At 68.3% G+C, this 44,892-nt stretch carries 40 protein-coding genes; 21 read left to right on the top strand and 19 right to left on the bottom strand.

Annotated features, from left to right (window positions below):
- Positions 1-964 (bottom strand): hypothetical protein (locus tag A9X03_RS19155; protein ID WP_156746602.1); only part of this gene is annotated, 964 nt, incomplete at its 3' end.
- A gap of 185 nt (positions 965-1,149) precedes the next feature.
- Positions 1,150-1,464 (bottom strand): DUF732 domain-containing protein, encoded by a 315-nt coding sequence (locus tag A9X03_RS19150; RefSeq protein ID WP_082974536.1) that lies wholly within the window; start codon positions 1,462-1,464, stop codon positions 1,150-1,152.
- Positions 1,465-1,662: 198 nt separating this feature from the next.
- Between A9X03_RS19150 and A9X03_RS19145 the strand changes: the two genes are divergently transcribed.
- Entirely contained in the window at positions 1,663-2,223 is a 561-nt protein-coding gene (locus A9X03_RS19145) for an FKBP-type peptidyl-prolyl cis-trans isomerase (RefSeq protein WP_156737028.1), read from the top strand.
- Between the two features lie 25 nt (positions 2,224-2,248).
- Here A9X03_RS19145 and A9X03_RS29355 read toward each other — a convergent pair whose 3' ends face one another.
- Both A9X03_RS29355 and A9X03_RS19135 read right to left on the bottom strand, forming a co-directional pair.
- Positions 2,249-2,509: a limonene-1,2-epoxide hydrolase family protein gene (locus tag A9X03_RS29355; protein WP_231975423.1), complete on the bottom strand. Its 261-nt coding sequence runs from the start codon at positions 2,507-2,509 to the stop codon at positions 2,249-2,251.
- Positions 2,506-4,755, bottom strand: coding sequence for a SpoIIE family protein phosphatase (locus tag A9X03_RS19135; protein ID WP_068262444.1), 2,250 nt, complete (start codon positions 4,753-4,755; stop codon positions 2,506-2,508). Before A9X03_RS19135 ends, A9X03_RS29355 begins: the two co-directional genes overlap by 4 nt.
- Positions 4,756-5,036: 281 nt before the next feature.
- On the opposite strand from A9X03_RS19135, the gene A9X03_RS19130 reads away from it, so the two are divergent.
- Positions 5,037-5,669, top strand: coding sequence for a heme oxygenase (biliverdin-producing) (locus A9X03_RS19130; RefSeq protein ID WP_067750713.1), 633 nt, complete (start codon positions 5,037-5,039; stop codon positions 5,667-5,669).
- A 30-nt stretch (positions 5,670-5,699) separates the two neighbouring features.
- Here the strand turns inward: A9X03_RS19130 and A9X03_RS19125 are convergent, their stop codons facing one another.
- Complete coding sequence (locus A9X03_RS19125; protein ID WP_068262441.1) at positions 5,700-6,761, bottom strand: hypothetical protein; 1,062 nt, start codon at positions 6,759-6,761, stop codon at positions 5,700-5,702.
- A gap of 41 nt (positions 6,762-6,802) precedes the next feature.
- The gene (locus A9X03_RS19120) at positions 6,803-8,236 is read right to left on the bottom strand and encodes an FAD-binding oxidoreductase (RefSeq protein ID WP_068262438.1); all 1,434 of its coding nucleotides are present in this window, start codon (positions 8,234-8,236) and stop codon (positions 6,803-6,805) included.
- A gap of 243 nt (positions 8,237-8,479) precedes the next feature.
- On the opposite strand from A9X03_RS19120, the gene A9X03_RS19115 reads away from it, so the two are divergent.
- Together A9X03_RS19115 and A9X03_RS19110 are read left to right on the top strand one after the other, a co-directional pair.
- Entirely contained in the window at positions 8,480-9,163 is a 684-nt protein-coding gene (locus A9X03_RS19115; protein ID WP_068262435.1) for a GAP family protein, read from the top strand.
- A 52-nt stretch (positions 9,164-9,215) separates the two neighbouring features.
- Positions 9,216-9,986, top strand: coding sequence for a class I SAM-dependent methyltransferase (locus tag A9X03_RS19110; protein WP_068262431.1), 771 nt, complete (start codon positions 9,216-9,218; stop codon positions 9,984-9,986).
- A gap of 10 nt (positions 9,987-9,996) precedes the next feature.
- Here the strand turns inward: A9X03_RS19110 and A9X03_RS19105 are convergent, their stop codons facing one another.
- Both A9X03_RS19105 and A9X03_RS19100 read right to left on the bottom strand, forming a co-directional pair.
- The gene (locus tag A9X03_RS19105) at positions 9,997-11,232 is read right to left on the bottom strand and encodes an osmoprotectant NAGGN system M42 family peptidase (protein ID WP_067750696.1); all 1,236 of its coding nucleotides are present in this window, start codon (positions 11,230-11,232) and stop codon (positions 9,997-9,999) included.
- A gap of 222 nt (positions 11,233-11,454) precedes the next feature.
- Complete coding sequence (locus A9X03_RS19100) at positions 11,455-11,733, bottom strand: hypothetical protein (protein WP_156734793.1); 279 nt, start codon at positions 11,731-11,733, stop codon at positions 11,455-11,457.
- A 541-nt stretch (positions 11,734-12,274) separates the two neighbouring features.
- Between A9X03_RS19100 and A9X03_RS19095 the strand changes: the two genes are divergently transcribed.
- Entirely contained in the window at positions 12,275-13,021 is a 747-nt protein-coding gene (locus A9X03_RS19095) for a sensor domain-containing protein (RefSeq protein WP_067750691.1), read from the top strand.
- A gap of 10 nt (positions 13,022-13,031) precedes the next feature.
- Here A9X03_RS19095 and A9X03_RS19090 read toward each other — a convergent pair whose 3' ends face one another.
- Positions 13,032-13,913, bottom strand: coding sequence for a CoA ester lyase (locus A9X03_RS19090; RefSeq protein WP_067750688.1), 882 nt, complete (start codon positions 13,911-13,913; stop codon positions 13,032-13,034).
- Between the two features lie 128 nt (positions 13,914-14,041).
- On the opposite strand from A9X03_RS19090, the gene A9X03_RS19085 reads away from it, so the two are divergent.
- Positions 14,042-14,965 carry a class I SAM-dependent methyltransferase gene (locus A9X03_RS19085; RefSeq protein WP_067887599.1) on the top strand — a complete coding sequence of 308 codons (924 nt, stop codon included), beginning with the start codon at positions 14,042-14,044 and terminating at the stop codon, positions 14,963-14,965.
- An 8-nt stretch (positions 14,966-14,973) separates the two neighbouring features.
- On the opposite strand, the gene zwf is transcribed toward A9X03_RS19085, so the two are convergent.
- On the bottom strand, positions 14,974-16,479 hold the full coding sequence (zwf, locus tag A9X03_RS19080) for a glucose-6-phosphate dehydrogenase (protein ID WP_067750681.1): 1,506 nt from the start codon (positions 16,477-16,479) through the stop codon (positions 14,974-14,976).
- Positions 16,480-16,644: 165 nt separating this feature from the next.
- Between zwf and A9X03_RS19075 the strand changes: the two genes are divergently transcribed.
- Positions 16,645-16,827 (top strand): hypothetical protein, encoded by a 183-nt coding sequence (locus A9X03_RS19075; RefSeq protein ID WP_067785244.1) that lies wholly within the window; start codon positions 16,645-16,647, stop codon positions 16,825-16,827.
- Here the strand turns inward: A9X03_RS19075 and A9X03_RS19070 are convergent.
- Both A9X03_RS19070 and hrpA read right to left on the bottom strand, forming a co-directional pair.
- A complete protein-coding gene (locus A9X03_RS19070) occupies positions 16,824-18,311 on the bottom strand; it encodes an FAD-dependent monooxygenase (RefSeq protein ID WP_304528221.1) in 1,488 nt (495 codons plus the stop codon). The two genes, A9X03_RS19075 and A9X03_RS19070, sit on opposite strands and share 4 nt — an antisense overlap.
- A 113-nt stretch (positions 18,312-18,424) precedes the next feature.
- On the bottom strand, positions 18,425-22,333 hold the full coding sequence (gene hrpA / locus A9X03_RS19065) for an ATP-dependent RNA helicase HrpA (RefSeq protein ID WP_067889693.1): 3,909 nt from the start codon (positions 22,331-22,333) through the stop codon (positions 18,425-18,427).
- A 55-nt stretch (positions 22,334-22,388) separates the two neighbouring features.
- Between hrpA and A9X03_RS19060 the strand changes: the two genes are divergently transcribed.
- The 7 genes from A9X03_RS19060 (at position 22,389) to A9X03_RS19030 (ending at position 28,375) form a co-directional block, all read left to right on the top strand.
- Positions 22,389-23,162: an enoyl-CoA hydratase/isomerase family protein gene (locus A9X03_RS19060; RefSeq protein WP_067750666.1), complete on the top strand. Its 774-nt coding sequence runs from the start codon at positions 22,389-22,391 to the stop codon at positions 23,160-23,162.
- 149 nt (positions 23,163-23,311) lie between these two features.
- A complete protein-coding gene (locus A9X03_RS19055; RefSeq protein WP_082950321.1) occupies positions 23,312-23,674 on the top strand; it encodes a DUF3253 domain-containing protein in 363 nt (120 codons plus the stop codon).
- Positions 23,675-23,755: 81 nt separating this feature from the next.
- Entirely contained in the window at positions 23,756-24,421 is a 666-nt protein-coding gene (locus A9X03_RS19050) for a cutinase family protein (protein ID WP_067750662.1), read from the top strand.
- Between the two features lie 487 nt (positions 24,422-24,908).
- Positions 24,909-25,163, top strand: a complete 255-nt coding sequence (locus tag A9X03_RS19045; RefSeq protein WP_067750658.1) for a hypothetical protein — start codon at positions 24,909-24,911, stop codon at positions 25,161-25,163.
- Between the two features lie 315 nt (positions 25,164-25,478).
- Positions 25,479-25,694 carry a ferredoxin gene (locus A9X03_RS19040; protein WP_067750654.1) on the top strand — a complete coding sequence of 72 codons (216 nt, stop codon included), beginning with the start codon at positions 25,479-25,481 and terminating at the stop codon, positions 25,692-25,694.
- The gene (locus A9X03_RS19035; RefSeq protein WP_067750649.1) at positions 25,691-27,094 is read left to right on the top strand and encodes an NAD(P)/FAD-dependent oxidoreductase; all 1,404 of its coding nucleotides are present in this window, start codon (positions 25,691-25,693) and stop codon (positions 27,092-27,094) included. Before A9X03_RS19040 ends, A9X03_RS19035 begins: the two co-directional genes overlap by 4 nt.
- A gap of 12 nt (positions 27,095-27,106) precedes the next feature.
- Positions 27,107-28,375: a cytochrome P450 gene (locus A9X03_RS19030; RefSeq protein ID WP_231969125.1), complete on the top strand. Its 1,269-nt coding sequence runs from the start codon at positions 27,107-27,109 to the stop codon at positions 28,373-28,375.
- Positions 28,376-28,380: 5 nt separating this feature from the next.
- On the opposite strand, the gene A9X03_RS19025 is transcribed toward A9X03_RS19030, so the two are convergent.
- From A9X03_RS19025 to A9X03_RS19015, 3 genes are all read right to left on the bottom strand, one after another.
- Positions 28,381-29,184 carry an MOSC domain-containing protein gene (locus tag A9X03_RS19025; RefSeq protein WP_156675572.1) on the bottom strand — a complete coding sequence of 268 codons (804 nt, stop codon included), beginning with the start codon at positions 29,182-29,184 and terminating at the stop codon, positions 28,381-28,383.
- Positions 29,185-29,316: 132 nt separating this feature from the next.
- Positions 29,317-29,640, bottom strand: coding sequence for a DUF732 domain-containing protein (locus A9X03_RS19020; protein WP_067750642.1), 324 nt, complete (start codon positions 29,638-29,640; stop codon positions 29,317-29,319).
- A gap of 411 nt (positions 29,641-30,051) precedes the next feature.
- A complete protein-coding gene (locus A9X03_RS19015; protein ID WP_067889687.1) occupies positions 30,052-31,380 on the bottom strand; it encodes a PPE domain-containing protein in 1,329 nt (442 codons plus the stop codon).
- A 332-nt stretch (positions 31,381-31,712) separates the two neighbouring features.
- Between A9X03_RS19015 and A9X03_RS19010 the strand changes: the two genes are divergently transcribed.
- Positions 31,713-32,888 (top strand): glycosyltransferase, encoded by a 1,176-nt coding sequence (locus tag A9X03_RS19010; protein WP_068016068.1) that lies wholly within the window; start codon positions 31,713-31,715, stop codon positions 32,886-32,888.
- Between the two features lie 107 nt (positions 32,889-32,995).
- Positions 32,996-33,988, top strand: a complete 993-nt coding sequence (locus tag A9X03_RS19005; RefSeq protein ID WP_067750633.1) for a bifunctional 2-polyprenyl-6-hydroxyphenol methylase/3-demethylubiquinol 3-O-methyltransferase UbiG — start codon at positions 32,996-32,998, stop codon at positions 33,986-33,988.
- A gap of 9 nt (positions 33,989-33,997) precedes the next feature.
- Here A9X03_RS19005 and A9X03_RS19000 read toward each other — a convergent pair whose 3' ends face one another.
- Positions 33,998-35,488: an FAD-dependent oxidoreductase gene (locus tag A9X03_RS19000; protein ID WP_068262429.1), complete on the bottom strand. Its 1,491-nt coding sequence runs from the start codon at positions 35,486-35,488 to the stop codon at positions 33,998-34,000.
- A 74-nt stretch (positions 35,489-35,562) separates the two neighbouring features.
- Positions 35,563-36,387, bottom strand: a complete 825-nt coding sequence (locus A9X03_RS18995; protein ID WP_067782790.1) for a hypothetical protein — start codon at positions 36,385-36,387, stop codon at positions 35,563-35,565.
- A 136-nt stretch (positions 36,388-36,523) separates the two neighbouring features.
- Between A9X03_RS18995 and A9X03_RS18990 the strand changes: the two genes are divergently transcribed.
- The 3 genes from A9X03_RS18990 to katG all read left to right on the top strand — a co-directional run bounded on the left by A9X03_RS18990 (position 36,524) and on the right by katG (position 40,608).
- Positions 36,524-37,807 (top strand): Ig-like domain-containing protein, encoded by a 1,284-nt coding sequence (locus A9X03_RS18990; protein WP_067782793.1) that lies wholly within the window; start codon positions 36,524-36,526, stop codon positions 37,805-37,807.
- An 84-nt stretch (positions 37,808-37,891) separates the two neighbouring features.
- Positions 37,892-38,332: a Fur family transcriptional regulator gene (locus tag A9X03_RS18985; RefSeq protein ID WP_067750622.1), complete on the top strand. Its 441-nt coding sequence runs from the start codon at positions 37,892-37,894 to the stop codon at positions 38,330-38,332.
- A 35-nt stretch (positions 38,333-38,367) separates the two neighbouring features.
- Complete coding sequence (gene katG / locus A9X03_RS18980; RefSeq protein ID WP_067782796.1) at positions 38,368-40,608, top strand: catalase/peroxidase HPI; 2,241 nt, start codon at positions 38,368-38,370, stop codon at positions 40,606-40,608.
- A gap of 184 nt (positions 40,609-40,792) precedes the next feature.
- Here the strand turns inward: katG and A9X03_RS18975 are convergent, their stop codons facing one another.
- Positions 40,793-41,554 (bottom strand): glycerophosphodiester phosphodiesterase family protein, encoded by a 762-nt coding sequence (locus A9X03_RS18975; protein ID WP_197499028.1) that lies wholly within the window; start codon positions 41,552-41,554, stop codon positions 40,793-40,795.
- 40 nt (positions 41,555-41,594) lie between these two features.
- Positions 41,595-42,401, bottom strand: a complete 807-nt coding sequence (locus tag A9X03_RS18970; RefSeq protein ID WP_067750611.1) for a DUF1906 domain-containing protein — start codon at positions 42,399-42,401, stop codon at positions 41,595-41,597.
- Positions 42,402-42,795: 394 nt separating this feature from the next.
- On the opposite strand from A9X03_RS18970, the gene A9X03_RS18965 reads away from it, so the two are divergent.
- On the top strand, positions 42,796-44,061 hold the full coding sequence (locus tag A9X03_RS18965; protein WP_067750608.1) for a glycosyltransferase family 4 protein: 1,266 nt from the start codon (positions 42,796-42,798) through the stop codon (positions 44,059-44,061).
- Positions 44,055-44,813 (top strand): class I SAM-dependent methyltransferase, encoded by a 759-nt coding sequence (locus A9X03_RS18960; protein ID WP_067750605.1) that lies wholly within the window; start codon positions 44,055-44,057, stop codon positions 44,811-44,813. Before A9X03_RS18965 ends, A9X03_RS18960 begins: the two co-directional genes overlap by 7 nt.
- Positions 44,814-44,892: the final 79 nt, after the last annotated feature.

Here is a 44,892-nt window from a genome sequence, read left to right as displayed (position 1 = left end):
CCTCACCCCGGTACGCCGGCCAAAAGTGCACGGCGGCAACGGCAATGGCCAGCAGCACGGCCAGGTACGGCAGCCAGAGCGCCGCTCGCGACGACGGTTGCGAAAACCCGAAGTCGGGCTCCGGTCCCGGCCGAGAAGTAAGACCGGACAGCGAGAAAAAGTACATGCCGACGGCCCAACCGAGAACGACGAGGTCGTTCGGTGCCCGGTCCGCATGATCCTGATAGGCGTGGACCACCCCGGCGGCGGCGATGATTCCCCATCCCAGCATCATCAGCGTCGGGGAAAGCTTGCGGCCCGGCTCGGCCTTGCGCACCACGATGAAGGCAGTGGCGACAAGCCCTAAATACACGCCGGCGGCGGCGGCCAACACCACTTGCGGGACGCTGAACGTCACTGCGAGTCGAGCCGTCCGCCCCAGCGGCAGAATGACGAGCACCACCAGCAGCGATGCGGTGATGAGGATGCCGTCGAGGAGGAGGCCGATCCCGAATCGGGAGTCGTCCCGGCTGGGAATCGTGATCGCGGCGCCCAACGCGCACAGCGGCAAAATCAGGTAGCCCAGGTTTGCCGGAGAGAGATCCGCGACCGGAAGAGCGCCTCCCGAGGCGACGTAGCACCACACCGCTTCGCCCGCGGTCCAACCGACCAATCCGGTAGACATGGCGGCCCAGGCCAGGCGCTGGCGGCCTCGAGAACCGTGGGCGGCTATGACCGCACACGCAATGGCGAGTATGCCCGCAACGACCGAGCCCGCCGGGGCGAGTACCGCCCGGCCCGGGGCGCTCGAGGTCAACAACGTCGCCGCGAACACGACGAGCCCGACGGTTGCCAACACGACCAGCACCAGTCGGCTCCGCGTCAGTGACAACATTCCCCTTACTCTGTCGGGCGAGGTTCGCAAGCAGGATAAGACACACCGCGAAAGTACTTCTGCGGATTTGCTTACCTGTTTCTCGGCCATTACGGAGCTGAACACCTCACCCGGGTCGAGTCGCTTCGGCTAGCCGAAGCGCCGCCTCCACGCGCTTCGCGCCGCGCGACAGTGCGCGGCCTGCGCAGCGCTGGGCGATGAGGCCCGCCCGGATCTGACTTCGACGAGAACCTTCTAGGGCCGCGGATGCGTCGGGCGGTGCCCCGGGAGCGTTGTCAGGTGCAAAGGGACGGGGCGTCGCACACATTGCCGGGGCAATAGATCGAATGTGCGGCATCGACCATGGTTCCGACGTCTAACAGCGTGACGCCCCGCGCGTTCAGGTGGGCGTGCACGTCGTCGGCGATCTGTTGGGGCGTCCAGCCCCAGGTGAGGTCGTAACAGATCAGGTGCGCCTCCCCGATGAGCGCCTCCTCCGTCTGCGGTGGCCAGGTCAGGCCGACGGCGTGCAGCTGTGCGAGGTAGGCGTCGTCCTGGGGGGTATTGGCAGTTGCGGTGGCGGCGCCGCCGACGAGGGCAGCGCCGGCCATCAACGGAATGCTCAGTGCGGCCAGCCAGCGAGGTGAGGGCATTCGATTCGCTCCCTTTCTGCCGGGCCGCCATACCTGCGGGGCTCAAAGCAGCACGGATGAAGAATATCGAAAGCTCCGGAAGCTGGCTCGCTGAAATGACAGCGCGTTTGACGACCCGTGGGCCGGCTGCGCGCGATGCAAGGGGCGGTCGGTAGCGTGACGGCCGTGAAGTCTTCCGTGGTGTATTCCTGTGTCGCGGCCTGCGTCGCGGCGACCGTCTTTGCGATAGCCGCGCCGGACACCGCGCTGGCAGCCGGTTCATGCCCGACGGCGCCACCGCAGAGCGGTGGAACGCCCGACTGGACACTGACCGGGACCACCGGCAGCGTCGCGGTCACCGGATCCACCGACACGACAGCTCCGCGCGTGGACGTGACGCCCCCGTTCAGCGTGACCCAGACCCAGGTGCACACCCTGCACGCCGGAGACGGACCGGTGGTCTCACCCACGGCCACGGTGTCGGTCTGCTACATGGGGGTTAATGGGCGTGACGGGTCGGTATTCGACAGCTCCTACCAACGCGGCGCCGCCATCGATTTCCCGCTCAACGGCGTCGTGCCCGGCTTCCAGAAGGCCATCGCGGGACAAAAGGTGGGATCCACGGTCGCCGTCGCGATGACCTCGGCCGATGGCTACCCCAACGGTCAGCCCAGCGCCGGCATCCGCCCGGGTGACTCGCTCGTCTTCGCGATCAAGATCCTGAGCGCCTCGGGCTAGCTTCGCGCACCAAACCCCTTGGCGCTCAACTGTTCAGCGGTGCGAACATGAGCGCGGGATCGATGCCGAGCTGCTGAGCGACGTGCGTCGTGTCCCAATACTCCCGCCAGTACGTGATCGCGCCGTCGCGGACTCCGAGGAACGCCGTGACGTAGAACGTGACGGCGACGCCGTTCATGGCGTTCACATCGACGCGCTCGACGACGACTTCGTTCCTTGCGCGTCGGTGTTTGCCGAACTGTAGACGTAGACGCTCGTCTGCGTTCGGCTTCGCGAGAAAGCTCAGGGACGACGCAGGGCGACGATGGTGACGTCGTCTTCGATGTGGCCCGACGCCATCTCCGTCCAGATCCGGGACGCGGGTGGCTCGCCGGCGCGGCTCAGGGTCGCGGCCAACCGGGCGAGGCCATCGTCGATCGCCTCCCCGCGACGCTCCACCAGTCCGTCGGAGTACAAGACCAGCCCGTGCCCGGGCTCGATGGTGAACGTGCTCGGCGCGTAGGTCACGCCCTTGATGCCGATCGGTGGTGACAGCCGTATGGGCGCGGCGACGGCCGCCGGCACCCTGTTGGTCAGGAACGGCATCAAGTGGCCGGCCGACGCGGCCTCCACATGTCCCGAGGACAGGTCGACCCGGGCGGCGACGACGGTGGCGAATGCGCCGGGCAGCATGTGCAAGCAGAAGTCATTGAGCTGTCCGAGGGCCTCGGCCGGTTGCGCCCCGGCGAACAGCTGGGCGCGCAGGGCGTTGCGCAGCGCCGCCATGATCCCGGCGGCCGCGATGCCGTGTCCGGCGACGTCGCCGATCAGCACGATCAGCCTGCCGTCGCGCAGCTCGAACGCGTCGTACCAGTCGCCGCCGACGTTGTCGCCCGCGGCCGGCTCGTAGTGGGCGGACAGGTGCCAGCTCTCGAGCGTCGGGATCGCCTCGGGCAGCAGGCTGCGTTGCAGCGTCTCGGCCACCCGCAGCGCGCCCCGCGTGCGGCGGTACAGCGACTCCACCAGATGGCGGCGCAATGCTCCGGCGGATTCGGCATCGTTCGGCGTCCACGGCTCGCAACGCCGGCGAACCACCTCGCGCCACCGCTCGAACGACTTGCGCGGGCTCAGCCTGACCGCCGCGCCCTCGCTGACCGCTATCGCCTTGTTGTGCGGGTCGCCGCCCCAGTCCACCGAGCGCAGCACCTCGCGCCGAAACCAGACGGCGTGCTGGCCATCGGGCAGGTTGATCGCGAGCGCGCCGGCGGCCAGTTGAGGATCGAGGCCGAGCCCGGGCAACTCGCGCGACAAGCAATCGGTCACGGCGACCTCGTCGTCCGCGCCGCGGGCCCAGCCCATGACGGCGGCGACCACCTCCGGCGGCGGAACCGAGCCGAGGGCCCGGCGATCGCCCTGAATGTCCACGACGACACCGTCGGCGGGCACGAGATCGAGCAGGTCGGGCGCCCCGAGCAGCGCCCCCGTCAGGGACTCGGCGTCGTTGAGCGTGGCGGCGGTCAGCTTGCCCAGCACCGCCTGTGCGGCCAGCCGCCTGTGCAGCTGCTCGTCTTCGAACCGATCCACGAGCCGCAGCGACAGGGTGGAGCCGAGGAACTCCGCCGCCGCTCGGGTGCCGAACGGCGGCAGGTGGGCGCCGGCGTAGTGGTGGCAGGCGATGAGGCCCCACAATCTCCCCTGCCGTAGCAACGAGATCGACATCGAGGCGTGCACGCCCATGTTCTGCAGGTATTCGATGTGCATGGGCGAGACGCTGCGCAGCGTCGCGTACGTGAGGTCCAGCGGCATGCCGCTCGCCGGGTCGACGGACGGCACCAGCGGCGCCGGCGTGTAGTCGACGTCGGAGATCAGGCGAATCCAATTCTTCTCGTACAGCGCACGCGCCTGCGCCGGGATGTCGGTGGACGGGTAGTGCAAACCGAGGAAGGAGTTCAGGTCCTCCCGCTTGGATTCGGCGACGACCTCGCCGTTGTACTCCTCGTCGTAGCGGTACACCATCACCCGGTCGAACGCGGTCAGGTCGCGAACCGCCCGCGCGGCGGTGTCGTAGAGCTCGGGCAGCGTCTCGGCCCGGTTCAACTCCTCCACCGCACCCCGCACCGCCTGGTAGGTGTTCGGAAACGACACCGGCCGCTCGCCGTAGGCGATCTCGAGCTCCACCAGGAGCACACCGCCGAAGTCGTGGTGCACGATGGCGTCGAACGCGCGCGGCTCGCCGCCGACGTCGATCGAGCACTCGATCGGGTTGCGATGTCGCAAGTCGCCGTAGGTCCTGGCCGTCTGCTCGATGCGAGCGGCCTGCTCGGGACCGATCAGTGCCGACAGGTGCCGCCCCAGGACGGCATCCACTGGTCGACCGAGTAGGTCGCCGACGTTGGCGCTGACCTGCCGCACCTCGAAATCGGACTCGCGCACCACCGCGAGAACACCGCGCGGCTGGATGCTTCCCGGGACATGGATCGGCTCGCGCGCGCAGTTATCGAGGTCAATCGGCGTGCCGACCGGAAGGAGGTCGTCGCTCGGCGGGCTCTCCACCGTCCCCCGAAGGACACGGGAATCGCCGCTGTTCACGCAATCAGCTCTGTCGGTTCGCTGATGGGTGGCCGCCCGGGGCCCGATGTCAAAGCCCGATACCTAGAGCACCCAATTTATTTCCCCTCCCTACGCGCCGAGTCGAGATTCGACGACGACGCCGGTGGGGCCACCCCGTTGCTTGAGGCTCACCCGTTTCATCCGTGTCAATTACTCGAGCCTAGGCGTTGCGGTTGCCTCCGTCACCTTCGTGCCCGCAATCGCCAAGGTAATCTGAGCAGGACATGCGCCCGATTGACAGTCCAACACGCGGCCGATTGTCGATCGCGATGAAGGAGGGGTCGGCGGCCGAACACGTCGCCGCCGAGCAGAGCGCTTTCATTTCCGAACTGCTGGCCGGCCGGGTGACCGCGCGCGGCTATTCCGAATATCTGCTTCGGCTACGCGTGGTGTACGCCGCCCTCGAGGACGCCATGCGGGCCTGTCGCAAGGACCCCATGGTCGCCGCCGTGTACGACCCGGCATTGGAGCGCGTCGCGGCCATCGACGCCGATCTGCGGCACTGGCGCACCGACGGCACGCGGGATGTCGACTCCCCCGCGGCGACCGCATACAGCGAGCGGATCGCCGCGCTGGCGTGGGGTGGCTCGCTTCTGGCCCACCACTACACGCGCTACCTCGGAGACCTCTCCGGAGGCCGGATCATCCTCCACGCCCTCGATCGCGCATTTGATCTTCGCGGCGTCGGGGTCGCGTTCTACGAATTCCCCATGCGGCCCAAGCCGTACAAAGACTCCTATCGTGCCCGCCTTGACGCGCTCCGCCCGAGCGCGCGCGACGTCGATCGCATCGTCGACGAGGTCAGAGTGGCCTTCGGGTTGAATCACGCACTGCTCGACGAACTCGCCGGCGACTAGCGCCGGCGCTCCTTCGCACGCGCGAGGCGCCTAGATGGGGCCCGGCAGCTCACCCAGCTCGGTCAATTCGGCGTGGACCGAACCGATAGCGGCGCGGTACTGGTCGTCAGTGAGCGTGTTGTTGTAGTACCGGTTCATGCGCAGCTGGTATTGGAGATCCCTCAGCCGGCGAATGCGCTCCAGCCTGGCGGTGTCGCTCGCCGAGAACTTCAATTGCTCGGCGGTGATGCGGCCCGCCATGACCTGCTCGATGGGTTCGAGCCGGTATCCGCAGCCTTCGAGGTACTCGAAATACGGCTTGAGGTATGGGCGTTCCCCGGCTCGCCAGTTGCCGCGGACGGCGTTCCACTCGAACGCGGAAAGAACCATCGCCAGGGTCACCACCGCCGGGCGGGTGTCGAAATCGGTTGATAGCTCGAGGTTCTCGTATCGCGCTTCGTCGGCCGTCAACAGTTGCGCGGCCACATCCATGCTGGCGGGGCAGTGCCGATCGGCCAGGTAGTGGAAGTTCCGGGCGATGAACGCCTCGGTCCCGGGCGGCGGTGTGTGCCGCGAGAGGATATTCGTGCGAATCCAGTCCCGGCGCGCGGTAGCGATCGCGGCGGCGCGTCGATTCAGCTCATGCACCAGGGTCCAATCGGTATTGGCCTGTGCCGCGGCTTCGGACTGCAGCTTCGTCGGATGGGCGCCGGTGTAGGTGGGGCCGGCCGTCAGTTCGCTGAGTGCCAGGGGGCGCGCCATATCCCAGGTCAGGTAGCGGACGTAGACGTCGAGGTCCGGGATTCGCGCCCAGCGGGCCAGCTCGCCCAACGTCGTCTTGCCTGACGCGAATCTGCAGATGTGGGGTTCTTGTTTGAGGTCATCGCGGGTGTAGATCGCGCTGAGCTCGCGTCGACGCCCCTGGTCCTCGGTGTTGACCTTGACGATCCACCCGGCCGGGCCGGCGATTCCCGGTACATAGTGGGTGATCTCAACCAGCAGGTCGTCGACGGTGGCCGACTCGGGCATGATCCAGAAGACCCGATGGGACTCGACGTCGTCGCCCATCGCCACGCTGTCGCGATCCAGCGTCACATTTACCGTGTCGGTCATGCTCGGGATTATGTCCCGGCGTCAGACGCGTACGCCATTCACTAGAAGTTGAGCCCCGAGAACATGATTCGGCCGGGATCGTACTTTTGGCGCACGGCGGCCAGCCGGGACAGGTTCGAGCTGAAATAGCGTGAGGCTGGTTGGTTCGCCTCGATGTAGTTGACGTATCCCCCGACCGAGTGCGGTTGCACGGCCTGGTGCGCGGTGTTGAGCCAATTCGTCGCCGCCGTCGCGTCGCCGGTCTCGACGTACCACTGCACCAGCGCGTACTGCCGGCGCCACGGGAAGGCCGTCGCGCCCGGTGCCACATCGGCGAGGGCGCCGTCCAGCGCGTGCATGATCGCCAACATTCGGCCTGCCCCTCGGGGAAAGGCGTTGACCGCCTGGGCGATGCCCTGGGCGGTGGCCGCGTCGACGACGGGCAGCACGTCGGATCCACCGACGTATCCCAGTGGTGCCGGGTTGAGGTTCCCGACGGCCAGGTACCTCACCAGGTCCAGGTAGTTGAACGTGTGATTCTCGGTCCCCGTCGGTTGGACGCCAACGGCTTTGGTGATGTTCGCGCCGACGGCGGCGCCCGAACCGGCCGGGCACGTCGCCATGATGCGGCAATGCGTTCCCATCGGGTCGACGGTGGCATCCGCCAGCGCCCAGCTGTTCCGGTCGGCGGTGCGAAGCCAGTTCTGCCAGCCAACCAATACCTGCGCGAGCGCCTCCGCCGGGAAGTTGAGGTTGACCACGTCGAGATCGGTGGTCGGAAACGTCGCGAACGTCAGCGCCGTCGTGACGCCGAAGTTGCCGCCGCCGCCACCGCGCAACGCCCAGAACAGGTCGGGGTTGCTGGCGTTGGACGCGGTCACCGCCTGGCCGCCGGGCAGCACCACCGACGCCGACACCAGCTGGTCGCAAAGCAGCCCCGCGTGCCGGGAGTTGGCGCCCAATCCCCCACCCAGGGCGTGCCCGGACGCGCCGACCGACGGGCACGTGCCCGTCGGGATGCCCCGGCCGGCGCCGGCCAGCGTCTGGTGCATCGCGTACAGGCTCGTCGCGGGCGTCACCGTCACCTGCCCGGTGGCGGCGTCGTAGTTGACGCCCCCGGGCAGCTGACGCAGGTCGAGCACCATGACGCCGTTCGCCGTGGACGCCCCGATGTACGAATGCCCGCCGCTGCGCGGGGCGACCTTCAGGTTGTGGGCCGCGGCGAACGCCATGGCCTTCTGCACGTCAGCCGCGGACGTAGGGGTGACGATCGCGGCGGGCGTCGAGCCGTTGTAGTTGGTGTTGAACACCTGCTTCGCCGAACCGAACGCGCCGTTGTCCGGTAGTAGCACCTGCCCGCCGATAGCGGTCGACAGGCCCTCCCAGCCGGTGGGATTCGGCGCGGCGGTGGCCCGGGCAGAGCCGAAAACCGCGCCGGCGGCCAAGGCTCCGGCGGCTCCCCGCAGGAACGTCTGGCGGGATATTTCACGCGCCATTGCCGGGCACCCACGTCTGCCTCATGACCCGCATTGTCAAACGCGCGCCGACCAAAGCCGCGGTGCCCCGTGCCGTGTGACCGGATCGAGATCGATACGAGCCGCGCCGGTGATGCACAAACGCGAGCGCCCCGGACCGCCTCGGACGGACACGCCGCCCAGCGACTCGTATTCTCTTGCAGCATGACCGCCGCCTCGATGTCCGCGCCCGGCAAGCTCACCCGGTAGGCGGGGTCCAAGCGCGTGGGTGCTCTCGTGGTGGCGCTTGCCGGTCTGGCGCTTCTCGACTCGTTGAACGTCCTCAACGTGGGCGTGGTCTCGGCGGTCGTCTTCGACAGCCGGTTGCGCCGCCGGTCGCCGGTTCCGGGCGCCCTGAGCTTCATCGCGGGCGTGTTCGTCGTGACCACCACGTTCGGGCTGTGCACGGTTCTGGGTCTCAGCTTCTTGACTCATGTCGTCGGCTTCCACCTGACACCGGCCATCCGGTTCGGCGGCGAACTGGCGCTCGGCCTGCTGCTCACCGGCCTGGCATATTTCCCGCTGACCGCACAATCGTCGGCGCCGGGTTGGGCGCTGGCGGCGATGCGGGAGCGTCCCTGGCTGCTCGGATTCCTCGGGCTGGCGGTCGGTAGTGGACAAGCGCCAACCGCCATTCCGTATCTCACCGGCTTGGCCATGCTCGCGGCTTTGCACCCGCGACCGCCGCTCTGGCCATTGGCCATCATCGTCTACTGGGCGATCGCGCTCTCGCCGCCGTCGCTGATCCTTGCGCTGTCGATGAGAAAAACCATGCGGGCCAGGCGTATTCAGCGTCGGCTGGTGCGCGTACTGACCCGTTACGGCCCGATGTCGGTGCGGCTGTTGTTCCTGGTCTTCGGAATCGGGTTGGTGGCCGACGCGCTCGTCAATCACAGCGCGCTGTGGTGAGACACAACTCTTTCTCATCTGCTGCCCAGCGAGCGGGCTTACCTTGGCGGATATGACCGATCGCCAGGAACGCGCGATGTCCTTCGGCTCGATCGCCGAGGACTACGACGGCTTTCGTCCCCGACCTCCGGAAGAAGCGGTGCACTGGCTGGTGCCGCCCCGCTGCGAGGTGGCAGTCGACCTGGGTGCGGGTACCGGTCTGTTCACCCGGGCGTTGCTGAGCAGGGCGGCGGAGGTCATCGCAGTGGAGCCCGACGCGCGCATGCGCGCGGTGCTCACCGGGCGCTCGCCCGAGGTGCGTGCCGTCGAAGGCACCGGTGAATCGATCCCGCTCCCCGATGCGGCCGTCGATGCGGTGTTCGTCTCGTCGGCATGGCACTGGATGGATCCTCGGCGCGCCGTTCCAGAGATCGGCCGGGTGTTGCGTGACCACGGACGATTCGGCCTGATTTGGACCAGCCGAGATCGTGAGGTCGATTGGGTCCGCGACCTGGACCTGCTTCCGGGCGAGGACACACCCGAGTCGGAATCCCCCGACCGCTTCCGCCGGCGACACGAGAACGTCGTGCTCCCCGATCCGCAGATCTTTCACAACGTTTCCCGCGAGACGTTCACCTTCGCGCGGACCATGACGATCGACGATGTCGTCGCGATGGTCGGCACGTACAGCAGGGTGATCATCGCGTCTGCCGACGAGCGTGCGGCGCGACTGGCCAATGCCCGCGCCGCCTTGACCGCGCGCTTCTCCGGCGCCGAAGCGATCGAGGTCCCGATGAAGTCCCGCTGCTGGCGCGCGGACCGAATCCCCCGCGGCTGCCGATAGGCGCCGCGCCTCAGGCCTGGGGCCCCTCCGACGGGGGCCAGTGCGAACCCGGCGACGCCTCGCCGGGCGAATCGTGTTCGCCACGAGCCAACGGCACCCACCGCTCGCTGGGGGCGGGCTGCTTGGAAGACGGGAAGTCGCGCAGCTTGCCCGACGGCTTGGCGTCCCACTTGGCGAACGTCAGTGGCGTCTGCAGCCAGGAGTGCAGCAGGCAGTACACCGCCTGCAACGAATCCAGATGAGTGCGCTCCCAGCCATGGCTTCCGTCGAGCCCGAACCCGACGAGTGCCGCGCGGGTGCCCGCACCCGCCTCGATCGCCGCGGCGGCGTCGGAGCGATAGAACCGGAATACGTCTCGCGCGCAACGGATGTCCTGCTCTTCGGCGAGCCGGCACAGTTTGCGCGTCAGGTGATAGTCGAACGGACCGTGCAGGTCGGCCATCGGTATCGTGACGCCGTCCTCGATGGAGTGTTGGCCCGGCGCGCACACCGCGTTGTCCACCGAGACCAATTCGGCGACGTCGGCGGGCAGGCCGTGGCTCGCCCCGTGGCCGACCTCCTCGGTGATGGTGATCATGACCATCGTGCGGTGCGGCAGCACCACTTTGTTCTCGGCGAAATTCTTCGCCAGCGCCAGCGCGATCGCCACGCCCGCCTTGCCGTCGAGGTGACGGGACACGATGTAGCCGTCGGCGGTCAGTTCCGGGCTGGCGATCAGCGCGACGAAGTCGCCGATCTGCAGCCCGAGACGGACCAGGTCCTCTCGCGAGTGCACCTGGCGGTCGACGCGGACCTCGACGTGTTCCCAGTCGGTGGGCTGCAGGTCGATCTCGTCACCGAAAGCGTGCCCGCTGGCCTTGAGCGGCAGGACGGTCCCGGTGATGAACTCGTCGGGATCGTCGGAAAAGATTCGCACCCGGGCGCCCGCGGCGAACCGGGCCGAAAAGGTGCCGACCGGTATCACCTCGAGACGCCCGTTGTCCTTGAGCCGACGGACCATGCACCCGATCGTGTCGGCGTGAACCACCAGCGCGCGGTCCGTCGTCGCCGACTCCCCCGGCAGCTCGGCGGTCAGCGCCCCGCGTCGCGTCAGCGAAAACGGGACGCCGAAGCCATCGAAGATGTCACCGATGAGCTGCATCACCGCGTCCGTCCGGCCCGCCGGACTTGGCGTCTGCAGCAGCGCGAGCAGCGTGTCGACCATCCACGTGCGGTCGGCCTCGGCCATGGCCGTGGTTTGGCGCACGGTATCTCCTCTCGAATCACCCGGGGACCGAATCAACCTACCGCGTGGCCGCCGTTGATCGACTGGCCCGGGCCGCGGGACCCGCGCCGTAAGAGGCGCGGCCGTCCTCCGCTGCCATCACGGTAGAGCACTTCGGATCCACGCGCCCGTTGGCGCAATCGGATTCGGCCACGCGAAGACGCGGGGCTTAGCCGACCACGCGCTGGACAGACGCGGCCGGCGTCAAGGGTTCACGTTGGGGCAGGCCTGCTTGATCCAGTTGGTGATCAAGTCCCTGTTGCTGTTCAGATCGGCATCGTTGGGCTGTGCGCCGCCGGTGGTGACGAAGTGCTCGATGGCGGCCTTCACGCTGTCGGGTGGGCCGTACTTCTCCAGTGTGTCGGCGTACTTGCGCGCCTTCTCCGGGTTGTTGGCCACCATCAGGTTGTCCTTGGCGAAGGAGATGTCGAGGCAGGTGGATTGGTCGAACGACTGAGGCTGCGCGGAAGACGGCGCCGGCAAAGTCGGTGACGGTGACGGCGCCTGCGAGCTCGGGGTCGCCGATTGACTGGTCGAGGAGGCCGTCGGCGACGAGTCGTTCGAGCATCCCGCTGCGATGATCGCGATCGCGACCAGTCCTGCGCATCTCATTCGGGCTCGCCGCATCGGACACTCCTCCGTCCCCCGAAGATGTGTTTGCTGCAAGCACCCTACCGGCCCGCGTATCGGATCGAAGCGGTTTGTGGGGTCTTCTTCACCTCATCGACACGTCGTGCGACAAGCGGACGGGCCATGAACCGCCCCTTTGTTGACCTAGGAAACCCTTGATCTGCGAACGCTTTCGTCACGCGGCGTCGTCCCGCGGGTGCGGTTCCGGTGTCAGATCGCCGAGTGTCCACGCGGGCTCAACCCGGAACAGCGGCTAAGTGCTGAACCGTTGAAGACTTTGCGACGAATCACGCAATTTGCTGTCGAAGCGGTTATGCTTCCGTCCACCTCTGAGCATCGGGCAGCGGATGCGCCGGTCGCGCGGGGGCCCGACGGCACGAAGGGTGAGCAACACATGCGCCAACTGACGACCGCGATGTCCGCCGCCGCCATCGGGATCCTGGTTGCCGCGTGCGGCGGCAGCAACGGCGGTGCTCCCGGCTCCTCGACCACGACGTCCACCAGGCCGCCGGTCGCGCAGGCGGCGCTGCCGGGCTTGCTGCTTACGTCCGCGGACCTCGACAGCGCCCTGGGCGCCACCGGATCGAAGAGCAAGGAAAAGAACGACAAGCTGAAGGACGACGCCGCGAAGCAGCCGTGGCCCGCGGGCTGGAAATTCCCCGACGACTGCGTCTACGCGATCGGCCCCGGGCAGGCTCCCGTGTATGCCGGTAGCGGCTACACCGCGGTAAGCGGCGACGACGAAACTGCGTCACTTCCCCCGAATTCCAACGAGCCGGACCCCGAGGTGGAACAGGTGCTGGTGCTGTTCCCGACCCCCAAGGAAGCCAACGCCTTCTACGCGACCTCGGCGCAGCGCTGGCCGGCCTGCGCCAACCGGCAGTTCACGACTCCGGCCGGGCAGGACACCCCGGAGACGGGCTGGCAGGTGGGACCGGTCTCCAACGACAACGGCACGTTGAGCACCACGCTGACGATGACAATCCGCGACAACGGCAACGTCCTGCTCACCATGACCGCTCAGCGGGCGCTGACGGTCCGCAACAACGTCGCGATCGATGTCAGCGCGATCCGCAAGGATCCCGCCGACTTGGCCGTCAAGCTCGCCGGTCAGATCGCGGGCAAGGTCGACAAGCAATAAGCCAGGACGGCTACGACGCGGATGCCACTTCCTCGATGATCTCGGCGAGGGCGAGGATCCGTTCGGCGTTGCGGACGTGCAGGCTCTCGATCATGCGACCGTCCACCGTGATGACACTCGTCCCCGCCGCCCGCGCCTCCCGGTAGGCCGTCACCACCTTGCGGGCGTCGGCGAGTTCCCGCTCCGATGGACCGAAAAGGTCGTTGGCGGGCCCGATCTGGGACGGATGGATCAAACTCTTGCCGTCGAAACCCATTTCGCGGCCCTGCCGCGCCTCGGCCCGAAAGCCGGCCTCATCGGTGATGTCGTTGAACACCCCGTCCAGGATCACCTTCCCTGCCGCCCTGGCCCCCAGCACCGCTAAGGACAACGCGGGGACGACGGGCGCGCGACCGGGCACGTGCAGGGCATGCAGGTCGTTCACCAGGTCGTTGGTGCCGATCACCAGCGCGGCCAATCGGTCACTGGCCGAGGCGATCTCTTCGGCCCGCAGGAAGGATCGCGGCGTCTCGATCATCACCCACAGCTGCAACGAATCCGGAGCGCCCAGCCTGCCCAAGGTCGCGGCCAGCGCCCGGACCTGCTCGCCCGACTCGACTTTGGGCACCAGCACGCCGTGTGCGCTCGTACCGGCCACCGCCGCCAGGTCCTCGTCGTGCCACTCGGTGTCCAAGCCGTTGATGCGCACCACGACCTCGCGGGGCGCGTAGCCGCCCGACGAGGCCGCTTCGCACACCGTCGCCCGCGAATCGGCTTTGGCGTCGGGCCCCACGGCATCTTCGAGGTCGAAGATGACCACGTCCGCGGGCAGCGATTTCCCCTTCTCCAAGGCCCGCGGCTTGTTGCCGGGCAGGTACAACGCGGAGCGGCGCGGGCGCAGGGTCGGTGCCATCGAGTGATTCGCTTCCTGTCGTCGGGCTCAACGGGTGCGTGGTGAGCGCGGCATAGGCAGAAAGTACCCTTCGGTCTTGGCGGTGTGATCGCGCAGGCGATCCGCGGGGATACAGGAGGGAGCGGCGAGTGTCATCACTTGGTTCGGCACGCACCGAAGGCGACAGCTGGGACTTGGCCTCCAGCGTCGGGGCGACCGCGACGATGGTCGCCGCGTCCCGCGCGCTGGCCTCCCGCGGGCCGGATCCGCTGCTCGATGACCGGTTCGCCGAGCCCTTGGTACGCGCGGTCGGGCACCCCTTCTTCGTCCGCATGCTGGACGGCGAAATCCCGCTCGACGACGACGATATGCCCTTCACCCTGCAGCAGCGTCGCGAGCAAATAGCCGTGCGCACCCGGTTTTTCGACGACTTCCTCACCTCCGCGAGCGGAGCCGGCATACGTCAGACCGTCATCTTGGCCGCCGGACTCGACGCCCGGGCATACCGGTTGGCTTGGTCGCCGGGCACGGTGGTTTACGAGGTCGACCAGCCCGAGGTCATCGCCTTCAAGAGCGACACGCTGGCCCGCCTCGGCGCCGAACCGACCGCCGAACGGCGGACCGTGGCTGTCGACCTGCGCGACGATTGGCCAACGGCGCTGCGCGACAAAGGCTTTGACACGTCGGTGCGCACCGCCTGGATCGCCGAAGGCCTGCTTCCCTACCTGCCGCCGCAGGCGCAGGACCGGCTGTTGGACAACATCACCGCGCTGAGCGCGCCCGGTAGCCGGCTGGCCACCGAGAACATCAGGGACATGGCCGTGTTCACCGACGAGCGAGCCCGGGCGATGCGCGCCGCGTGGCGCAAGCACGGACTGGACATCGACGTCGCCGACCTGGTGTGGCACGGGGAGCGCCACCCCGCCGGGGAACGCCTGGCGGCCACCGGCTGGGTGGTCACCCCCTACCCCACCGAGCAGCTATACGCCGACCACGGCTTCGTCATGCCGGACAACGAGATCATCAAGCGGTTCCGGCACGCCATCACCTACATCAGCGCCGAGCTGGGCTGAATGCGCTCCTAGCGGTCGGGCTTGGCGTCGCGCCATTCCCGTTCGAACGGCAGCCGCCACGCGTTCGGCGCGATCAACTGGTGAATCGCGTTGGGGCCCCACGTGCCCGGCTGGTACATCTTGGCCGGCGGTGGGTCGTCGAGCAGCTCCTGCGAACGCTCCCACAGCGATTCGATGCCCTCGGCGGTATTGAAAAGTGTGTGGTCACCGCGCATCGCGTCCAGGATGAGCCGTTCGTACGCCTCCAGCACATCGACGACGGTGTCGATCTCCTGGGAGGAGAACTGCATGGACAGCTTGTCCAGCTTCATGCCGGGGCCCGGCCGCTTGCCGTAGAACGACAACGACACCTTGGAGTTGTCGGCCAGGTCGAACGTGAGGTGGTCGGGACCTTGAGTCCCCACCCCCGAGCCTGGCGGGAACATCGTTCGCGGCGCCTCCTTGAACGCGATCGAGATGATGCGGATGCCCTCGGCCATCTTCTTGCCGGTGCGCAGATAGATGGGCACGCCGGCCCAGCGCCAATTGTCGATGCCGACCTTGAGCGCGATGAACGTCTCGGTGTCGGAATCCTTGGCCACGCCTTTTTCGTCGCGGTATCCGCCGTATTGGCCGCGTACGACGTTGGAAGGCTTGACCGGCAGCATCGACCGGAACACCTTGTTCTTTTCTTCGCTGATGGCAAAGGGTTCCAGCGCCGTCGGCGGCTCCATCACCACGAACGCCATCACCTGGAACAGGTGGGTCACCACCATGTCCTTGTAGGCGCCGGTCTCCTCGTAGAAGTTAGCCCGCTGATCCAGGCCGAGGGCTTCGGGGATGTCGATCTGAATATGGTCGATGAAGTTGCGGTTCCAGATCGGCTCGAACAGACCATTGGCGAAGCGGAACGCCAGGATGTTCTGGGCCGCCTCCTTGCCCAGGAAGTGATCGATCCGAAAGATCTGGGATTCCTCGAACGTTTCGTGCACGAAGTCGTTCAGCGCGACCGCGCTCGCCAAATCGGTTCCGAACGGTTTCTCCATCACTACACGCGAGCGGTCGACGAGTTTCGCCTCACGCAACATGGAAATGACTTCTCGCGCGGCCTTCGGCGGCACCGACAGGTAGTGCAACCGCCTGACCTTGGGGCCCAGGTTGGCTTCGGCTTCGGCGACGGCCTCCGCCAGCGCCTCCGGCCCGCGGCCCTGCGGAATGTAGGTGATGATCTTCGCGAAGTTGGCCCATTGTTCGTCCGAGAGCTTGTGGCTACCGAACGAATCGATCGCCTCTTTCGCGATCTCCCGGAATTCGTCGTCGCTGATGTCTTCCAACGACGTCGCGACGATTTGGATGTCCGGTGCAAGCTCGGACTGGTCCAGATAGGCCAGCCCGGGGAGCAACTTGCGTTTCGCCAGGTCCCCCGTCGCGCCGAACAGGACGATGACGTGCGGGTCGAGCGATTCGGTTTCGTGACGGTGCGGACGCCCACCGGCCGCCGGGTACGAGATGGTCTGCGGTTTCTTATCGGCCACCCCTGCGATACTTCCATCGCCGCGGCGTTATGTCGCGTCCCTCACTCCCCGGGCCCCTTCAACGCGGCGTTTGGCGCCCGGGATGGCAGGATCACACTCCACGGCCGGTTACCGTCCGGCTGACGGGGTATGGGGTACCGGCGGGGCGGTACCCGACCACAGTCGATGGAAAGCGATATGACGAGACCGGACAAGGACCTACGGGGTCACTCGGAGGAGCTGGAAGACATCGTTGACCAGCTCGAGGAGAAAGTCGCCGACGATCGTGAGGCCGAAGGCGTCGCCGGCAAGCCCAGCGACCGCGAGCGCGCCCCCACTCGAGGCTCCACGGAGGAGCCGCCCGACTAAGGCCTGACCGCGGACGGCGCGCCGAACCAGGCGTCGAGCGCGTCCCGAAGCCCCGCACCGGTGGAACCGCCCACCCAGGCGACATGTCCGTCCGGCCGGATCAGCACCGCATCAGGGGCCTCGACCGCGCCGAGCGCCGGAAGCTCCCACCCACCGGCGTATTCCGCGTCGATCGTCTGGACCCGGCCGATATCGAATCGGCCCGGCTCACCGAGGTTGAGCAGCACCGGCCGGGCGCGGTGTAACAGCGAGTAGACCCGCAGCGGGCCGTCGGCGCTGACGACGTCGAGATCGGGCATTCGGCGTCCGAGCAGCGGGTGTCCGTCGCCGAGGTCGTAGCGGATGTCCAGGCCCGACATCATCGCGGCGAACCGTTTGCGTGGTTCGTCCATGCCGAGGACGTCGGACATGGTGTCGCGCAAGGCCTTGGTGCGGTCGTCGGGGCGCAGGAGCGCCATCTGCGCGACCGCGTTGCGCAGCACGCGCGCGGCGACCGGGTGCCGTTCGGCGTGGTAGGTGTCGAGCAGGCTGTCGGGTGACGTGCCGTCGACCACCTGTCCCAGCTTCCAGCCCAGGTTGACCGCGTCCTGTACACCGGTGTTCAGACCCTGTCCGCCCACCGGGTGGTGCACATGCGCGGCGTCGCCGGCCAGCAGGACACGCCCCGCGCGATAGCTCGCGGCCTGTCGCGCCGTGTCGGCGAACCTGGAAAGCCAAGCGGGACTGTGGATCCCGTAGTCCGTGCCGTAGACCGCGATGAGCCCCTCACGCAGGTCGTCCAGCGTGGGTTCGCTGTTTGGTCCCAGGTGCCGCTCGGTGACCATGACACGAACCGGCCCGCCGCCCTCGGACGCGGCCAGAGAATGGACGCCGAGCGCGTCGTGGCGAATGCCCCACTCGGGCGAATCGCCGGTGCCGTAATCCATTTCGACCTCTGCGAGCAGGTAGCTGGTCGTCGGCTCCCAGCCCGGGAAATCGATACCGGCGGCTTTCCGGACGACGCTACGGCCGCCGTCGCAGCCGACGAGGTATCCGCCTCGCATGGAACGGCCATCGGACAACGTGACGTCAACACCGCTGGCGTCCTGGGCGATGCCCGTCACCTCTTGTCCCCGATGCATTCGCACCCCGAGCTCGTTTGCCCAGTCGGCGAGGATGCTTTCGATCTCGTTCTGCCACAGGGCAAGACCGTACGGATGCCGGGTGGGAAAGTCGCTGATGTCCAGCCGAATCTGGGCGAACCCGGCGACCTGGGCGACCTGGCCCCGGGCGAGAAACCGGTCGGCGATGCCGCGCTGATCGAGCACCTCGATCGTGCGCGCATGCAGACCCCCGGCGCGCGCACCGATGAGATTCCGGTCGGGGCGCCGCTCGAGGATCGCCACATCGACCCCCGCCAACGCCAATTCACCGGCCAGCATCAGTCCCGTCGGGCCGCCTCCGGCTATCAGCACCGCATGTTCGACATTCCTGGGTGACAGCACTCCCAACCCCCTGCTGTAGAGCGAAAAATGGCTTCGGCCAGCGATTGTGCGGCATCACCCTGGCCTTGCCGCAAGCCCCCCAGTGCGCTATAGGTTGAGAGTGGGAAGGTAATTCACGGACTGTCGCGCAGCGCCTCGATGGCGCGGTAGATCCGCTGCTCGCTCACCGGCCGTGGCGTGCCCAGCTGCTGCGCCCACAGGCTGACCCGCAATTCCTCGATCTGCCGCGCAACGTCGCGGACGTCCTCCGCCGCCCGCCGCACGGGTGACAGCGTGTGCGCCAGTTCTTCGTAGGCGTGCTGCACGGCGTGCACCCGCCGCATCCGATCCCGGTCCGCCTCGACCGCGGACGGCAGCCGCTCGAGGCGCCGGCGGATTGCCGTCAGGTAGCGGACTAGGTCGGACAGGTGGGCGCGACCCGTGGCCGTGACGAACGCCGGCGGCAACAGCCGGCCCAGCTGAGCCTGGACGTCGGCGATCGCGTCGGCCTGCGCGGGCGCGGGCGCACCGGGCAGGAGCAGCCGCACGTCCTGCGCGGCCGCCAGCACCTGCTGCACGCGGGCCACGATGTCGGCGGTCGCCGGCGCCAGCGCCCCGGCCGCGCCATCGCGCAGCGCGGCGAACTCGTCCCTGTTCCACACCGGACCGGCCAGCAGCGCGTCCGTCGCCGCGTCGGCGCAGTCCTCGAGCAGCGCGGCCAGGGAGCCATCCGGGTTCGCGCCGAGCACGAGCCGTGTGCGCGGATCCAATTGCCGCTCAATGGTTTTGACCGGGGACGGCACGCTCAGCCGCACCAAGCGGCGCATGCCCGGCCCCATCGCACCGTCTCGCTCCAACGGGTTCGCGAACACCCGCAGGTCGACGGCGCCGCCGGCGTCGACGAAACCGGGAAACCCGCGGACGGTACGTCCGTCGACCGTTCGCTCGATGACGGGTGGCACCGCGTCGAGGTCGTCGGGCCAGCCGCGCAGGCCGGTCCGTTCCAGCTCGGCGGCGACCGCCAGGGCGACGGCCCGGCGGGCGGGCGCGGCCAGCCGTTGTTGCAACGCGACCAGGTCCTTGCCGCGGGCGACCTCGGTGCCGTCACCGGACTCGACCGCGAAGGTCACCCGCAGGTGCGCCGGAAGCTTGTCCGGATCGAAGGCGTCGACCGGGACCGAAACCCCGGTGCGTCGGCGTAGTTCGCGCCGCAACGCCTCCAGCAGCGGCTCCCCCGCCGGGTCGATCCCAGCCAGCACGGCACGCGCGGTGTCGGGGGCGGGAACGAAGTTGCGGCGCAGGTCCTTTGGCAGTGATCGGATGAGCGCGGTCACCAGCTCCTCGCGCAGCGCCGGCACCTGCCAGGCGAACTCGTCACCGCCCAACCGCGCGAGCACGTCGATCGGCACGTGCACCGTGACGCCGTCGTCGGCGGCGCCCGGCTCGAACCGGTAGGTCAGCGGCAGCGCGACATCACCCGAACGCCAGACGGTCGGCCGCTCGGCGTCGGCCGTGTCGCCGGTGCGCAACAGGTCGTCACGAGTGAACGTGAGCAGCTGTGGTGTCTTGTGGCGCTGCTTGCGCCACCACGCGTCGAAGTGGCGCGCCGACACGACATCCGCGGGCACGCGCGCGTCATAGAACCTGTAGACCTCATCGTCACCGACAAGTAGGTCGCGGCGGCGGGCCCGCTCCTCGAGCTCCTCGAGCTCGGCGCGCAGCCGCGCGTTGTCGCGGAGGAAGCGGTGGCGGCTCTGCCAGTCCCCCTCCACCAGCGCATGCCGGATGAACAGCTCCCGCGCCACCGCCGGCTCCACGTGGGCATACCCGACGCGACGGCGCGCGACCAGTGGCAGGCCGTAGAGCGTCACCCGCTCGTAGGCCATCACCTCGCCGCGCTTGGCGTCCCAATGCGGCTCGCTGTGGGTGCGTTGCACCAGATCGCCCGCGACCCGCTCGACCACCTCGGGCTGGATCCGCGCGGCGGTGCGCCCGTAGAGGCGGCTGGTTTCGACCAGTTCCGCCACGACCACCCAGCGCGGCGGCCGTTTGGTGAGCGCCGAGCCCGGCGCGAGCAGGAAGCGCGAGTTCCGCGCGCCCAGATACTCGCGCCCGTCCTCTCGGCGCATCCCTATATGCGACAGCAAGCCGGCCAGCAGCGCCGCGTGCACCCGCGCCGGTTCGGCCGGCTCCGCGGATGCGGCGTCTTCGACGACGCCCAGGTCGCGGGCGATGCTGCGCAGTTGCCCGACCAGGTCCTGCCACTCGCGGATGCGCAGGTAGTGCAGGAACTCGTCTCGGCACATCCGGCGAAAGCCGTTGCCGGTCAGCGCTTTTCGTTTCTCTTGTAGGTATCGCCAGAGGTTGAGGTAGGACAGGAAGTCGGAACCGTCGTCGGTGAAGCGGGCGTGCTTCTGGCGCGCCGCCTCCTCGCGGTCGGTGGGACGTTCCCGCGGGTCGGGAATGGTCAGCGCGGCGGCCAACACCAGCACCTCACGCACGCAACCCTCGGCCTGGGCCTGCAAGATCATCCGGCCCAGCCGGGGGTCCACGGGCAGCCGCGCCAGTCGGCGCCCGAGGTCGGTGATGGCGCCGTGGGCGTCGAACGCCCCCAACTCCTGCAGCAGTTGCACCCCGTCGCGGATGCTGCGCCGGTCCGGCGGGTCGAGGAACGGAAAGTTCTCCACCTCGCCGAGCCGCAGCGCCGCCATCTGCAACAGCACCGCGGCGAGGTTGGTCCGCAGGATCTCGGGCTCGGTGTACCGCGGACGGGCCGCGAAGTCCTCCTCGGAATACAGGCGGATGCACACCCCGGCAGCGACGCGGCCGCAGCGGCCGGCCCGTTGCGCGGCGGACGCCTGCGAGATGGGTTCGATCGGCAGCCGCTGCACCTTCAGGCGGCGGCTGTACCGCGAGATGCGGGCGTTGCCGGGGTCGACGACGTAGCGGATGCCGGGCACGGTCAGCGACGTCTCGGCCACGTTGGTCGCCAGCACGACCCGGCGCCCGGTGTGGGGCGCGAACACCTTCTGCTGCTCGGCGGTGGGCAGCCGGGCGTACAGGGGAAGCACCTCGGTATTTCTCAGTCCGCCCAAAGCCTCTGCCGTATCACGGATTTCGCGTTCACCCGAGAGGAACACCAGGACGTCGCCGGCGGGCTCGGCCTCCAGTTCCCCGACCGCGTCGACGATCGCCTCGACCTCGTCTCGGGTCTCGGTGCGCACGACCTCGTGATCGGGGTCGTCCGGGTCGTCGGCTGTACCGCTCGACACCGGAACCTCCAACGGCCGGTAGCGAATCTCCACCGGGTACGTCCGTCCGGAAACCTCCACGATCGGCGCGCCGCCGAAGTGGTCCGCGAACCGCTGCGGCTCGATGGTCGCCGAGGTGACGATGACCTTCAGGTCGGGACGGCGCGGCAGCAGCTCGTGCAGGTAACCCAGGAGGAAGTCGATGTTCAGGCTGCGCTCGTGGGCCTCGTCGAGGATCAGCGTGTCGTAGCGCAGCAGCCGGCGGTCGCGCTGAATCTCGGCGAGCAGGATGCCGTCGGTCATCAGCTTGACCAGGGTGTGGTCGCTGACCTGGTCGGTGAACCGGACGGTGTAGCCGACCGTCTCGCCCAGCGGGCTGCCCAGTTCGTCGGCGATGCGCTGCGCGACGGTGCGCGCGGCCAGCCGCCGGGGCTGGGTATGCCCGATGGTTCCCCGGATTCCCCGGCCGGCCTCAAGGCAGATCTTGGGCAGTTGGGTGGTCTTGCCCGAGCCGGTCTCGCCGGCGACGACCACGACCTGGTTGGCGCGCAGCGCGTCGGCGATCTCCTGCCGCCGCTCGCTGACCGGGAGGTCGGGGAAGGCGATCGCCGGCACCGCGGCCCGCCGGGTGGCGACGAGTGCCTCGGCGTTCGCGATCTGCTCGGCGAATTGCCGCCGTACGTCGGGTTGCGCGCCCCGCAGGTTCCTCAGGCGCCTACCCAGGCGTGCGGCGTCGCGGGTGGTCAGACCGTCGAGGCGGGCGCGCAGTTCCGCGACGGACAATTCGGCCACTTTGGCCAGGATAGGCGCGGGCCGCATCGACCGTCGGCCGCCCTAGGGTGAACCCATGAGCCTCGTCACCTATGAGCTGGCCGACCACATCGCCACCATCACCCTCAACCGGCCCGAGGCTCGCAACGCCATCAACGGCGCCCTCCGCCGGGACTTGAATGCGGCGTGGGAGCGGTTCCGCGACGATCTGGACGCCTGGGTCGCGATCCTGACGGCCAACGGCGACGTGTACTGCGCGGGCGGCGACCTCAAGGACGGCGAGGGATCGGTCGGTACCTTCGGCGGCACCTTCTGGGAGAAGCCGACCATCAACTCCTTCGAATCCGGGATGGAGCTGTTCAAGCCGACCATCGCGGCGGTACACGGGCCGTGCATCGGCTACGGCGTGACCGGGGTGCTGTTCTGCGACTTCGTCATCGCCAGCACCGAAGCCAGCTTCTCCTTTCCCGAGGTGTCGATCGGGGTGCCGACCATAGTCGGGGCCATCCGGCTGCCCCAGCGGATCGGCTGGGCCAATGCCATGGAACTCCTGCTGACCGGTAAGCCGATGAGCGCGGCGCGGGCCAAGGAGGTCGGTCTGGTCTGGAAGCTGGTGGATCCCGACGAGCTGCAGGCCGAGGCCCGGGCGTGGGCGCGGACGCTCACCGAGGCCGCTCCCCTGGCGCAACGCGCCACCAAAGAGGTGGCGTGGCGCACGGCGAACATGGGCTGGATCGAGGCGGTCCGCTTCGGCGAGACCATGCGCAAGGTGGCCGGGGCGACCGAGGACGTCGCCGAGGGGCTGCGGGCGTGGGCCGAGAAGCGCAAGCCCCAGTGGCGCGGCCGCTAGCCGGCACAACGCGGAGCGCAACCGGCAGGACGGCAGTTCGGCCGCGAGCAGATCGGTCAGGTCCTGCACCCAGCGGCTGCACCGGCGCGCACGGACCGAGGTTTGAGGACGTGGTGGCGGACACCGCCGCGTTGCCCTTCACTGGTTGGGTGGGTGAGCGATTGCGCGCCGAACTCGGCCGGGTCCTTGCTGGTCGTGGTCCCGGCGCCGACCACGCCGAGATCGCTCTCGGAGCCGGGCCGATCGGGCGGCGGCTGGAATCGTCGATCCGCGCGTTGACCGAGCATCGAGGCCCGCGGAGCAGCATCTGCCCTTCGGACGCCGCCCGGGCCGTGGGCGGCGAGAACTGGCGCGACTTGATGGCCGCCGCCCGCGACGCCGCGCGGAAGCTGGCCAGATCGGGCGACGTGCAGATCACGCAGCGCGGCAACGTCGTCGATCCCGACGACGACTGGAGCGGCCCCATCCGCATCCGGCTGCCGCAGGCCGACAACCCTTGTGCTGCAAGATGATTCGGCGCGCCGAGGTGGTGGGGGCGCGGTAGCGCCAACCGCCGGGACCGCCGGGACCGGCGGTGTGACAGGATTTCCGCCATGAGTGCACGCAGATTTGGTCGTATTGTCGGTGTCTCGGTGGCGACGACCTGGGCAGCGCTGAGCGTCCCGGTCGCCCTCCCCACCGCCGCCGCCGATGCCTGCTCCGACGTCTCGGTGGTCTTCGCCCGGGGCACGCATCAGGAGCCCGGGCTGGGCAACATCGGCCAGGCTTTCGTGGATTCGCTCACCTCGCAGCTCGGCGGGAAGTCCGTCGACGTCTACGCGGTCAACTACCCGGCCAACGACGACTACCACAACAGCGCGAACGCCGGCTCCAACGACGCGAGCACCCACATCCAGGACACCGTCGCCAGCTGCCCGAACTCGAGGATCGTGCTCGGCGGGTACTCCCAAGGCTCAACGGTGATCGATCTGGCCACCAACGCGATGCCGCCGTCGGTCGCCGATCACGTCGCCGCCGTCGCGCTGTTCGGGGAGCCCAGCAGCGGGTTCTCGTCCATGCTGTGGGGCGGCCAGCCGCTTCCGACGATCAATCCGGCGTACGGATCCAAGACCCTCAGCTTGTGTGCCCCCGACGACCCGATCTGTTCCGGCGGCGGCAACATCATGGCGCACGTCTCCTACATCGACGCCGGGATGACCAACCAGGCCGCCACGTTCGCCGCCAACAAGATCAACCAGGGGCCGCCGGCGCGCGCCTGAACACGCCAGCCTTTCGCGCGCTCCCCTCGGCGCCGTTGCTTCTCGGCGCCCGCCGGCTGCGCGACGCGCTCCGCCTCGGTGCGCGTGTCGGCCCGGGCCGACTGCGTTGCCGCACGGTTGCGTTGCTCGGCGGTCTCGCAGGCCTCTTGATCCCCCGCCGGGCGGCCGCCTGCGCTTTCTTGGCGGTCCTCGACCGCCTCGTCGCGGACGCCCTTCAGCCTGGCGTCGGCCTGTTCCTTCCTGGTCGCGTCTTCGCGTCCAGGTGCGCGGCGCGGCCCAGCGCGCCGCTGCGTTCGGCGGGCGCCGTCCCGCGCTCCACCAGGCCACCGATATCGCCGATCAAACCCGGCTGTGACCTGGGTCACCACCTGTTGGTTCGCCCGGATCGGCGCTCTCGGCGAGTGAATTGCCCAGCAGCTCAACGGAAGTCGCGCGCCGGACGGTATCGCGCTGCGCAGCGCGTTTCCGATCGGTTACCGTCGAAGGCATGTCCAAAGTCTCCGGTAACGACCCCATCGACGACGTCACCCCAGGCGACATCATCGCCGTCGACCGCGGCTCTGGTGAACAGCCTTACAAGGTGGTGTTCAAGGACGCCACCGAGGGCGGCTACCTCCTCACGTTCGAGGCCGGCGACGGGGAAACCTTCCAGCTCCACCTGGCCGCCGGTACGACGGTGACCCGATCGCTCGAGTCGAAATGGGAATCGGCGCAGAGTCCCACCCCGCGCACCGACGCGTAGACGGCGGCCCCTGGCGCCGCAATTCCTCGCACACCCAACGCGATCGCGGCGGGATGTGCCGCCCATCGGCGGAGTAAACGCGGCCTCCCGTTTTGGGCCCGTCCTGGGCGGGAATGCAACGCCCCAACGGAGGGAGCGGCGTGAGCTATCTGGGTTTCGCCAAGGAACAGCGCTGCGCAATCTGGGTGCCTGACTGACGCGCGCCGGACCCGGTCGCACTGGGCGCGAATCTTTCGTGAACCCTGTGGCGGGCGCCCGCCGCGAAGTAGTCTGCCCTCAAAGAATGCTGGTAGCCGACGGGCGGAAGGTCGGGGCATGCGGCTGGTCGTCGATCTCAACAAGTGCCAGGGCTACGCGCAGTGCGTCCCGCTGGCGCCCGACGTACTGCAGCTCGTCGGTGAAGAAGCGCTCGCCTACGACCCGAATCCCGACGATTCCGCGCGGCAGCGGGTATTGCGTGCGGCGGCTTCCTGCCCGGTGCAGGCGATCATCCTCGAAGTGGATCCGCCGTCGGACCGGGACACCGTATGAGCACGGGTTCGTTGGTCAGCCAGCTGGTCGACACGTTCAGAGCCGAGGGCCGGATCGTCATCGTGGGAGCCTCCCTGGCCGGCTTGCGCGCCGCGGAAGCGCTGCGCGAGACGGGGTTTCGGGGCCAGTTGACCATCATCGGCGACGAGCCCCACGAACCCTACGACCGACCGCCGTTGTCCAAGCAGGTTCTGAAGGGCTGGGTGCCCGCCGACCACACCAAGCTTCCCCGCCTGCGTCCCGTCGACGCGCAGTGGCGGCTCGGCGTGGCGGCGGTGGGGCTGGACCGGTCCAATCGCCAGGTGTTGCTGGCCAACGGCGAGAAGGTCGACTACGACCGGCTGCTGATCGCCACCGGCACCAGGGCGCGGCCCTGGTTCAACCCCGAAGAGGCAGCTCTGGAGGGGCTGTTCACCGTGCGCACCTGCGACGACGCGGCGAAGCTGGCAGCGGCCCTGAAGGCGCGGCCGCGCCGGGTGCTCATCGTCGGCTCGGGTTTCGTGGGATCGGAGATCGCCTCGGTGTGCCGCGATCTCGATCTACCGGTGAGCGTCGCCGAGCGCGGCAAGGCACCCCTGACGGGCGCCCTGGGCGGCGTGATCGGCGACATCGCCGCGCAGATGCAGATCGAGGCGGGCGTCGACCTGCGCACCGGTGTCGCGGTCGACGGCCTCGACGGTGACGCCGACGGCCACGTCCGCGCCGCCCGCCTGTCCGACGGCACGGTGCTCGAGGTCGACGTCGTCGTGGCCTCACTGGGCTCGATCCGCAACGTTGAATGGCTCGAGGGGGCGCAGCTCGCGAGCGGATTTTGGGGGGTGGCCTGCGACGCCGGCTGCCGCGCGTTCGACATCAACGGCGTGGTGACCGACAACATCTTCGTCGCCGGCGACGTGGCGCGCGCCCCGCACGTGCTCTACGAGTACCAGTTCATGTCGCAAGAGCATTGGGACAACGCCGTTTTCGGTGCCGCGGTGGCGGCCAACAACATGATCAGCGTCGAGACGGGACGTCGGCCGCACCTGCCACTGCCCTCGTTCTGGTCCGGGCAGTTCGGCGTCAACATCAAGAGCGTCGGCGTGTGCTCGTTCGGCGACGAGATCGTCTTCACCCAGGGCTCGGTCGAGCAACGCCGCTTCGCGGCCGCCTACGGTCACCGGGGCCGCGTCGTCGGCGCGGTGACGTTCAACCACGGCAAGTGGCTGCCCTACTACGCCTCCCTCATCGAGCGATCCGCCCCGTTTCCGCCGCCGCCACCGGGCTACGACCGTCCCGCCATCTTCGAGCCGATGCCGGCCCGATTCCCCGACCCGCGCGAACGGACGGACATCCCCGACGTGGTGCTCACCGGGCACGACCCGACCTCGCGGGGCGCCGAATTCCGGCCCCGGATCCGCTGACGGGAGACGACATTGGACGCCGCGACCGCCTGGGCCGAAGCGATGAAGTTCGAGAACCGGCCGAACCCCTACCCGTATTTCGAAGAGCTGCGCAAGGCGCCGGTAGCCAAGGTCGCCGACAAGACCTACGTGGTCACCGGCTATCCCGAGTTGCTCATCCTGGCCCACGACCCGCGAATCAGCTCCGACATTCGCCGCAGCCCAGCGGATTTCGGCGTCGAGAAGCCCGACCCCGAGCCCGGCAGCGGACACATGCAGGCCTACGGCCGCGAGCCGAGCATCATCGTCTCCGACCCGCCCGATCACGACCGGGCCCGGCGCCAGGTCATGCGCCACTTCGGCCCCCCGCATTCCCCCGACGTCATTCCCGACATGGAACCGCTTGTCGTGCGGCTGGCGAACGACCTCCTCGACAAAACCAAGGCGCGCGGCGCCACCCGCGTGGACGTGGTGGAGGAATTCGCCTACCCGATCCCCGTCGCCGTCATCTGCAAGATCCTTGGCGTACCCGTCGAAGACGAGCCGATGTTTCACTCCTGGATCTTCGACTTCATGATGGGCCTCGACCTGGGTCCGGAGGGCGCCACCGAGGAAGGGCGCGCGCTCGCCGAGCGGGGCCGCGCGGGCACCGCCGCCTTGCTGGCGTATCTGGGCGACCTGGTGCGCAGGTATGCGACGAACCCGGGCGACGGCTTGCTGTCCAGTTTGCTGCACGATGACGGCCCGGACGGCCCGATGTCGTTGCAGGAGGCGACATCCAACGCGATGCTGCTGCTCGTGGCCGGTCACGACTCGACGGTCAACACCATCAGCAACTGCGTGATGACGCTGCTGCGCAATCCCGGCTCGTGGGAACTGGTTCGGCGGCGCCCCGAGCTCATTCCCCGCGTCATCGAAGAGGTGCAACGGCTGCAGTCGGCGGTGCAGTTCTTTCCCAGCCGCAGTGCGACCGCCGACATCGAGGTCGGCGGAACCGTGATCCCCGCGGGCTCGGCGGTGTATCTGATTTACGCCGCCGCCAACCGGGACCCGCGTCGGTTCGACAGCCCGGATCGCTTCGATCCGCTGCGGCCCGACAACGAGCATTTCGGTTGGGGCAGCGGCATTCACACCTGCATGGGCGGTCCGCTGGCGCGGCTGGAGGTCAACCTGGCGCTGGAGGTCTTCGTGCGTCGCGTCGACTCTCCGAAGCTGGTGGTCGACCCGCCGCAATACCGGCACAATCAGGTGTTCCGCGGGCCACGCCATCTCTGGGTGGACTTCGCGGCGATCGGTGATTGAACGGCCTACCGGCCGATCGTGACGGGGTCACCGACGTGGATGACGCCACCGGTCACCACCGCCAGATATGCACCCGCGCACGGCTGAGCGCCGTGACCGCCCGTATCCCAACGGTTTTCGGCGGCGGGTGTGCGGAGCGCCTGCGCGGCGCGCGGCAGTGGGCCGTGCTCGAGCGTCGGTACGACGCAGCGCGACGTTGCCGTCAGGACACGCAGCCTCGCCTCGCCGACCGCGATCTCACCGCCGACCCAGTCGTTCTCCACATAGGGAGGGCAACCCGGCGGCGTCGCGACCACCAGGTTCGGGCGATACCGCAGGGCCTCGACGCCGATGTGTTCGAGCGTGGCGGTCGTGATCGCGTGCAGCGGGGCTTCGTCGGTGAACGAGTCGCCCGGCGTCGCCTGCGCGATCTCCAAGATGCGGCCGCCGACTTCGGCGTCCAGGCCCAGTTCGAGCAGCTGCTCGGGGTCCGGGCGCACCAACGTCGCGCCGTCGGGGCGCTGGGTGACCAGCCGGACCGATCGCCCCAACAGCTGCGAGAGCCGATCATCGATGCCAGGGTCGTCGGCCGCCACCCTCGTCCCGTCGGGCAGCTCGATGTGCACCCCGCCGTCGTGGCGGCTGGCCGTGCACTTCAACAGCCCGCGCCAGAGCCGGGCGTTCTTGGCGCTGGCCACGTGACCGGTAGTGGTGTCGAGGAGGGCAAGCCGGCGGTCCCCCTCGGCGCCGTGTTCGTCGACGAACATGCTCGGCACGGTCTCGCCGAGCATCGACTTCACCGGGTAGCGAAGCAGGCTCTCAACCCGCATCTCGCCCGCGGCTTGACCTGAAAAGGCCGTCGGCTGCTCCACTGGCTGTCCCCACCTAGCGACCCTGCCCGCATTGTCTGGATCAGACTATGCGGGCAGGGCGCGGAACTCAGGTGGTGGGTCTGAGAACGATCAGCCCGGGCAGTACGTCGACTCCGCCGCGCTGACCCAGCCGGTCATGTCGGCGAACGAGAAGCCCTTCGCGCTCATGCCGGAATGCAGGTCGGCGGCGATCGCATCCGGCGTCTTGCCGGCCATCCGGTCGGCGCACACCGCGTGTCCCAGCGCGATCATGTCCGAGTCACTCGACGAGGGCCACGTGAACCCGAGGTTGTGCAATTTCGTCAAGTAGGCGTCGTCGGTGCTGTCGGCCGAGGCAATTGCGGTGCTCGCGGTCAGGGCAGCGCCAATCATCACGGGAATCGTCAGTTTGGCCAGCAAACGCGGTGCAAGCATTTCACGACCTTCTTTTCTTGTCGGTGTTGAGGGTGGGGCCAGTATATGAGTGGGCGGCGTGAACAGATATTAAAACTAAGAAAATTGCGGTGCCCGCACTACAGGTTGCCGGACCACTATTCCGTGGTCGTATTGCCAACTCGATGGCGCTGTCCTGCAGCTGAACCGGCTTGGCGAGATCCAAAGTGAAAGGCACCTAGAGAGCGAAAGGCTGGCATTTCGGGTCGCCGATATAGCCAGATGATGCCGTGTTGGTGACGCGAGCGTTAGCGGCACGATAATTTCGAACTTCCTACCGACACCGACCCTAAAATGACGCACCAGCATACAAATATCATACGAAACAATTGACCGCGACATCTGTCGATATCGGACGCGTTTGTCGCCGCGGAAAACGGGTGCACGACACCGTCAGTGTGGGAGCAGCCGCTGCTTCTGTTCGAGGAACTCGTCCTCCGTGATGATCCCCGCGTCCCGCAGGGAGGCCAGCTCGCGCAACTCGGCGGCGATGCTGGTGATCGGGCCACCGGCCGGGACTTGCGGCGCCGCGGGGGCACCCTCGGTCGCCTTCTGCGTGGAGGCCCTGATTCGCTCCGCGCGACCTGCGCCGCCCGTGCCGGCTATGGCACGCCCGGCCATGCTCGCCGCGGCCATCTCGCCGAACAAGCTCCCGGTGCCTGCGGACGAGGCTGGAGCGGCGGCGCCCACGGTGGTGGCGGGCAGGGCCAGAGCGGCCGGGCGCACCGCGGGGGCGGCGGCCGCCCAGGCCGGCGGCACCGACATTGCGCCGACCGTATTGGCCTCGCCCAGGGAAGCCGTCGCCGCCGAGCCCCCCGCCAGGTTGGTGATGACCGGGAAAGGCGTCGGGGGCACCGGCGCCGAGCCGGGCCAGGACTGGACCCCCGCCCAGCCGCTGACGATGTCGTCGGTGTGGAAACCGGTCAACGCCCCGGAGACGTCGTAGGGAAGCGCCACGATGGCGGCGGCGAGCCCCGCCGTGCCGACTTCTGGGTCGACGAACACCGCGCTCAGGTCGGCTGCCAGCCCCAGCAGGTCCCGCCCGCCGAAGCCGAAATCGAGGGGGCTCGCGAGGTTGAGCAGCGCATTGGGCGCCGCAGAGAAGGCTTGTGCCGACGACAGGGCGTTTTGCACCTTGCCGGCCGACGTGCCTGCGGCCTGGGTCAGGGCGGCGGCCTGCCGCACCGATCCGCCCGAATCGGTGCTCGGTTCCGGCGGGGCGAACGGCGTCAGCCTCGCCGCCGCCGCCGACGCCGCCGCGTAGGCGTACATGGCCCCGGCGTCTTGGGCCCACATCTCCGAATATTGCGCCTCCGTGGTCGCGATCGCCGGCGTGTTCTGCCCGAAGACGTTCGTCGCGATCAGGGACATCAGCAGGCTGCGGTTGGCCGCGATCACCGGCGGCGGCACCGTTTCGGCGAACGCCGCCTCGTACGCCGCCGCGGCGGCTTTGGCCTGGTTGGCGGTCTGTTCGGCCTGCGCCGCGGCGCTGCGCGTCCAGGTCACGTACGGGGCGGCCGCGGCCGCCATCGCCTCCGCCGCAGGCCCGAGCCACGGCCCGCCGGTCAGCGCCGTGACCTCCGCCTGGTAGGAGGTCGCCGCGGAATGCAGGGCGACGGCCAGCGCGTCCCAGGCCATCGCGGCGGTGAGCAGCGGCGCGGCACCGGGGCCGGTATACATCCGCGCGGAGTTGATCTCCGGAGGCAGTGCTGCGAAGTCCATGTCGTCGTCTCCTCCGGACGGGTTAACAGGTAGCCACGGCGTTAACGGCTCGTTGCGGGCGGTAGGGGGATTGCCCAACGGGCAGCAAACAAATCTTGTTTCCTCTAGTAGTACAGGTCCGGCACCGGTGGATAACCGGGTGCTGCCCCCTTACCCCACATCGTCCTCCCTGAGAACACCGATAAATTACCCTCGCAGCGCAGTGGAGCCTGTCAACGCCACGGAGCGGCCTCGGGCTTTGCCCGTGCGGGCCCAGCCAATCAGAGCGGACCGGCGCGACATGGCGGGTCTGCTTGGATCGATATCGGATACCGCGAGTGAGGGCGGAGCGGATGAAGTTCGTGATGGCGAGCTACGGGGGGCGCGGCGATATCGAGCCCTGCGCCGCGATCGGCCGGGAGCTCTCCCGCCGAGGCCACGACGTCAGCCTGGCCGTTCCGCCGGACAAGGTGGGTTTCGTCGAGTCGGCGGGGCTGGCCGGGATCGCTTACGGGCCCGACACTCAACGCGCCATGATCGCGGCGAGGGAACTCCTGGGCCACTTCCATGGCATTGGCGCAGCGCCGCAAGTGGCTGACCGGGTCCACCGAATCTGGTTGGAGAAGAGCACGACCCTGACGGCACTAGCCCAGGGAGCGGACCTCCTCCTGGGGCACATGAACGACCAGGCGTTGGCGGCCAACGTCGCCGAATATCACGGGATCCCGTTCGCCGCGCTACACGTCTTCCCGGCTCGGATCATGCCCTCAAGTGATGTGTATTCGCGGATCGCCGGGGATGCGGCGGACGCGCAACGTCGTGAACTCGGATTGCCGCAGGCGGCCGCGCCGGCGCGCTCGGAAAGCGGATTGCTCGAACTTCAAACCTATGACGAACTCTGCTTGCCGGGGCCCGCGGCCGAATGGGTCGAGCCCGGCGGTCGGCGGCCCTTCGTCGGCTCCTTGACGCTGGAGTTGCCAACCCATTTTGACGACGAGGTGCTGACCTGGATCGCCGATGGGACGCCGCCGGTCTACTTCGGTTTCGGCAGCACCCCGATTGATTCTCCCGCCGAGACGGTCGCCGTCATAAGCGCGGCCTGCGCGCAGTTGGGTGAGCGGGCGTTGATCTGCGCCGGCGCCAACGACTTTCGCCGCGTTCCACGGTCGCCTCACGTCAAGGTGGTGGATGCGCTGAATTACGCGGCCATCTTTCCCGCCTGCCGCGCAGTGGTCCACCACGGGGGCTCGGGCACTACGGCTGCGGGTCTGCGCGCCGGGGTTCCGACGCTGATTCTCTGGACGGTGTGGGACCAGCCGATGTGGGCAGAGGGTATCGAACATTTGGAAGTCGGCGCCGGGCGGGGCTTTTTCGATAGCACCCTGGACTCACTAGTCGCCGACCTGCGCTCGATCCTTACTCCGGAATGTGCCGCCCGAGCCCGAGAGGTGGCCGCGCGGATGACCAAACCCGCCGAAAGCGTCGCGAAGGCCGCCGATTTGTTGGAAGACGCCGCGGGGTCGGGGTGATCGGCGGGTGGATCCAATCGGTGGTGCAAAGCCGCCGGGTCGTGTAGAAGGTTCTGGTGCAGGTTCCGCCTTCTGAGCCTCTCGAGCCGTCGATCCTCTACGAGTCGATGATCAGGCGGTGGTATCGACGGACGTCGGCCGAGGGGCACATCAGAGTGCCGGCCGTCCCGAGCCTGATCGACGAGTACGTGCAATTGTGCGCCAACGTTTGCGCCACCCTGGGCGTCTGGCACACGCCAGAACAGTCCGCGCAGCTGCGGATCTCGCTGGAGGCCGAGCTGGCGAAGGGCTTCAAGGCATCCCCCCGCTCGGACGTCGTCATCTCGTTCAGCGCCCCCTTCGGGACGAGCGTCAACATCCGCGTCAAAGCCGAATGGCGGACGCTCGACGCCGCCTACGACGAATGGGTGGACGTGCGCCCGGGGCCACTGTTCGGCACCGAGCCCGACGCGCGGGTACTCGCTCTGGCCGCCGAAGCGGCTGATCCGACGACCTACCGCGTGCTGGACGTCGGGGCGGGGACCGGCCGCAACGCCCTCGCGCTGGCCCGTCGCGGCCACCCCGTGGATGCGGTCGAGATGGCCGCGAAGCTGGCCGACATCATGCGCGCGGAGGCGCAGAGCGAATCGCTGGCCGTGCGGGTGATTCAGAGCGATGTCTTCACGGCGATGGAAAGCGTCCACGACGAATACCAGTTGATGGTGCTCGCCGAGGTGGTGCCCGACTTCCGCACGACCCAGGAGCTGCGGGGCATGTTCGAACTGGCCGCCGAATGCCTGGCTCCCTCGGGACGATTGCTGTTCAGCACGTTCCTGCCCCGCGACGGCTATGTGCCCGACGATTCCACGCTGCAGTTCGGCCAGCAGTGCAACACCATGATCTACACGCGCGACCAGATGGCGACTGCGGTGGCGGGCCTGCCCCTCGAGCTGATCGCCGACGACTCCGCGTACGAATACGAGAAGGCCCACCTGCCCGCAGGCGCCTGGCCGCCCACCGCGTGGTTCGAGGGGTGGGCCAATGGCCTTGACGTGTTCGACGTCGAGCGCGAGCACTCGCCGATCGAGTTGCGTTGGCTCATCTACCGCAAGACGGACTGAGCGCCCGTTCTAGGCGGACAAGTCGCGGGTTGCCGGCCCCTCCAGCAGGGTGCCATCCGGGGCGAAGCGCGAGCCGTGCAACGGACATTCCCAGGCCTTGTCGGCGTCGTTCCAGTTCACGATCCCGCCGAGGTGCGGGCAGACCGGGGAAACGACATGTTCGGTGCCGTCTACCCGGCAGCGCGCCTCCAGATGCCACGGGGGCCCACTCACCACGCCGCCTTCGTCCGCGCCGGGGCTGCGGCGGCCGGTGCGCAGCAGCGGGGTGATCCAGCCCTTGGCCAGATCGAAGCCCACCTCGAGGTTGGCCTGCATGGCGGTCGGCAGCCCGGTCAGCTCATGGGGGCTCCAGCTGGCGAACGCCTTGGCCCAGTCCATTCGCCCGCCCAGGATGCGGCCGGACAGCGCCAGCGCCGCGGCGGCGCCGTTCGTCATCCCCCACTTGTTGAATCCTGTTGCCACAAAGATGGTTTCGGTCTTGGGCAGGATGGGTCCGACGTAGGGCAGCTGGTCGATGGGCGTGTAATCCTGCGCCGACCAGAAATGCGTCTGCTCGGCACCCGGATAGTGTTTGCGGGCCCACGACGCCAGTTCCCCGAGCGCCTGCGACGGGCTCTTCTTGCGGCCCACGGTGTGGCCGGCCCCGCCCACGATCAGCCGCTCCTCGTCCGCGACGGGTGCGTAACGCACCGATCGGGTCGGCGAGTCGGTGGAGATCATCATCGGCCGGGTGATGTTGCCGGGGACCTTGAACGCCATGCAGTAGGACCGGCTCGGCTTCACGCGCGCGAAGTATCCCCCGCGGTCCAGGATCGGGATGCCGGTGGCGAGCACCAGCTGCTGGGCCTCGAGTTCCACGTCTCGCTCGGCGGCGTCGTTGACGTGTACGCGCACGCGGTCGCCGCGGCTGGACACCCGCCGGACCCGGGTGTGCTCGACGAGGCGGCCGCCGCGGCCGAGCAGTTCCGCCGCCAGCGCGTCAAGGAATGGCATGGGATCGAACTGCGCCTGGTCGGGCAGCCGCACCCCGCCGTGGTAAGGGAACGGCACGTCAGGGTCGTCGTCCCAAACTGCGGGCAGCCCAACCGCCTGGCAGGCCTGGAGCTCCAGTCGCGCCGATGGCACGCCCTTGGCGGACTGGGCGTAGGTGTAGGCGTCCTCGCGCTGCACCGCGATGCCATGCGACTCGCAGTAATCGATGACCCAGTCCTGGCCTTCGCGATTTCCGTCCACGTAGGCGCGGGCCAGGTCCCTGCCATGTCTGGGCAGGATCTTCGACAGGTGGGTGGCCTGCAGCAGGCTGATCTTCGCCGTGGTGTTCCCGGTGGCGCAGGCCCCGACGGTGCGAGCCTCGAGCACCAGCACGTCCTTGCCGGCGCGGGCCAACAGCACCGCGGTCATCAGCCCGGTGATGCCTGCACCCACGACGATGACATCCGCGGAGCGGGGGCCTTGGTCAAGCTGGCTTGCGGCCCAAGGCTGTTCGCCTCGGTTGGTCATCCATAACGACGTCACGGGTGGGCTAATACCCCTGCCGAACCCGGGGAAACACCGCCGCGGCCCGGCGGGCGGCGTCACGCCCGCCTCAGCTGCGCTTTCGCCTCCCTGACCGATTCTTCCGCGGCGCGGCCGGCCCGCTTGGCCCGGTCGAAGGCCGCTTCGGCGCGTTCGAGTTCGCGCTCGGCGGTCCGCAACGCGGCGAACGCCTCGCCGCGACGCCTCCGGGCCGCATCGCGCTCGGCGCGGCGGTCGGACTGTGCGGCGTCGGCGTCGGCCGCCTTGCGCTCGGCGGCCGTAACGGCCGCCGTCAGTTTTTCGAGACGCCGCTGCGCGGCGACGTCTCGCGCTGACCGCTTGCCGGATTGTGGCGGGGATTTCGCCGGCCGCTTCCCGGCCTTGGCGGTGCGGGCGGAGGTCGTCGATACCGTGCTCGCGGCGCCGAGGTCGCCGAAACCCGACCACTGCTCGGGGCGCGCCAGCCGGCCGAGCCGCTGCCTGACCTCCGGTTCGGCGATGGCGGCTTGCAGCGTGCTGGCGATGTCGTCGCGGACGGCCGAGGACGGCTGTTTGACGCCGGCCGCGTCGAGTGCGGCCCGCATGAGCTCGCCGATGAGCCGGTGCTGCTGGGCCGACAAGTCCCGGATGCGTGCCCCGTCCATGGCGGCGTGCGCGGCGCGCAGCTCGTCACCCAGCGCCGCCAGCCGCCGCCCGGTGTCGCGGTGCCGCAGCGCGAGCCGATTGACGATCCACGCCGCCGTGGTTGGCTTGTTGCAAGCGGAAATTCGCTTGGCCGCCGTGTCGTCCCCGCGGCGTTTGGCCGCGGCGGTCAATCTGGTGCGCTCCGCGGTGAACTCCTTTGGCGTTGCCCAATAAAGGCTGTCCAGTTCGTCGTCGGCCATGACGCCATGATCCACGCGCCGGGGCTCGGTCGGTTTAAAAACCGCACCTCCGTGGCACCTGAAGGACAACATCGTCGCGCCGGGAGGCGAGCGACTTCGGCCCGGCACCAACAGAAGGCAAGGATCCCTCAGCTCGATGACGCCCAAGACCGGTGGTCGGCCCGCTCCCCGGATCCCCCGGGATCGCCGGTTATTGGTCGCCGTTTCGGCGGCCGTCGTACTGGTGGGCGCCGTCGTGATCGCGGTGTCCCTCGGTTGCTTCGGCGGCGGTGGGTGCGGTCACCGCAGTGCCTCGTCCAAGGCCTCGGGGCCGGCTCAGGTGACGATCACGCCGGCCCCCGACGCGCACGACGTCGATCCGGTCGCGCCCGTGATGGTCAAGGCCGACACCGGAACGCTGACCGACGTCCGAATGGTCAACGAAAGCGGCAAATCGGTGCAGGGCGTGACGACACCCGACAACACCGTGTGGAAGCCCACCGTCCCCCTGGGCTACGGCCGCACCTATACGCTGACGGTTACCAGCCGCGGTCCCAACGGCATTGCGTCCACCCAAGTTTCGTCATTTTCGACGCTGAAACCGTCCAACCAGACCAAGGTGTCGTTCACCACCACGTCGGAGGCCGTCCTCAAAGATGGCGGCACGTATGGGGTCGGGACGGTGATCGTCGCGCACTTCGACGAACAGATCGCCGACCGCGCCGCCGCCGAGCGCCAGCTGGCGGTGACCACCAACCCGAAGGTGGAGGGTTCGTGGTACTGGGTCGACGACCAGAACGCCCATTGGCGCCCGGAGCACTACTACGCCCCGGGCACGACCGTCACGGCCGAAGCCAAGATCTATGGAATCTCTTTGGGCAATGGCCTATTCGGGCAGGACGACACCAAAGTGTCGTTCCGGATCGGCGACGCCCACGTATCGATCGCCGACGACGCGACTCATCAGGTCAGCGTCTTCGACAACGGAGCCCTGGTCCGCACGATGCCCACCTCGATGGGGATGGGCGGCACCGAAAACGTCGGCGGCAAGAGCATCTCGCTGTGGACTCCCCCGGGCGTCTACACGGTGCTCGACAAGGGGAACCCCGTCGTCATGGACTCCTCCACGTTCGGGCTGCCGAAGAACTCCCGCCTGGGCTACCGCGAGACCATCAACTGGGCCACCAAGATCAGCACCGACGGCATTTACCTGCACGAGCTGGACGCCACGGTGTGGGCACAGGGCCATCAGGACACCTCGCACGGCTGCCTGAACCTCAACGCCGACAACGCGAAATGGTTCTACGACTTCTCCGTGCCCGGCGACGTGGTCGAGGTCCGCAACAGCGGCGGCCCGCCGCTGACGCTGGCGCAGAACGGTGACTGGACACTCAGCTGGGACGACTGGCGCAAAGGCAGCGCCCTGAAGCCCCAGACGTGACGCGGTTCATTCGTCACCGCCGGTTGTGCCCCACTTCACAGTAAAGTCTTGACTCGATCCAAATAAGTGCGTCATATTGGTGCGGTGTCATCGACGGCCGATTACGCGGAACGACTGCGCATGGCCGATCTCCGGGTGACCCGACCCAGGGTCGCGGTGCTGGAGGCCGTCGACGCCCACCCGCACTCCGACACCGAGACGATCTTCTCGGCCGTCCGCGTGGGCCTCCCCGACGTGTCCCGCCAGGCGGTTTACGACGTCCTCAACGCGCTGAGCTCGGTCGGTTTGGTGCGTAGGATCCAGCCCTCCGGGTCGGTCGCCCGCTATGAGTCGCGGGTCGGCGACAACCACCACCACGTGGTGTGCCGGTCCTGCGGCGTGATCGCCGACATCGATTGCGCCGTCGGCGAGGCGCCCTGTCTCACCCCGTCGGACGACAACGACGTTCTGGATGGCTTCGTCCTGGACGAGGCCGAGGTCATCTACTGGGGCGTCTGCCCCGATTGTTCGACTGCAGGTTCCTAGATCGCAGCCCCATCACCCCCTAAGAAAGGAATGCTGTGTCCTCCGATATCTCCCAAGGCCGGCCGCCCCATGAGGACAGCAACACGGCTAGCGCCAGCGAGAGCGAAAACCCCGCTATCCCGTCCCCCAAGCCGAAATCGAATGCGCCGCTGACGAACCGGGACTGGTGGCCCGACCAGGTCGACCCGTCCATGCTGCAGCCGCACAACCCGAAATCGACCCCTTACGGCGAGGGCTGGAACTACGCCGAGGAGTTCGCCAAGCTCGACGTCGACGCGCTCAAGGCGGACGTCATCTCGGTGATGACCACCTCACAGGACTGGTGGCCCGCCGACTACGGCCACTACGGCGGCCTGTTCATCCGGATGAGCTGGCACGCCGCGGGCACCTACCGCATTTTCGACGGCCGCGGCGGCGGCGGACAGGGCATGCAGCGGTTCGCCCCGCTCAACAGCTGGCCGGACAACGTCAGCCTGGACAAGGCCCGCCGGCTGCTGTGGCCGGTCAAAAAGAAGTACGGCAACAAGATCTCCTGGGCCGACCTGATCATCTTCGCCGGTAACTGCGCCCTGGAATCGATGGGCTTCAAGACTTTCGGCTTCGCCTTCGGCCGCGAGGACGTCTTCGAGCCCGAGGAAATCCTGTGGGGTGAGGAGGACACCTGGCTGGGCACCGACAAGCGGTACTCGGGCAAACGTGACCTCGCCCAGCCCTACGGTGCGACCACGATGGGTCTGATCTACGTCAATCCCGAAGGCCCGGAAGGCAAGCCGGATCCCATCGCCGCGGCCATCGACATTCGCGAGACGTTCGGCCGCATGGCGATGAACGACGAAGAGACCGCCGCCCTCATCGTCGGCGGGCACAGCTTCGGCAAGACCCACGGCGCCGGTAGCGGCGATCTGGTCGGGCCCGAGCCGGAGGCGGCCCCGATCGAGCAGCAGGGCCTGGGCTGGAAGAGCTCGTACGGCACCGGCGTGGGCAAGGACGCGATCACCAGCGGCCTGGAGGTGGTCTGGACGCCCACCCCGACCAAGTGGGACAACACCTTCCTGGAGACCCTGTACGGCTACGAGTGGGAGCTGACCAAGAGCCCCGGCGATGCTTGGCAGTTCGTCGCCAAGGACGGCGCCGGTGCGGGCACCATCCCCGACCCCTTCGGTGGGCCGGGCCGAGCGCCGACGATGCTGGTCACCGACATCTCGATGAGGGAGTCCCCGATCTACCGGGACATCACCCGCCGTTGGCTCGACCACCCCGAAGAGCTGACGGAGGCGTTCGCCAAGGCCTGGTACAAGCTGCTGCACCGCGACATGGGACCGATCAGCCGCTACCTCGGGCCGTGGATTCCCGAACCGCAGCTGTGGCAGGACCCGGTTCCCGCCGTCGACCACGAGTTGGTCGACGACAGTGACGTCGCCGCGCTGAAGAGCAAGGTCCTCGAGTCGGGCCTCTCGGTTCCCCAGCTGGTCAAGACGGCCTGGTCGGCGGCCGGCAGCTATCGCAACACCGACAAGCGCGGCGGCGCCAACGGCGCGCGCCTGCGCCTGGAGCCGCAGCGGAACTGGGAGTGCAACGAGCCGTCGGAACTCGACAAGGTGCTGCCCGTGCTGGAGAAGATCCAACAGGACTTCAACGGCTCGTCGTCCGGCGGCAAGAAGATCTCGTTGGCCGACGTGATCGTGCTGGCGGGATCCGCGGCGGTCGAGAAGGCGGCCAAGGACGCCGGCTACGAGATCGCCGTGCACTTCGCGCCTGGACGCACCGACGCCTCGCAGGAGAACACCGATGTGGAGTCGTTCGCGGTGCTCGAACCGCGGGCCGACGGTTTCCGCAACTACATCCGGCCCGGCGAGAAGGCACCGCTGGAACACCTGCTGATCGAGCGGGCATACCTGTTGGGAGTGACCGCCCCGGAGATGACGGTGCTCATCGGCGGGTTGCGTGCCCTCGGCGCCAACCACGGCGGCACCAAGCACGGGGTGTTCACCGACCGGACCGGCGCGTTGACCAACGACTTCTTCGTCAACCTGCTCGACATGGGTACGGAGTGGAAGCCGTCGGAGACCACCGAGAACGTGTACGAGGGCCGCGACCGGTCCTCGGGCGCGGTCAAGTGGACGGCGACCGCGAATGACCTTGTGTTCGGGTCGAATTCGGTGTTGCGCGGGTTGGCCGAGGTCTACGCCCAGGATGACAACCAGGGGAAGTTCGTGGAGGACTTCGTCGCGGCGTGGGTCAAGGTCATGAACAACGACCGGTTCGATCTGAAGTAAGACCGCCATAGCAAGCGGCGCCCCGCGGGCCATCGGGTCGCGGGGCGCCGTGCGTCAGGTGAGTGATCGGTCGACTCGCGACACATAAACGGCGCACACGACACGCCGCGAACACTCGCCGTGGTTTATGTCTCGTGGTCCTCGGGCGCCGGCCGACCGGCTGAATCAGCGGGTGCTGGTGCGGTCACCATTCGCCGCGGGCCACGAGCACCTCGCGGAGCACATCCGCCCGATCCGTGATGATGCCGTCGACGCCGCTATCGAAAAGTGCGTGCATGGTGTCCGGGTCGTCGACCGTCCAGGCGTGCACCTGGCGTCCGGACTCGTGCAGGGCGCGGACGAGTCCGCGCGTGATGATCGGTATCCGACCCAGCCGTGGCGGCAGCTGCAGGCAGTCACTGTCCCGCAACAGCTGCCAGGCATAGGCCCGGCTTGCCGGCGTTTGGGCCGCCGGCAACGCCAGGAACGCGCCGATACCCGCCGAACTGGCCACCCGCCTGGACAGCAGCCTCAGCGCCCGACGCCGACGGCGTTCGGAAAACGAGGTGATCAACACCCGGTCGTGCGCCTTCATTCGCTCGATCACCTCGACGGTGGGAACGACGGCGGACGCGGACTTGATATCGATGTTGACCCGTATGTCCGGCAGCGTGGCGAGGAGCTCTTCGAGGGTCGGTATCGATTCTCCCGCGCCCAGATGCAGGTGGCGGACGTCGCGCCAATCCGAGCGGTCGATGGCGCCCGTTGCGCCCGCGTCCGACCTGAAGGCGCGGTCGTGCAGGATCACGGCGACGCCGTCGCGTGTCGCCCGAACGTCGGTCTCGATGTATCGAAACCCAAGCTTGGCCGCCTCGCAGAACGCTCCCATGCTGTTCATCGGCCACTTGAACGACGTAAACCCCCTGTGCGCCATGGCGATTCGCCCGGCACTACGCAGAAACTGCACGGTGGGCACGCCGCGATCAGCCATCAGCCGCCTGCACGGCTCACCGATCCAGGCCCCATTGGCCGTAGTCGGCCGCCAACACCTCGTCGATGTCGACGTTGATCCCGCCAAGGAGCGGGCTTGGGTTGCTTGGGCTGTTGACCACGGACTGGTAAAGAACCGCGGCGGGTTCGCGCGCGCCGTGCGACCACGACTTCGTCTGCCAAGCCCACCGGTGCCCGGGTGTGGTCGAGTTCCCGACGACGCCGTCCCGGATCGCCCAGCCGCACGCGTTGGCATGCCCGTAGATGCCGGTGCGGCCCACGCCCAGCGCGGAGTTGATGCCCCGAAACCACTGCACCGCAACGCTGTTCCAGGTGTTCTCGTCGATGTCGTCGTCGACGCTGAAGAATATCGGCGCCGAGCCCGGGCCCCCCGCCGCGGCGTGCAACCGTTGCGCCGTCCGGGCATCGGCCACCCCGCCGTCGTAGCCGCGGGTGTAATCCGACGGGTCCGGCCACCCGGGTTTGCCGTACTGGAAATTGCTGACGATCTGCAGACCCGCGGCGCGCAGCGCGTCCGCGTACTCGCGGGTGATCGGCTTCGCCTCGAAATTCGCGCCCGGCCGCGACTCGGAAACGTAATTCACCACCCCGGCATAGCCCGCCGATTTGATCTCGTCCGGCGAAATCCTGCGCTCGGCGAAATCGATCAGCCGCAGGTCGGCGGCGAATGCCGTCGGCGCGGCGGAGTTGGCGGCCGAGGTCACGAAGCTGAGGAAAGCGGGCGCCACGGCAAGTTTTAGGACGTCGCGTCGCGACGCCGATCGCCGTCCGCGGCGTTCGCCTGATGCAGCCGAACCCTGCACCGCGCGATGGTAACAAACAGCTCAGGACCGGTGCTGCGACTGCGCGGCACCGAACACCGTCGGCTTGGGCCCCCCGCGGTGCGCCGGCGGAGGTGAGGAACACCCATCGCCGACTGCCGCGCGACTGCGCAGGCGCGCGCGCATTCTCCGCCGAGTGGCCGCTCGGACTCTGGTCAACCCCGGTCGGGGCCGGGTGGCATGATCCTTAAGTGCCGGATTTCCGTGGGATCGTTTTCGCGGGTGCCGGTGATGTTCGAGCTCGTTGCGCTCGATTAGGTGATCGAACTATAGTCTGGACACATGTCCAGTTTGCTGTCACGGAGTTCGGGAGTCCGTTGACCGCGATGGGTTCGGCGCTGTTCCGCGGTCATTCACCAGCAAAGAAGAGTTGAGTATGCGAATTGCCCTGCTGTCCTACCGTAGTAAAACTCATTGCGGCGGACAGGGCGTCTACGTGCGCCATCTCAGCCACGGACTGGTGGAACTCGGTCATGACGTCGAGGTGTTCTCCGGCCAGCCCTACCCCGACCTGCTCGATCCGCGGGTGCGGCTGACCAAGGTCCCCAGCCTCGACCTCTACCGCGAGCCCGACCCGTTCCGCGTGCCGCGGCCCAGCGAAATCCGTGACTCGATCGACCTGTTGGAACTGCTTACCACCTGGACCGCCGGGTTCCCGGAACCGCGGACGTTCACCATGCGCGCCGCCCGGTTGCTGGCCGGCCGGACCGCCGATTTCGACGTCGTCCACGACAACCAGAGCCTGGGCACCGGACTGCTCACGATCGCCGGCGCGGGCCTGCCGGTGGTGGCCACCGTGCACCACCCCATCACCCGTGACCGGGTGCTCGACCTGGCCGCCGCGCGGTGGTGGCGAAAACCGTTGGTGCAGCGATGGTATGGATTTCTCGGCATGCAGCAGCAGGTCGCACGCCAGATTCCCGACCTGCTGACGGTCTCCTCGTCGTCGGCCGCGGACATCGTCAGCGACTTCGGCGTCTCCCCCGACCAGCTGCACGTCGTGCCGCTGGGCGTGAACACCGAGCTGTTCAAGCCGGCGTCGCGGCCCCGGCAGGCCGGACGGATCATCGCGATCGCCAGCGCCGATACGCCGCTCAAGGGGGTGCGCACGCTGCTGCACGCGGTGGCCCGCCTGCGCACGCGCAGAGATCTCGAGCTGCGCCTCGTCGCCAAGGTGGAGCCCAACGGTCCCACCCACAAACTCATCGCCGAGCTCGGCATCTCCGACATCGTCCACATCACCAGCGGGCTTTCCGACGCCGAGCTCGCGGCGCTGTTCGCGTCGGCCGAGGTCGCCTGCATTCCGTCGCTCTACGAAGGGTTCTCGCTGCCCGCGGTGGAGGCCATGGCCAGCGGGACGCCGATCGTGGCCAGCCGGGTGGGCGCACTCCCCGAAGTCCTGGGCACCGACGGCGCGTGCGCCGAGCTGGTGCCGCCCGCCGACGTCGACGCGCTCACTCGCGCGCTCGGTGACCTGCTGGACTCGCCGGAGAAGCGGCGGAGCCTGGGCGAGGCGGGACGCACCCGCGCGGTCAACGTCTTCAGCTGGGAGGCCGTGGCCGCGCAGACGGTTCGGGTGTATGACCGCGCGATCGCCCGTAACACCGCTGCGTCGGCGACCGAGGGGGAAGCGCGATGCTGACGGTGGATTTCGACCGGCTGCGGATCGGGCCGGCCACCAAGGTCATCGACGTCGGTTGCGGGGCCGGCCGGCACGCATTCGAGGCGTATCGGCGCGGAGCCGACGTGGTCGCGTTCGACCAGGACGAGGCCGAATTGCGTTCGGTGGACACCATTTTGCGCGCGATGGCGGAAACCGGGGAGGCGCCCGCCGCGGCGTCGGCGAGGGTGGTGGTCGGCGACGCGCTGAAGTTGCCGTATGCCGACGAGACGTTCGACTGCGTGATCGCGTCCGAAATCCTCGAGCACATCCCGCATGACGACGCCGCCATCGCCGAACTGATCAGGGTGCTCAAGGTGGGCGGCACGTTGGCGGTCAGTGTGCCGCGCTGGCTTCCGGAGCGGGTGTGTTGGTTGCTGTCCGACGAATACCACAGCAACGAGGGCGGCCACGTGCGTATCTACCGGGCCAGTGAATTGCGCGCGAAGATCCTCGATGGCGGGATGCAATTGACGCATGCCCACCACGCGCACGCGCTGCACGCCCCCTTCTGGTGGTTGAAATGCGCCGTGGGAGTGTCGAACACCGAGCACCGCGCCGTGACCGCGTACCACAAACTCCTGGTGTGGGACCTGATGCGGCGACCGAGGGTGACGCAGTTGGCCGAATCGCTGCTCAATCCGCTGGTCGGCAAGAGCGTGGCCATGTACTTCGTCAAGCATCCGGCGGCAGAAAGCCAAGCGACGGTGGGATATTCAGTTGCGTCGGGTTAACCCACCCTCGGTCGCGGGCGTCCTGTCCCCCGAGCAATGCCGGCAAACCGCGCGGTCCATCGCGGCCATCCAGGAACCC

Source organism: Mycobacterium sp. E1715 (assembly GCF_001667625.1).
Lineage (GTDB): Bacteria > Actinomycetota > Actinomycetes > Mycobacteriales > Mycobacteriaceae > Mycobacterium.
The sequence above is the reverse complement of the archived record's forward strand: the minus strand, read 5'-3'. Positions and strand labels throughout refer to the sequence as shown.

Excerpts from the sequence above, each read along its gene's own strand:
- A9X03_RS19150 (WP_082974536.1), bottom strand. The coding sequence starts at position 1,464 with ATGGCCGGCGCTGCCCTCGTCGGCGGCGCCGCCACCGCAACTGCCAAT.
- A9X03_RS19130 (WP_067750713.1), top strand. The coding sequence starts at position 5,037 with ATGCGCCCGATTGACAGTCCAACACGCGGCCGATTGTCGATCGCGATG.
- A9X03_RS19125 (WP_068262441.1), bottom strand. The coding sequence starts at position 6,761 with ATGACCGACACGGTAAATGTGACGCTGGATCGCGACAGCGTGGCGATG.
- A9X03_RS19120 (WP_068262438.1), bottom strand. The coding sequence starts at position 8,236 with ATGGCGCGTGAAATATCCCGCCAGACGTTCCTGCGGGGAGCCGCCGGA.
- A9X03_RS19110 (WP_068262431.1), top strand. The coding sequence starts at position 9,216 with ATGACCGATCGCCAGGAACGCGCGATGTCCTTCGGCTCGATCGCCGAG.
- A9X03_RS19095 (WP_067750691.1), top strand. The coding sequence starts at position 12,275 with ATGCGCCAACTGACGACCGCGATGTCCGCCGCCGCCATCGGGATCCTG.
- A9X03_RS19090 (WP_067750688.1), bottom strand. The coding sequence starts at position 13,913 with ATGGCACCGACCCTGCGCCCGCGCCGCTCCGCGTTGTACCTGCCCGGC.
- A9X03_RS19075 (WP_067785244.1), top strand. The coding sequence starts at position 16,645 with ATGGAAAGCGATATGACGAGACCGGACAAGGACCTACGGGGTCACTCG.
- A9X03_RS19060 (WP_067750666.1), top strand. The coding sequence starts at position 22,389 with ATGAGCCTCGTCACCTATGAGCTGGCCGACCACATCGCCACCATCACC.
- A9X03_RS19050 (WP_067750662.1), top strand. The coding sequence starts at position 23,756 with ATGAGTGCACGCAGATTTGGTCGTATTGTCGGTGTCTCGGTGGCGACG.
- A9X03_RS19045 (WP_067750658.1), top strand. The coding sequence starts at position 24,909 with ATGTCCAAAGTCTCCGGTAACGACCCCATCGACGACGTCACCCCAGGC.
- A9X03_RS19040 (WP_067750654.1), top strand. The coding sequence starts at position 25,479 with ATGCGGCTGGTCGTCGATCTCAACAAGTGCCAGGGCTACGCGCAGTGC.
- A9X03_RS19035 (WP_067750649.1), top strand. The coding sequence starts at position 25,691 with ATGAGCACGGGTTCGTTGGTCAGCCAGCTGGTCGACACGTTCAGAGCC.
- A9X03_RS19025 (WP_156675572.1), bottom strand. The coding sequence starts at position 29,184 with ATGCGGGTTGAGAGCCTGCTTCGCTACCCGGTGAAGTCGATGCTCGGC.
- A9X03_RS19020 (WP_067750642.1), bottom strand. The coding sequence starts at position 29,640 with ATGCTTGCACCGCGTTTGCTGGCCAAACTGACGATTCCCGTGATGATT.
- A9X03_RS19015 (WP_067889687.1), bottom strand. The coding sequence starts at position 31,380 with ATGGACTTCGCAGCACTGCCTCCGGAGATCAACTCCGCGCGGATGTAT.
- A9X03_RS19010 (WP_068016068.1), top strand. The coding sequence starts at position 31,713 with ATGAAGTTCGTGATGGCGAGCTACGGGGGGCGCGGCGATATCGAGCCC.
- A9X03_RS19005 (WP_067750633.1), top strand. The coding sequence starts at position 32,996 with ATGATCAGGCGGTGGTATCGACGGACGTCGGCCGAGGGGCACATCAGA.
- A9X03_RS19000 (WP_068262429.1), bottom strand. The coding sequence starts at position 35,488 with ATGACCAACCGAGGCGAACAGCCTTGGGCCGCAAGCCAGCTTGACCAA.
- A9X03_RS18995 (WP_067782790.1), bottom strand. The coding sequence starts at position 36,387 with ATGGCCGACGACGAACTGGACAGCCTTTATTGGGCAACGCCAAAGGAG.
- A9X03_RS18990 (WP_067782793.1), top strand. The coding sequence starts at position 36,524 with ATGACGCCCAAGACCGGTGGTCGGCCCGCTCCCCGGATCCCCCGGGAT.
- A9X03_RS18965 (WP_067750608.1), top strand. The coding sequence starts at position 42,796 with ATGCGAATTGCCCTGCTGTCCTACCGTAGTAAAACTCATTGCGGCGGA.
- A9X03_RS18960 (WP_067750605.1), top strand. The coding sequence starts at position 44,055 with ATGCTGACGGTGGATTTCGACCGGCTGCGGATCGGGCCGGCCACCAAG.